Source organism: Cypionkella sp., from assembly GCF_030652235.1.
Lineage (GTDB): Bacteria > Pseudomonadota > Alphaproteobacteria > Rhodobacterales > Rhodobacteraceae > Cypionkella.
In genome coordinates this window covers 1-56682 of record NZ_JAUSBA010000021.1, presented here as the reverse complement: position 1 = coordinate 56682, position 56682 = coordinate 1, and the positions used below count along the sequence as shown (strand labels likewise).

The 56682-nt window shown below is 60.7% G+C and carries 56 protein-coding genes, 1 tRNA gene, 1 pseudogene and 1 other annotated feature (1 of these 59 only partly in view); of the genes and pseudogenes, 17 read left to right on the top strand and 41 right to left on the bottom strand.

Translation table 11 applies throughout. From position 1 onward, the window contains the following. From ftsH to ruvC, 14 genes are all read right to left on the bottom strand, one after another. Positions 1-1832, bottom strand: the 5' portion of a protein-coding gene (ftsH, locus tag Q7V03_RS05795) for an ATP-dependent zinc metalloprotease FtsH (protein ID WP_304924659.1). Its footprint begins 88 nt before the window's first position; 1832 of the gene's 1920 nt are visible here — the first part of the coding sequence; it begins with the start codon at positions 1830-1832; its stop codon lies off the left edge, out of view. A gap of 84 nt (positions 1833-1916) precedes the next feature. Continuing rightward, positions 1917-3164, bottom strand: coding sequence for a tRNA lysidine(34) synthetase TilS (tilS, locus tag Q7V03_RS05790; protein WP_304924658.1), 1248 nt, complete (start codon positions 3162-3164; stop codon positions 1917-1919). Then, on the bottom strand, positions 3155-4003 hold the full coding sequence (gene ybgF, locus Q7V03_RS05785) for a tol-pal system protein YbgF (protein ID WP_304924657.1): 849 nt from the start codon (positions 4001-4003) through the stop codon (positions 3155-3157). Before ybgF ends, tilS begins: the two co-directional genes overlap by 10 nt. 94 nt (positions 4004-4097) lie before the next feature. Beyond that, a complete protein-coding gene (gene pal / locus Q7V03_RS05780; protein WP_304924656.1) occupies positions 4098-4625 on the bottom strand; it encodes a peptidoglycan-associated lipoprotein Pal in 528 nt (175 codons plus the stop codon). An 84-nt stretch (positions 4626-4709) separates the two neighbouring features. Beyond that, positions 4710-5993: a Tol-Pal system beta propeller repeat protein TolB gene (gene tolB / locus Q7V03_RS05775; RefSeq protein WP_304924663.1), complete on the bottom strand. Its 1284-nt coding sequence runs from the start codon at positions 5991-5993 to the stop codon at positions 4710-4712. Positions 5994-6121: 128 nt separating this feature from the next. Beyond that, the gene (locus Q7V03_RS05770; RefSeq protein WP_304924655.1) at positions 6122-7342 is read right to left on the bottom strand and encodes a hypothetical protein; all 1221 of its coding nucleotides are present in this window, start codon (positions 7340-7342) and stop codon (positions 6122-6124) included. 6 nt (positions 7343-7348) lie between these two features. Beyond that, positions 7349-7813 carry a protein TolR gene (gene tolR / locus Q7V03_RS05765; RefSeq protein ID WP_304924654.1) on the bottom strand — a complete coding sequence of 155 codons (465 nt, stop codon included), beginning with the start codon at positions 7811-7813 and terminating at the stop codon, positions 7349-7351. 1 nt (position 7814) lies between these two features. Then, entirely contained in the window at positions 7815-8510 is a 696-nt protein-coding gene (gene tolQ / locus Q7V03_RS05760) for a protein TolQ (RefSeq protein ID WP_054005786.1), read from the bottom strand. 154 nt (positions 8511-8664) lie between these two features. Further along, positions 8665-9063, bottom strand: coding sequence for a tol-pal system-associated acyl-CoA thioesterase (gene ybgC / locus Q7V03_RS05755; protein WP_304924653.1), 399 nt, complete (start codon positions 9061-9063; stop codon positions 8665-8667). Then, positions 9050-9730 carry a DUF2161 family putative PD-(D/E)XK-type phosphodiesterase gene (locus Q7V03_RS05750; protein ID WP_304924652.1) on the bottom strand — a complete coding sequence of 227 codons (681 nt, stop codon included), beginning with the start codon at positions 9728-9730 and terminating at the stop codon, positions 9050-9052. Before Q7V03_RS05750 ends, ybgC begins: the two co-directional genes overlap by 14 nt. Beyond that, positions 9727-10338 (bottom strand): hypothetical protein, encoded by a 612-nt coding sequence (locus Q7V03_RS05745; RefSeq protein WP_304924651.1) that lies wholly within the window; start codon positions 10336-10338, stop codon positions 9727-9729. Before Q7V03_RS05745 ends, Q7V03_RS05750 begins: the two co-directional genes overlap by 4 nt. A 288-nt stretch (positions 10339-10626) precedes the next feature. After that, positions 10627-11655: a Holliday junction branch migration DNA helicase RuvB gene (ruvB, locus tag Q7V03_RS05740; RefSeq protein WP_304924662.1), complete on the bottom strand. Its 1029-nt coding sequence runs from the start codon at positions 11653-11655 to the stop codon at positions 10627-10629. Continuing rightward, a complete protein-coding gene (gene ruvA / locus Q7V03_RS05735) occupies positions 11652-12332 on the bottom strand; it encodes a Holliday junction branch migration protein RuvA (RefSeq protein WP_304924650.1) in 681 nt (226 codons plus the stop codon). Before ruvA ends, ruvB begins: the two co-directional genes overlap by 4 nt. Further along, complete coding sequence (gene ruvC / locus Q7V03_RS05730) at positions 12329-12847, bottom strand: crossover junction endodeoxyribonuclease RuvC (RefSeq protein ID WP_304924649.1); 519 nt, start codon at positions 12845-12847, stop codon at positions 12329-12331. The genes ruvA and ruvC overlap by 4 nt, the downstream gene beginning before the upstream one ends. Positions 12848-13187: 340 nt before the next feature. On the opposite strand from ruvC, the gene Q7V03_RS05725 reads away from it, so the two are divergent. After that, positions 13188-13391 (top strand): DUF1127 domain-containing protein, encoded by a 204-nt coding sequence (locus Q7V03_RS05725; RefSeq protein ID WP_304924648.1) that lies wholly within the window; start codon positions 13188-13190, stop codon positions 13389-13391. Positions 13392-13578: 187 nt separating this feature from the next. On the opposite strand, the gene Q7V03_RS05720 is transcribed toward Q7V03_RS05725, so the two are convergent. From Q7V03_RS05720 to Q7V03_RS05710, 3 genes are all read right to left on the bottom strand, one after another. Then, complete coding sequence (locus Q7V03_RS05720; RefSeq protein ID WP_304924647.1) at positions 13579-13929, bottom strand: hypothetical protein; 351 nt, start codon at positions 13927-13929, stop codon at positions 13579-13581. Positions 13930-14048: 119 nt separating this feature from the next. Next, a complete protein-coding gene (locus Q7V03_RS05715) occupies positions 14049-14921 on the bottom strand; it encodes a 50S ribosomal protein L11 methyltransferase (protein WP_304924646.1) in 873 nt (290 codons plus the stop codon). Between the two features lie 27 nt (positions 14922-14948). Beyond that, positions 14949-17141 (bottom strand): primosomal protein N', encoded by a 2193-nt coding sequence (locus tag Q7V03_RS05710; protein ID WP_304924645.1) that lies wholly within the window; start codon positions 17139-17141, stop codon positions 14949-14951. A gap of 101 nt (positions 17142-17242) precedes the next feature. Between Q7V03_RS05710 and Q7V03_RS05705 the strand changes: the two genes are divergently transcribed. Genes Q7V03_RS05705 through Q7V03_RS05695 form a run of 3 tightly spaced genes read left to right on the top strand, consistent with a single transcriptional unit; the run spans position 17243 to position 19606 of the window. Next, positions 17243-17935: a DUF484 family protein gene (locus Q7V03_RS05705; protein WP_304924644.1), complete on the top strand. Its 693-nt coding sequence runs from the start codon at positions 17243-17245 to the stop codon at positions 17933-17935. Continuing rightward, a complete protein-coding gene (locus Q7V03_RS05700; protein ID WP_304924643.1) occupies positions 17932-18858 on the top strand; it encodes a tyrosine recombinase XerC in 927 nt (308 codons plus the stop codon). Before Q7V03_RS05705 ends, Q7V03_RS05700 begins: the two co-directional genes overlap by 4 nt. Before the next feature lie 49 nt (positions 18859-18907). Next, complete coding sequence (locus Q7V03_RS05695; RefSeq protein WP_304924642.1) at positions 18908-19606, top strand: phosphatidylcholine/phosphatidylserine synthase; 699 nt, start codon at positions 18908-18910, stop codon at positions 19604-19606. A gap of 106 nt (positions 19607-19712) precedes the next feature. Here Q7V03_RS05695 and Q7V03_RS05690 read toward each other — a convergent pair whose 3' ends face one another. From Q7V03_RS05690 to Q7V03_RS05675, 4 genes are all read right to left on the bottom strand, one after another. Beyond that, entirely contained in the window at positions 19713-20573 is an 861-nt protein-coding gene (locus Q7V03_RS05690; RefSeq protein WP_304924641.1) for an EamA family transporter, read from the bottom strand. A gap of 76 nt (positions 20574-20649) precedes the next feature. Continuing rightward, entirely contained in the window at positions 20650-21522 is an 873-nt protein-coding gene (locus tag Q7V03_RS05685; RefSeq protein ID WP_304924640.1) for a class I SAM-dependent methyltransferase, read from the bottom strand. A 110-nt stretch (positions 21523-21632) separates the two neighbouring features. After that, positions 21633-22079 carry a methylated-DNA--[protein]-cysteine S-methyltransferase gene (locus Q7V03_RS05680; RefSeq protein ID WP_304924639.1) on the bottom strand — a complete coding sequence of 149 codons (447 nt, stop codon included), beginning with the start codon at positions 22077-22079 and terminating at the stop codon, positions 21633-21635. After that, positions 22079-22954 (bottom strand): LysR family transcriptional regulator, encoded by an 876-nt coding sequence (locus tag Q7V03_RS05675; protein WP_304924638.1) that lies wholly within the window; start codon positions 22952-22954, stop codon positions 22079-22081. The genes Q7V03_RS05680 and Q7V03_RS05675 overlap by 1 nt, the downstream gene beginning before the upstream one ends. A gap of 145 nt (positions 22955-23099) precedes the next feature. On the opposite strand from Q7V03_RS05675, the gene Q7V03_RS05670 reads away from it, so the two are divergent. Further along, positions 23100-23291, top strand: coding sequence for a DUF1127 domain-containing protein (locus Q7V03_RS05670; RefSeq protein ID WP_304924637.1), 192 nt, complete (start codon positions 23100-23102; stop codon positions 23289-23291). A 145-nt stretch (positions 23292-23436) separates the two neighbouring features. Here the strand turns inward: Q7V03_RS05670 and ileS are convergent, their stop codons facing one another. The 6 genes from ileS to Q7V03_RS05640 all read right to left on the bottom strand — a co-directional run bounded on the left by ileS (position 23437) and on the right by Q7V03_RS05640 (position 33306). Then, entirely contained in the window at positions 23437-26376 is a 2940-nt protein-coding gene (gene ileS, locus Q7V03_RS05665; RefSeq protein WP_304924636.1) for an isoleucine--tRNA ligase, read from the bottom strand. Between the two features lie 726 nt (positions 26377-27102). Beyond that, positions 27103-27984, bottom strand: a complete 882-nt coding sequence (locus Q7V03_RS05660) for a universal stress protein (protein ID WP_304924635.1) — start codon at positions 27982-27984, stop codon at positions 27103-27105. Between the two features lie 14 nt (positions 27985-27998). Further along, entirely contained in the window at positions 27999-29489 is a 1491-nt protein-coding gene (locus Q7V03_RS05655; protein WP_304924634.1) for a SulP family inorganic anion transporter, read from the bottom strand. A 67-nt stretch (positions 29490-29556) separates the two neighbouring features. Continuing rightward, positions 29557-29614: a sequence feature (sul1 is cis-regulatory element that is thought to sense ions involved in sulfur or methionine metabolism; They are found in Alphaproteobacteria), on the bottom strand. A 588-nt stretch (positions 29615-30202) separates the two neighbouring features. Next, positions 30203-31459 (bottom strand): organoarsenical effux MFS transporter ArsJ, encoded by a 1257-nt coding sequence (gene arsJ / locus Q7V03_RS05650; RefSeq protein WP_304924633.1) that lies wholly within the window; start codon positions 31457-31459, stop codon positions 30203-30205. Continuing rightward, positions 31456-32475: an ArsJ-associated glyceraldehyde-3-phosphate dehydrogenase gene (locus Q7V03_RS05645; RefSeq protein ID WP_304924632.1), complete on the bottom strand. Its 1020-nt coding sequence runs from the start codon at positions 32473-32475 to the stop codon at positions 31456-31458. The genes arsJ and Q7V03_RS05645 overlap by 4 nt, the downstream gene beginning before the upstream one ends. 9 nt (positions 32476-32484) lie before the next feature. Next, positions 32485-33306 (bottom strand): helix-turn-helix domain-containing protein, encoded by an 822-nt coding sequence (locus tag Q7V03_RS05640; RefSeq protein ID WP_304924631.1) that lies wholly within the window; start codon positions 33304-33306, stop codon positions 32485-32487. A gap of 191 nt (positions 33307-33497) precedes the next feature. Here Q7V03_RS05640 and Q7V03_RS05635 point away from each other — a divergent pair. Further along, a pseudogene (locus tag Q7V03_RS05635) lies at positions 33498-33749 on the top strand (ATP-binding protein); the annotation flags it as partial. Positions 33750-33859: 110 nt separating this feature from the next. Here the strand turns inward: Q7V03_RS05635 and Q7V03_RS05630 are convergent. Continuing rightward, complete coding sequence (locus Q7V03_RS05630) at positions 33860-36259, bottom strand: YbcC family protein (protein WP_304924661.1); 2400 nt, start codon at positions 36257-36259, stop codon at positions 33860-33862. 32 nt (positions 36260-36291) lie between these two features. Continuing rightward, positions 36292-37929, bottom strand: coding sequence for a proton-conducting transporter membrane subunit (locus Q7V03_RS05625; RefSeq protein WP_304924630.1), 1638 nt, complete (start codon positions 37927-37929; stop codon positions 36292-36294). Positions 37930-37953: 24 nt separating this feature from the next. On the opposite strand from Q7V03_RS05625, the gene Q7V03_RS05620 reads away from it, so the two are divergent. Further along, positions 37954-38892, top strand: a complete 939-nt coding sequence (locus tag Q7V03_RS05620) for a LysR family transcriptional regulator (protein ID WP_304924629.1) — start codon at positions 37954-37956, stop codon at positions 38890-38892. A gap of 443 nt (positions 38893-39335) precedes the next feature. Next, entirely contained in the window at positions 39336-39683 is a 348-nt protein-coding gene (locus Q7V03_RS05615; protein WP_304924628.1) for a hypothetical protein, read from the top strand. Positions 39684-39696: 13 nt separating this feature from the next. Here the strand turns inward: Q7V03_RS05615 and Q7V03_RS05610 are convergent, their stop codons facing one another. Continuing rightward, the gene (locus Q7V03_RS05610) at positions 39697-42513 is read right to left on the bottom strand and encodes a DUF2339 domain-containing protein (RefSeq protein ID WP_304924627.1); all 2817 of its coding nucleotides are present in this window, start codon (positions 42511-42513) and stop codon (positions 39697-39699) included. Between the two features lie 95 nt (positions 42514-42608). Here Q7V03_RS05610 and Q7V03_RS23805 point away from each other — a divergent pair, with 95 nt between their 5' ends. Genes Q7V03_RS23805 through Q7V03_RS05600 form a run of 3 tightly spaced genes read left to right on the top strand, consistent with a single transcriptional unit; the run spans position 42609 to position 43616 of the window. Then, positions 42609-42791 carry an NAD(P)-binding protein gene (locus tag Q7V03_RS23805; protein ID WP_370651077.1) on the top strand — a complete coding sequence of 61 codons (183 nt, stop codon included), beginning with the start codon at positions 42609-42611 and terminating at the stop codon, positions 42789-42791. Then, entirely contained in the window at positions 42776-43225 is a 450-nt protein-coding gene (locus tag Q7V03_RS05605; RefSeq protein ID WP_304924626.1) for a hypothetical protein, read from the top strand. The genes Q7V03_RS23805 and Q7V03_RS05605 overlap by 16 nt, the downstream gene beginning before the upstream one ends. A gap of 22 nt (positions 43226-43247) precedes the next feature. Further along, entirely contained in the window at positions 43248-43616 is a 369-nt protein-coding gene (locus Q7V03_RS05600) for a DUF2237 family protein (protein WP_304924625.1), read from the top strand. Positions 43617-43632: 16 nt separating this feature from the next. Here Q7V03_RS05600 and Q7V03_RS05595 read toward each other — a convergent pair whose 3' ends face one another. From Q7V03_RS05595 to Q7V03_RS05565, 7 genes are all read right to left on the bottom strand, one after another. Continuing rightward, on the bottom strand, positions 43633-44154 hold the full coding sequence (locus Q7V03_RS05595; RefSeq protein ID WP_304924624.1) for a helix-turn-helix transcriptional regulator: 522 nt from the start codon (positions 44152-44154) through the stop codon (positions 43633-43635). 53 nt (positions 44155-44207) lie between these two features. Beyond that, on the bottom strand, positions 44208-44651 hold the full coding sequence (locus Q7V03_RS05590; protein ID WP_304924623.1) for a hypothetical protein: 444 nt from the start codon (positions 44649-44651) through the stop codon (positions 44208-44210). A gap of 104 nt (positions 44652-44755) precedes the next feature. After that, a complete protein-coding gene (locus tag Q7V03_RS05585; protein ID WP_304924622.1) occupies positions 44756-45244 on the bottom strand; it encodes a PepSY domain-containing protein in 489 nt (162 codons plus the stop codon). 385 nt (positions 45245-45629) lie between these two features. Further along, on the bottom strand, positions 45630-46859 hold the full coding sequence (gene trpB / locus Q7V03_RS05580) for a tryptophan synthase subunit beta (RefSeq protein WP_304924621.1): 1230 nt from the start codon (positions 46857-46859) through the stop codon (positions 45630-45632). A 120-nt stretch (positions 46860-46979) separates the two neighbouring features. After that, entirely contained in the window at positions 46980-47426 is a 447-nt protein-coding gene (locus tag Q7V03_RS05575) for a GNAT family N-acetyltransferase (protein ID WP_304924620.1), read from the bottom strand. Then, positions 47417-48478 (bottom strand): quinone-dependent dihydroorotate dehydrogenase, encoded by a 1062-nt coding sequence (locus tag Q7V03_RS05570; RefSeq protein WP_304924619.1) that lies wholly within the window; start codon positions 48476-48478, stop codon positions 47417-47419. The genes Q7V03_RS05575 and Q7V03_RS05570 overlap by 10 nt, the downstream gene beginning before the upstream one ends. Beyond that, positions 48475-48813 carry a DUF952 domain-containing protein gene (locus Q7V03_RS05565; RefSeq protein WP_304924618.1) on the bottom strand — a complete coding sequence of 113 codons (339 nt, stop codon included), beginning with the start codon at positions 48811-48813 and terminating at the stop codon, positions 48475-48477. The genes Q7V03_RS05570 and Q7V03_RS05565 overlap by 4 nt, the downstream gene beginning before the upstream one ends. 166 nt (positions 48814-48979) lie before the next feature. On the opposite strand from Q7V03_RS05565, the gene Q7V03_RS05560 reads away from it, so the two are divergent. Together Q7V03_RS05560 and Q7V03_RS05555 are read left to right on the top strand one after the other, a co-directional pair. Then, complete coding sequence (locus tag Q7V03_RS05560) at positions 48980-50488, top strand: bifunctional UDP-sugar hydrolase/5'-nucleotidase (protein ID WP_304924617.1); 1509 nt, start codon at positions 48980-48982, stop codon at positions 50486-50488. 123 nt (positions 50489-50611) lie between these two features. Beyond that, positions 50612-51166 (top strand): fasciclin domain-containing protein, encoded by a 555-nt coding sequence (locus Q7V03_RS05555; RefSeq protein ID WP_304924616.1) that lies wholly within the window; start codon positions 50612-50614, stop codon positions 51164-51166. Between the two features lie 227 nt (positions 51167-51393). Here Q7V03_RS05555 and irrA read toward each other — a convergent pair whose 3' ends face one another. Then, positions 51394-51846, bottom strand: coding sequence for an iron response transcriptional regulator IrrA (gene irrA / locus Q7V03_RS05550; protein ID WP_304924615.1), 453 nt, complete (start codon positions 51844-51846; stop codon positions 51394-51396). Between the two features lie 148 nt (positions 51847-51994). On the opposite strand from irrA, the gene fabA reads away from it, so the two are divergent. The 4 genes from fabA to Q7V03_RS05530 all read left to right on the top strand — a co-directional run bounded on the left by fabA (position 51995) and on the right by Q7V03_RS05530 (position 55429). Next, the gene (gene fabA, locus Q7V03_RS05545; protein ID WP_304924614.1) at positions 51995-52504 is read left to right on the top strand and encodes a bifunctional 3-hydroxydecanoyl-ACP dehydratase/trans-2-decenoyl-ACP isomerase; all 510 of its coding nucleotides are present in this window, start codon (positions 51995-51997) and stop codon (positions 52502-52504) included. Positions 52505-52598: 94 nt separating this feature from the next. Further along, positions 52599-53828 (top strand): beta-ketoacyl-ACP synthase I, encoded by a 1230-nt coding sequence (fabB, locus tag Q7V03_RS05540; RefSeq protein WP_304924613.1) that lies wholly within the window; start codon positions 52599-52601, stop codon positions 53826-53828. 26 nt (positions 53829-53854) lie between these two features. Then, the gene (locus Q7V03_RS05535; protein WP_304924612.1) at positions 53855-54643 is read left to right on the top strand and encodes an enoyl-ACP reductase; all 789 of its coding nucleotides are present in this window, start codon (positions 53855-53857) and stop codon (positions 54641-54643) included. Between the two features lie 6 nt (positions 54644-54649). Then, a complete protein-coding gene (locus Q7V03_RS05530; protein ID WP_304924611.1) occupies positions 54650-55429 on the top strand; it encodes a site-2 protease family protein in 780 nt (259 codons plus the stop codon). Between the two features lie 180 nt (positions 55430-55609). On the opposite strand, the gene Q7V03_RS05525 is transcribed toward Q7V03_RS05530, so the two are convergent. The 3 genes from Q7V03_RS05525 to Q7V03_RS05515 all read right to left on the bottom strand — a co-directional run. After that, positions 55610-55683 (bottom strand) — tRNA-Gly (locus tag Q7V03_RS05525). A 33-nt stretch (positions 55684-55716) separates the two neighbouring features. Then, positions 55717-56148 carry a hypothetical protein gene (locus tag Q7V03_RS05520; protein WP_304924610.1) on the bottom strand — a complete coding sequence of 144 codons (432 nt, stop codon included), beginning with the start codon at positions 56146-56148 and terminating at the stop codon, positions 55717-55719. An 82-nt stretch (positions 56149-56230) separates the two neighbouring features. Next, positions 56231-56682 (bottom strand): integrase core domain-containing protein (locus Q7V03_RS05515; protein WP_304924609.1); only part of this gene is annotated, 452 nt, incomplete at its 5' end.

The window sequence follows — 56682 nt, the reverse complement described above, 5'->3', positions numbered from 1 at the left end:
CCCCCACTTGGACCGTCGCCCATGCCATCATCTACGGCACTGGGCGTATCGCCCGCGACAACCTTGCGGATTTCCTCGCCGGTCAGGGTCTCATATTCCAACAACCCCTTCGCCAACCGCTCAAAGCCTTCGGCCCGCTCGGTCAGGATGCGGCGCGCGGTCTCATAGCCTTCGTCGATCAGGCCCTTAACTTCCTGCTCGATCAGCATTTTCGTCTCAGCCGAAACCGAAAGCCCGGCGGTTTTACCCTGATAGCCTTCATGCGCTTCGGCGTAGTCAATGTTGCCAACCGCATCCGACATGCCCCAACGCATCACCATCGCGCGCGCCAAGCCCGAGGCTTGCTGGATGTCACCAGACGGCCCGTTTGAGACAGTATCCTCGCCCCATTTCAGAATCTCGGCGGCCTTACCGGCCATCGTCATCGCGATCTTCTGCTTGCACTCATCCTTGTGCCAGTTCAGTCGATCAATCTCGGGCAACGACACCACCATGCCCAAAGCGCCACCGCGCGGGATGATCGTCGCCTTATACACCGGATCGCATTTCGGCAAAGCCATGCCGACAATCGCGTGGCCCGCTTCATGGTACGCGGTATGCTCTTTCTGCTCATCGGTCAGCACCATCGAGCGGCGCTCGGCCCCCATCATCACCTTGTCTTTGGCGTTTTCAAAATCAGACATTGTGACAAAGCGGCGGCCGACGCGGGCGGCCAACAGGGCTGCCTCGTTCACCAGGTTCGCAAGGTCTGCCCCCGAGAACCCCGGCGTGCCGCGGGCGATCACCCGCAAATCAACATCCGGGCCCGACGGCACTTTGCGCGCATGCACCGACAAGATTTTCTCACGGCCTTTGATATCAGGATGCGGCACATGGATGGTGCGGTCAAACCGGCCCGGACGCAGCAAAGCCGGGTCCAGCACGTCCTTGCGGTTGGTGGCCGCGACGATGATCACGCCTTCATTGGCATCAAAGCCGTCCATCTCCACCAGCAGCTGGTTCAGGGTCTGCTCACGTTCATCGTTACCACCGCCGACGCCGACACCACGGGCACGACCCACAGCGTCAATCTCGTCGATAAACACGATGCAGGGCGCGTTTTTCTTGGCTTGTTCAAACATATCGCGGACACGGGAGGCCCCGACACCGACGAACATCTCAACAAAATCCGACCCCGAAATACTGAAGAACGGCACGCCCGCCTCACCCGCAATCGCCCGCGCCAGCAGGGTTTTACCGGTTCCCGGAGGGCCTACCAGCAAAGCGCCCTTCGGAATTTTGCCGCCCAAGCGCGAGAATTTCTGCGGATTGCGCAGGAATTCAACGATCTCCTCAAGCTCCTCTTTCGCCTCGTCAATGCCCGCCACGTCGTCAAACGTCACCCGGCCTTGCTTTTCGGTCAGCAGCTTGGCGCGGGATTTCCCGAACCCCATCGCCCCGCCTTTGCCGCCACCCTGCATCCGATTCATGAAGAAAATCCACACGCCGATCAGCACGATGAACGGCAACCAGACCGACATCAGCGACAGAATGCCGGATTGTTGCTGGCTTTTTGCACGCACTTCAACGCCTTTGGCCAACAACCGATCGGTCAGCATCGGATCATTCGGCGCGATGGTGGCGTAGCTGGTACCATCCTTGCCCTTCACGATCACGCTTTCGCCGTCCAGCGTGGCCGAGGCGACCTCACCCGCATCAACCCGCTGAATAAACTCAGAATAAGGCACATTGGACGACGACGAGGTGCCCGCCCCGGTGTTGAACATTTGAAATAGCGCAAGGATCAGCAGAAAGAGGACGACCCAGAATGCAATGTTTCGTGCGTTACCCACGAACTTCTCCGTTTGATTGGCCGGGAGGCCCAAATGGGACCAGTTTCGGCAGTTGTTCTTAAGATAGAGATAAGTCCGCCGGGTTCAATGCGATAAGACAAAGTAAGCGAAGCTGGGGCTGCGATTTGCGCACCAACCGTTGGAAAATCCGGCAAGAGGTGCGGCAATAAGCGCATCGCCGCGCCAGATCGCCGGGGTCACCAGCAGCGCGTCGCGGGGATGGCCGGTCGCCCGCCAGTCATTGCAAGCGCGCAAACCCTCGACCCCAAGCGCGCGAATGCACAGATTGGGTGCATGTGGCCCGGTCAGTTGCCAGCGGTTGTCCCACAGTTGCGTGGTCGGACAGGCAAGGCTTTGCACCGCTTTCGCCTCACGCAAAATCTGGATCGTATCGGCCTTGGACTTAAAGCGCACGCCGCCAAGTGTCGCATCTTTCCCAGCCGCAATCGCCGCCTGAACTGCCGTTAGCCCAGACTCGCGCGGCGGATAGCCTGCCCCGGTGATCCAGCGCAGCGCCGCGATCAACAGGCGACGTTGGATTTCCTGCGGGTGGGACAGAAAATCGGCGCGCGGGATACTCAGCGTTCCGGCCTCGGTCTGGGCAATCCCCCGCGCCGCCAGCTGAACTTGGCCGACAAGTGCCAAACGCGCGGCCTCCAGATTGCCGCTGACCGCAGCCAAAGTCAGCGCCGTGATGCCCAAAGAAGCCAAGGCCGCCAAGGCGTTGCGGGCTTTGACGCGGGTGTAATGGCTGTCCGCATTGCTGGGATCGTCGGCCCAGTGGATGCCGTGACTGCGCAAGTAATCGCGCAATGCCGCGCGCGGAATACTCAGCAATGGCCGAGAGAACGTGACACCGCCCTGCAACCAACGGCTGCGCATCCCCGACAGCCCGTCGATCCCTGCCTGCCGCGACAGGCCAATCAGAAAGGTCTCGGCCTGATCATCGGCGGTATGGCCGACCGCAATGCGGGAGAGCCCGCGCTCCTCCGCCCAAGCCTCGGCCATTTGATACCGCGCCCGACGCGCTTCATCCATCAGATTGCCCCCGGCATCGCCGCGCTGCCACAGGTTGATCTGATGCGGGATGCCACGCTGGCCGCAAAACGTCGCGACCATCTCGGCCTCGGCCCGCGCGCCTGCCCGCAAACCGTGATCTATGGTCAACGCCTCAATCCGAATGCCCTGCGCCCCAGCGGCCCGGTGCAGCAGATGCAGCAAAGCCATCGAATCGCCGCCGCCAGAAACCATAACACCGAGGGCAGAGCCCTCGGCACAATATTGTGCAGCGATTTCCAGCAGTTGCGCGTCTTGATCGCTGCCTACGGACACCCCAACCCCTGCATCGAGACCTGCGCATTTGTGGCATGAATGGTGCCCGGAAAGCGGTTGCCCACTTCGGCCAAGGTCACACACGCATCCGGCACCTGACCCAATGCGCCCAAAGCCTGCCCCAGCTTCAACAAAGATTCCGCCGCAAACGGCCCACCCGGTTTACCCGAAAACGCTTCCAGATAAGCCCGCGCGGCATTGGCGGTGTCATCCAGCTTGGTCAAAGCCTCACCCCGGTTAAAATTGGCTTCCTCGCTTAACGGGCTGCCAGGATAGGATTGCGTAAAGGTCGCAAAGAGGTCCGCGGCGGCGCGAAAGTCACCTTGACCGAGCACCGCCTTGGCCCGGTCAAAATCGTTCTTTTCGCCCATCGCCAATTCCGGCGCATCCGCAGCCGCCGCCGTATCTGTGCCCGTATCTGTGCCCGCCGCCAAAGCCGGATCAGCCGCCGCTGGCGCCGCCGCCGTATCGCCACCCAAAATCGGCGTTTCCGGGATGTTCGACGGATCGCAGCCCTCGGTCTGTTCACACAGCCGGAATTCGATATCGCCGATCCGATTGGTGCCATCGCTGATCACCCGGTTCAGCTTCAACTCAATTTCCTCGGCCTTGGCGGTCACCCGCGTCAACTCGGCCTCCATCGCATCCATCCGCTGCAAAGCGTCACCGCCCGCAGCCCCGGTTGCGGCCGCCCCCGATTGCACCAGTTCGGCCTTCAAGCCATTGAACTGCGCCGACAACTGGCCCAACTCGGCCTTCAGATCGGCAAGGGTCTGCGCCTTGTCCTGTGCAAACGCAGGTAAGGGAAGCAGAGCAAGACACAGAACCAGCCAACGCATCAGATCAATCTCCGTTTCAGATCGGGGCCTGCCCTGCGGCAAGCCCCCGTCACTTTTAGCGGTCAATTTTAGCAGTCAATTTTAGCCCAGAAACTTAAGCCCCGGTGCCCATCGACAACACCGTCACAGCGCGGCGGTTTTTCGAATAGCAGCCTTCGTCCGAGCAGACCTCAATCGGGCGTTCCTTACCGTAGGAAATCGTCCGCATCCGGCTGGGCGACACGCCTTGGCTGATCAGGAAATCCTGCACCGAAGCCGCACGACGTGCGCCAAGCGCAAGGTTATACTCGCGGGTGCCCTGCTCATCGGCATGGCCTTCGATGATGATCGCATAATCGGCATTGGTCGCCAGCCAAGACGCCTGCCCCGCCAACACGCCACGCGCTTCCGGCGTCAGCGTCGATTGATCCACCGGGAACAGCACGCGATCGCCGACCGATTGGTTGAAATAGGCAATCGAGCGCGGATTGCTCGGGTCGCCCAAACCATCGGTGTTGATGCCAGAGCCCACACCATTGTTCATGCCATCGGCGCCCGCGCCGTTCTTATAGCGGTCGGGGTTGTTACAGGCGGCCAAACCAAGGGCGGCGACCAGCAGAAGGGCTTTCGGAAGTAAAGTCATCAGGGGTTATCCTTTTCTTATGAGCTCGATTGCGCCCGTTATATCAGCTTTGCGCCGCCAAGGGAATCAGGGGCGCGTTAAGAATTACGGCAGCATCGGCGACCATGCCGGATCCGAGGCTGGGCCTTCGGTCGGGATCGCCTTCAGGTTGCGTCCCGAGACATCCACCGACATCAACCCCGCCTGACCACCCGCGCCCGCACCTTCGCGGGTGAACATGATCACCCGGCCGTTCGGCGCCCAAGTCGGGCCTTCATCAAGGAAAGACGCCGTCAGCAGGCGTTCCTCGGTGCCATCGGTCAGCATCGCGCCAATGTGGAAGCGGCCCTCGTTTTGCTTGGTGAACGCAATCATATCGCCGCGCGGGCTCCACACCGGGGTCGAATAGCGCCCCTTTCCGTTGGAAATCCGTACGCCTTCGCCGCCGCCCGCGCCCATCATATAGATTTGCTGGGTGCCGGAACGGTCGCTTTCAAACACGATCTGCGACCCATCCGGGCTAAAGCTGGGCGAGGTTTCAATCGACGGCGCATTGGTCAACTGGGTCATCGCCCCCGAGCCGATATCCATCGAGTAAATATCGCTATTGCCGCCCTTTTCCAGACTGAACACCACGGTATTGCCATCCGGGCTGAACCGCGGCGCGAAGGTCATCGTGCCGGGCACTTCGCCCAAGTTGCGGGTTTTCAACGACCCCACATCCATCAGATAGATCGCCGGAAAACCCGAGGCATAAGAGGTGAACAGAATCCGATCCCCATTCGGCGAGAACCGGGGGGCTAAGACGATGCTGCTGCTATCGGTCAGATATTTCACATTCGCGCCGTCATAATCCATCACACCCAGGCGTTTCTGGCGCTGGTTCTTTGGACCACTTTCAGACACATAGACCACCCGGCTGTCGAAATACGGGCCTTCCCCGGTGATGCGCGCATACACCGCATCGGCCACTTTATGCGCCATCCGCCGCCAGCTTTCGGGAGTGCCCGCAAATTGCAGCCCCTCGCCCAACGGCTGGCCCGACGCCACGTCGAACAGCCGGAACTTCACCACAATCCGGTCGCCCCCAGCCTGCACAGCCCCCGTGATCAGGGCTTGGGTGTTGATCGCCTGCCAATCCGGGTAAGAAATCGGCGCGTCGAAAGAAGTCACGCGGCTGATGTAAGCATCCTGCGGCGTCTCGATAAAAAGCCCCGTGCCAGCCAAATCCGCAGCCACCACCCGAGAGATATTCGCAGCAAGCTCCCCCGCCCCGCCCTCGTCGATAAAATCCGGCACCGCGAAGGGCATCGGTTCAATCACCGGAGAGTTGATGTCGATGGTGATCTCGGCATGAGCGACCGTGGTCAGGCTGGAAAACCCGATCATCAGCGCGGCAGTTAGGGATTTGAAAGGGCGCATCTTGTCCTCGTTTTTCAAGGGCGAATTATGTGGCCTGCTCTGGCCTTGTGACTGTGCGGGCTTCGCGTGGGGATTGCAGGGGAACATTCGTCGGATCATCGCAGCCTCATGCCCGAAGCGTCGAAATTCAGGTTCATCACGTTCCATTCGGCGTATTTGGCAGGGTCAAGGTCGTAGCCGGCCTTGCCGCCACAGCCCTTGACGCCCCGGATCACCGCACGACGGGCCGCATCAAAGGCTTGAACCGCCGCAGCCTCATCGCCGCCCGCGAAGGTGGTCATGGTGATGCCATTGCTATCGGGCGTGCCATCTTCCTTCATCTCAACCCGTAAGGTCAACTTGATCCGCTGTGCTGCGGTGGAAAGCGTGCCGATGTTCCAACATTGGTTGATCGACACCCGCACCCCATCCTTCTCACCCGCCGTCATCGGGGGGCCTTCGGGAATGTCGGTCTGTCCGCCATCTTGCGCCGGCGCATCCGAGGCCGCATCTGCCAAAGCCGCATCAATCGCCGCCTGATCGGCGGCCTCTGCATCAGCCTTGGCCTGCGCATCTGACTGCTCTTTGGCCATCTGCGCCGCCTGCGCATCCGCCTCGGCCTGCGCATCCAGCACCACCTGCGGGTCTTCCACAGGTGTCTCAACCACTGGCTTATCCGGCCGGGTCTGCGGACGCACGCTGGCAGTCGGGGCCAGTTCCGGCGCATCCGTCACCACCGCATCGGGGGCGGTCATCGTGGCCGAGTCCTGCGGTGACGCGGCAGGCTTATCTTCTTCAACCGGCGGCTGATCGGTCGGCTGATCCGTCACTTCCGGCGACGGAGCATCCGCCTCAACAGGCGTATCCACCGTGGCCTCGACCGGCGTATCGGTGATCCGCGTCGCAGGCTTAGGCTTGGGCTTCTCATCCATCGTCGGCACGGGGATCGGCTGTTCTGCCTCGGCAATCGGGGCCACCACGGGCGGCGCTTCATTCGGCTGCGGATTGGCGGCCACTGGAACATCGGGCGAGGGCTGCACAGGCACCACCGGGGTCGGTTCTACCACCGCAACCTCAGGCTCGACCGGAGCAGGTGCTTCGACCTGTGGCTTCGGCGCGGGCTTGGCCGCAGGCTTCACCTCTGGCGTATCCGCCGGGGGCTTCACAGACTGCGCCGCCGCATCCTGCATCGCCTTCAAATCCGATTCCGACACCATCGACACCTGCACCGAATCCGGCGGTGGCAGTTCGCGCGGCGCAAACAGCCAATCGCCCAGCACCACCCAGGTGATGACGACCGCATGGCCTACGCCGGAAAGGATCTGGCTTTTGTCCATCGCGCCCTAGTTGCCGTCCATCTTCGGCCCGCCTGCATCAGTGACCAGACCAATGTTGCTAAACCCGCCCGCAGACAGTGCCCCCATCACCTCTGCCACCCGCGTGTAAGGCAGCGCCCCATCGGCGCGCAGGAAAATCTTGTCGGATTTGCGCTGCGAGGCAATCGCTTGCAGCTTGGCGATCAGATCGGCGTCCGCGACTTCCGAAGTCTGGATCATCAAAACGCCCTCTTTGGTGATCGACACCGTCAAAGGCTCCTCTTGCTCGGTCGGCAAGCTGGTTGCCGCCGTCTTCGGCAACTCCAAAGGCACCCCAACCGTCAGCATCGGCGCGGTCACCATGAAGATGATCAGCAGCACCAGCATCACATCGACAAACGGCGTGATGTTGATATCAGCCATCGCCGCCGAAGACCCCCTGCGCCGCCTGCGCCCGCCGCCACCGGATTTTTTGACAACCCCCGCGGCCATGTCAGGCGTCCAACTGGCGCGACAGGATCGTCGCAAACTCGTCCGCAAACGCCTCATACCCGCTGGTGATATGTTCGCTATCCGCATTGAGTTTGTTATAGAAAATAACCGCCGGGATAGCTGCCACCAGACCGATCCCGGTCGCCATCAACGCCTCGGCAATCCCCGGCGCCACGGTGGCCAAATCAGTGTTCTTCGTCGCCGCAATCTGGGTAAAGGCGTGCATAATGCCATACACCGTACCGAACAGCCCGATGAAGGGTGCTGTCGCGCCCACGGTGGCCAAGAACGACAGGCCCTTGTTCAACACCCCAGCCTCACGCGCAATCGCCACATCCATCGCCCGGTCAATCCGCGCCTGCGCGCCCGCGATCAAGCCGCCATCTTGCCTGTGCGAGCGTCGCCACTCCAGCATCCCGGCGGCAAAAATCTTCTCGGACGGCCCTTGTGGGTCACCGCCGATCTTCTCGAACAAGCCATCCAAAGGTTCTCCCGACCAGAACTCGCGGTCAAACACCGTCGCCTCGCCGCGTGATTTGCGGAACAGGATATGTTTTTGAATGATGATCGACCATGACCAAAACGACATGATAATCAAGCACATCATCACGAGTTTCACCGTGAGGGTTGCGCGGAAAAACAGGGCGAGCATAGAGAAATCAATCTCTTGCGCCATACCAACGGCTTCAGTGTTCATAACGCCTGCTCTTGTTATCGGGGCTCTTTGGCCGCTTATTGCCCTAATCTTAACAAGAATTGAACCCTATTGCCAACACAATGGCGCGATGATGGCAACAAACCGCCCCTAAAGTCGGGTTGCGTGAACAGGTGCTTAAATTTGCCGCGCGGCTCTAATGCAGCGCAGGCAACAGCTTAGCGCGCATATCCGCCGGAATCCGCGCAGGCTGGCCCGTATTGGTCAGACACACCAATGTAACCAAAGCCAGAAACAGCCGCTCACCACCGCGCAAAACCGCTTGGCTCAACTCAATCCGCACACCAGAAATCGCCAAACACTCCGTCGTCACCTGTAAGACATCATCAAACTGCGCGGGCCGCAAATAATCCGCCTCCACCCGCCGCACCGCAAACACCAAGCCCTGCGCGGCCTTCAACGCCACCTGATCCACCCCCAAAGCCCGCACCCATTCCGAGCGCCCACGTTCGATGAATTTCAGGTAATTGGCGTAATAGACGATACCCGCAAGGTCAGTGTCCTCATAATACACCCGCAGATCAAACTGATGCATCTTGCCCTCGCAGTCGCGCCATCTCGGCAGCCTCACTGACAATCGCCGCCCGCCCCTGCGGCGTCAAAGCGTAAATCCCCACCGAGACGCGCTCGAACCAGCCATAATGATCCGCCCGCATCAACACAGCGGCGCGCGCGACACCCGCAGCCTTCGCCACTTCCGACGCCTTCATCGGCCCAAGCGCCAAGCTGGCCAAACACCGCAAAGCATCCTGCCGATAGGCCGTCACCCGCTTGATGCCCGTGGTGCCGCCCAAATTCGGATCGCCCACCCGGCGCTCAAACTCGCGCAACAACCGCCCCGCCCGCAGGGTATTCTTGCGCGGGCTGTAAGGCCCCGGATCAAGATGTGCCTCAACCAGTCCCGGCTTCACCGCCAAAAGCCCAAGGCCCAACCGCCGACACAACGCCACAATATCCTTGTAGCGCAGCTTCCAGCCCTTTTCCGTCACCGGAACCGCCAGATACACATCGTCAAACAACGCCTGCCGCGCCACACCCTGCATCACCAGCGCGAGTGAAAACGACAGCTTCATCTCCACCACCACCGCGGGCTCGCGGCCGCGCCGCGCCAGGATATCACAAGCGCCCACTTCGCCCTTCACCACATAGCCCTGCGCCTCCAGATAGGCCTTCAGGTCGGGGTAAAGATCGGCCTCTTTCACAGCCGCGCCGCCAGACGCAACGCATGGCTCGCATCGCGTGCCACCACCGGCATAAGCCGCGCATAGCCCGCCCGGATGATCCCCGCCACATCGGGCCGCAAGATCACCTGCCCCGCAACCCGCGCCAGTGGCGACACCTCGGCAAACGCCCGGTCTGACCACAAGCAAATCACCTGCGCCGCCTGCGCCAAAGCCAAGTCCTCTGCCGCAATCGCCTGTAAATGCGTATCCATCCGCAAAAACACAAACGCCGCCTTAATCGCGCCATCCGGGTCAAAGCGGAAAAACCGATATTGATTGGCCCCCGCCAGCTCAAGCCGATCACACAAAGGCGCCAAATCCGGAACCAGCCGCTCAAGGTTCGGCACCTGCGGCAACTCGGCCCAATCGCGAAAGAAAAACACCATCAGGTTCGCGCCAAGTTCCGGGTCATGCTCGGCCATCTTGTGATCGGCCAGAGTCACCACCGCCTCAATCGCCCCCTTCACCACACGAAGAGTCGCGTCCTCGACGCCAAACACCACAGGCACAATCGGCCGCCCCCAGCGCGCGAACAGATAACTGCCATCGCTGCGGGTAAAGAATGTCTGAACCTGTTCAGGTGTCATGCCGGCCCTCCATATTACGCCCTCATTACGCCCTCCGGATAGCGCGGCAAGGGCGCAGGCTCAACCTTATGGCGCTGATCTGCTTGAACCATGCGTCTCCGACGGGGATATTTGAGCACAGAGGATGACCCAAGAGCCTACTTCTGCCCATTTCACATCGGCCTAAATATCCCCGCCGCAGGCTCCGAGGCATCCACTCGCAAGCCGCATCAAACCTTAACAATCCCGGAACAGCCACCCATAACCTCTTGATTTCATATAAACCAAACCCCTGTCCACGCGGGGACACTAGCCTTCAAACAAATCCGACTGCCCCGCAGGACGCGGTGCGTCCATCCCCAAATGCCGCCAAGCCCGCGCCGCCAGCATCCGGCCCCTCGGGGTCCGTTGCAGCAATCCCTGTTGCAGCAAATAAGGCTCGATCACCTCCTCCACCGCATCCCTTGCCTCCGACAAAGCCGCCGCAATCGTCTCGACCCCAACAGGCCCGCCGCCGTAATGCTCGGCCAGCAGCATCAGATACCGCCGATCGGCACCATCCAGCCCGATCTCATCCACCCCCAACCGTGTCAGCGCCCGATCCGCAATCGCCCGCGTCAGCCGCCCGTCGCCTTCCACGGTCACGAAATCAACCACCCGACGCAGAAGCCGCCCCGCGATCCGAGGTGTGCCCCGCGCCCGCTTCGCGATCTCTCGGGTTCCCGCAGGATCAGACGGAATCCCCAACAGCCGCGCGCCACGGGTGACGATCAAATCCAACTCATCCTCGGTATAAAACTGCAACCGCATCGGTATCCCAAACCGATCCCGCAGCGGCGTCGTCAGCAACCCCAACCGGGTCGTCGCCCCCACCAGCGTGAACGGCTGCAACTCGATCCGCACCGTGCGCGCCGCTGGCCCCTCGCCGATCACCAGATCCAGCGCGAAATCCTCCATCGCCGGATACAAAACCTCCTCCACGATCGGAGACAGCCGATGAATCTCGTCGATGAACAGCACATCGCGCGGCTCAAGATTGGTCAGGATCGCCGCCAGATCGCCGGGCTTCGCCAGCACCGGGCCCGAGGTCATCCGAAACCCCACCCCCAATTCGCGCGCCATGATCTGCGCGAGGGTGGTCTTGCCAAGCCCCGGAGGCCCGTGAAACAGCGTGTGATCCATCGACTCGCCGCGGATCTTCGCGCTTTCAATAAACACCCGCAGGTTCGCGCGGGCATCTTGCTGGCCGACGAAATCTTCCAAAACCTGCGGGCGCAGGGCGCGGTCAAGGTCTTCGGGCAAAGCTTCGGGGCGCAGATCGGGGTCAGATTGCATCAGCGCGCCTTCGGAGCCAGCAGTTTCAACGCCGCCCGGATCAGCGTCGCGGTGTCAGCCTCGGGTTGTTCCACCGCGATGGTAGAGATCGCCTGCGCCGCCTCGCCATGCGCGTAGCCCAAATTCACCAGCGCCGACAAAGCGTCTGCCGTAAAGCCAGCGCGGTTTTGCGCAGCCGTCGGAGCCGCCGCTTTGCGCGGGGTCATCGGCGTCACAGGTTCCAAAACGCTTTCATCCACCTCCGCCGCCACCGCCAAATTCGCCCCCATCGCCATGATAGTCGGGGCTTTCGATTTCAACTCCAGAATGATCCGCTGCGCCAGTTTCGGCCCTACGCCCGGCGCTGCCTGTATCGCCCGTTGGTCGCCCAAAGTCAGCGCCCGCGCCACACCATCCGCGCCCAACGTGCCCATGATCGCCATCGCGGCCTTGGCCCCAACACCCTGCACGGTGGTCAGCAGCTTGTGCCACTCCTTATCTAAAAGTGTCGCAAACCCGAACAGTTGCAGCAGATCCTCGCGCACCAGCAGGTCGGTGTACAAAGACACCGCCTCACCCACCGCAGGCATCGCAGCCAAGGTGCGGTCGTTGACATAGACAATATAGCCAACCCCGCGCACGTCGATCAGCACCTGATCACTGCCCCGCCAATCCAGCCGCCCTGATAACTTCCCGATCATCCAACCGCCCTTTTCATTGCCGCCTGCAAGCGGCCCGCGCTTTGCAGATGATGCGCGTGGCATATCGCAATCGCCAGAGCATCCGCCGCATCTGGCCCCGCGATTTTCACGCCGGGCAGTTGCACCCGCACCATATGATCGACCTGACCCTTATCGGCATGGCCCACCCCCACCACGGTTTTCTTCACCGCATTCGGCGCATATTCGCCCACCGTCAGGCCAAATTGCGCGGGCACCAGCAGGGCGATGCCGCGCGCCTGACCCAGCTTCAGCGTCGCCACCGCGTCTTTGTTCACAAAGGTATGCTCGACCGCCGCCGCATCAGGGCCATATTGGCGCAGCACTTCCGTCAGCTGGCTGTGCAACGAGAACAGTCTTTGCGCCAGATCGCCATCGCCGTCACCGGGGGCAGAGTGGCAAATGCCATTGGCGACATGGGTGAGTTTCGAACCCACCACATCAATCACCCCCCAGCCAAGGTTGCGCAAACCGGGGTCGATTCCCAAAACCCGCATTCCCGCCCCTTTTTCTTCTATTTTTCGCAGAGTTTCTGCTTTTGACAGAATTAGCACGAAAAGAGAACATCCGCCAAGGGTGAATTATTTCTTGCCGCCGCCACAGCCCGCGACTATGCAGATGCGATAAAGCGACATCCGCGCTACGAAACACGACCAAAAGACGCGTGGTTTCCAAATCGCCTGTCAAATAGCGGCGAAATTGTGGCGTATGGCTATGCAATGGGCGCAATGCAGACTTGCTTGCGTGTCCGTTGTGCGAGGTCTGCAGCACAGCTAGATAAGCCTCACCGAAAGCAAGGTGCTGTTCGGATATAAAAGTTTGTAAAGGATAACCGCTATGGCCGCCTATGAGTCGTCCCGCGCGGCGCCGTTTGGTGCCATCTCGATTTTCCGTTCTGTTCAGGTCGTCTCGACGTTCGCGAACAGCTTCGCTGCTTGGAATGATGCACGCATCACGCGTCGCGCTCTGGGCAAACTGTCTGACCGTGAGCTTGATGATATCGGTCTGTGCCGTGGTGATGTGGAATTGATCGGCCGTTAACCGCTTTTGGATTGATCTGAAATCAGATTAGTCCAGAACTGGCGGCCTGATCTTATCGGATGTAAAAAGGGTCGGTGCTGCGAGGCATCGGCCCTTTGCGTTTGTGATGTTGAACAAATAGAAAACGCAGGCAAGGCCGCCGTGGCCCGCCTGCTTTGGTGCTAAAAATGGCTCGCTTAAATTCGAGCTATTTGAACGCTTTCAGACCTTCGCTGATTTTACCCGCGACAAACACCGTCGCCGGATCGGCCTGCATCAGCCAGCCGCCAAGACGATCAAAGCCTTCGCCAACCAGCAAAGCCTGCACGCGCTGATCATAGGTCTTCGCGCCAACCGATTGATAAATCATGCCCTTCAGACCGATACCTGCGCAAAGCACCAAGATCATCGGCATCAGCCAAGAGCGGCGCTTGCGGAGCGGTGGGTTGAAATAGGAACGCCCAAGCGTTCCAGCGGCATCAAAGCCATAGCCTTTGGCGCGCTTTTTCTCAAAGCGCGCGACATTCGTGTAAAAATCTACCAGATTCGGGTCGGCCATCCGAATAACTCCGTACTCACTGGCCCCCGCCTATTTATCTTTTACCCGCAGATTATGGCAAAATTTGGGCAATTCGTAAAAGCTGCCGTCATTTCGCCGTTAACCTTGTGTTAGCCGTCTTAGTTCCGCCGCATCACCAGACAAGACCACTCGCCCAGATCTTCGCGGGCCTGCGGGGTGAAGCCATTGGCGACATAGGCGGCGGTGATCGCATCCGCCTGCACCACCAGCAGCCCTGACAGGATGATCAGGCCGTTTTGCGCCAGATGCTTGGCCATATCCGGGGCAAGCTCGACCAGCGGGCCTTTCAGAATATTGGCAAACACCAGATCATAGGGCGCAGCCTCGGCCAGACGCGGATGCGCGAAACCTGCGGCCTCCATCGTCTCAATCCGGCCTTCCATCTGGTTGATGGCAACATTGGCTTCGGCGACATCAACAGCCACTTCGTCGATGTCAGAGGCGATCACCAGCGCATCGGGCAGCACGGCAGCAGCAGCCAGCGCCAGAACGGCGGTGCCGCAACCGATGTCCGCGACCTTGGCGGGACGGAAGCCTTCGCCATACAGCCGATCAAAGGCGCGCAGGCAGCCCAAGGTTGTACCGTGATGGCCTGTTCCAAAAGCCACGGTCGCCTCGATTTGCAGCGCGATCTTGTCGGCAGGCACCTTGTCGGCATCATGCGAGCCATAGACGAAAAACCGCCCCGCCACGACAGGCGAAAGCTCGCGGCGCACCTTGGCGACCCAGTCGATCTCGGGCAGTTCCGAGAGGGCGAAGGGTCTGGCATCAAAGGCCATCGCCAGCAGTTCCAGAACCGCCTCGGACGGGGCTTCAAGGAAATAAGCGCCAACCTCCCACAGCCCCGAGTCGTCCTCGATCTCGAACACGCCCACCCCGGTCGGCTCTGGCTCCATCTTCTCGATGGCCTCGGCAAGCGCATTGGCGGCGTCTTCGCCCATCAGGGTGGTCAAAGCGGTGTAGGTGGGCATGGGATGATCCGTTCTAGAGTTGCGCGCCTAGTAAAAGCTTTGCGGGTCAATGTCGATGGAAAGCCGCAGATTGTTCGGCAGTTTGAATTGGCCCACCCATTCGGCAATCGCGGCTTGCAAAGGGGCGGTCTTCTCAGCCTTGATCAACAGCCGCACGCGGTGCCGCCCCCGCACCCTAGCAACCGGGGCAGGCGCTGGCCCGTAAACCTGCGCGCCCACTTTGCGCAAAGGCTCATCGCGACGGGCAAGTTCCGCGCCAAAATCAAACACCTGCGCCACATCGGGCGACGACAGGATAATCCCCGCCATCCGGCCATAAGGCGGCACCCCGGCCATCCGCCGCTCGGTGGCCTCGGCGCGCCAGAAGGCTTCCTCATCGCCACCAAGGATAGCGCGGATCACCGGATGCTCGGGCTGAAACGTCTGCAACAGCGCGGTGCCCGGTTTATCCGCACGCCCCGCCCGCCCCGCAACCTGCCGCATCAGTTGAAACGTCCGCTCGGCGGCGCGCAGATCTGAGCCTTGCAAGCCAAGGTCAGCGTCAATCACCCCCACCAAAGTCAGCAGCGGAAAGTTATGCCCCTTCGCCACGATCTGCGTGCCGATGATAATATCCGCAGCCCCCTCGGCAATCGCCACAATCTGCTCTTTCAGCGCGCGGGCAGAGCCGAACAGGTCAGACGACAGCACCGCCACCCGCGCCTCCGGGAACAAAGCCACCACTTCTTCCGCCAACCGCTCCACGCCGGGACCAACCGGAGCCATCTTGCCCTCGACCTTACACGCCGGACATTCGGTCGGGATCGGCTTGGTCGCGCCGCATTGATGGCATTGCAGCCGCTTCAAAAACCGATGCTCCACCATCCGCGCATCGCAATCGTCGCAGCCAACCTGATGCCCACAAGCCCGGCACAAAGTGATCGGCGCAAAGCCGCGACGGTTCAGGAACAGCAAAGATTGCTCTTTGCGCGCGATCCGCACCTTCACTTCCGCCGCCAGCTTCGGCGAAATCCACGTATTTGACGCCAGTTTCTGCGCCCGCATGTCAATCGCCTGCATATCCGGCAGTTCCGCCACGCCAAACCGCGCGCCCAGATCCAAGCGGCCATACTTGCCCGCCTCGACATTCGCCCAAGTCTCCAGACACGGAGTAGCCGAAGCTAAAACAATCGGAGCCCCCACAATCGCCGCCCGCAGCACCGCCATATCGCGGGCATTATAGAACACGCCTTCTTCCTGCTTGTAGGACGTGTCGTGTTCCTCATCGACCACGATCAACCCCAGATCGCGGAACGGCAGGAACAAAGCCGACCGCGCGCCTACGATAAAAGACGCCTCGCCCTGCCCCACCATCCGCCACAACCGACGCCGTTCGGTCATCGTGACACCCGAATGCCACTCCGCGGGCCGCGCGCCAAACCGCGCCTGCACGCGGGTCAGGAAATCCGCCGTCAGCGAAATCTCGGGCAGCAAGACCAGTGCCTGCCGCCCCTTGCGCAGACATTCCGCCACTGCTTCCAGATACACTTCCGTCTTGCCCGACCCGGTGACGCCCTTCAACAACGTCCCCGAATACCCCCCTTGGGCGACCAAAGCGACCAGCGCATCGCCAGCAACAACCTGATCCCCCGCCAGCCGCGTATTTGTCACCGGGTTGAGGGCCGGATAAGGCAGATCCCGCGGCGCATCCTGCTCCAACACCACGCCCAGCTTGACAAGGCCTTTGACCACCGCAGGCCCACAAGCCGCTTCTTCGGCCAATTCGCCCAAAGTCACCGGGGCGCTACCAAACCGCCGCAAAGCCTCAACCACTCGAAACCGCGCTTCGGTCATCTGGTTCGGGATCACCGGCCCCAAAGCATAGGTCTTCTTCATCGACGGCGGGTCACCCAACCCCGGCGCGCGGGTCGCCAAGCGCAGCATCGCGGCCATCGGCGTCAGGGTGTATTCGGCGGCGCGGGTCAAAAACGAGCGCAACTCGGCCCGCATCGGGGCGGCATCCAGCACGCGATACACCGCACGGATACGCGCTGGATCGAACTTGCCCTCGCCCTTGCCCCAAACGACGCCAATAACTTTCCGCGGCCCAAGTGGCACCTCGACGAAATCGCCATCGCCGCAGCCGCCCTCGGGGGCTTTGTAATCCAGCATGCGGCCCAAAGGCTCGGTGGTCAGCACGCCGACCAAATCCCCCGCCTGATAGACCCGCTCGACCACCATCCACTCTTTCCTTGTTATGTGGTTTTGAGGTAAACCCCCACCCAAGCCACCGCAACCCACTCCAATCTGCTATAGTTACAAAAAACCGAGATAGGCCAAGCATGATCGACCAGGAACTGCGCGACAAAATCCTCGCGGAACCCGAGGTTCTGCTGGAAGACCGCGATGTGATGAACGCGCTGATCGGCGCGAATGAGCGGTTGATGGGCAGCAATATCGTCGATCTGCGCGGCATCGCGATGGAGCGTCTTGAGGGGCGTCTCGACCGCCTTGAAGACACCCACCGCTCGGTGATTGCGGCCGCCTATGAAAATCTCGCGGGAACCAATCAGGTACACCGCGCGATTTTGCAGATGATGGACCCCTTAAGTTTTGAGGAGTTTCTCAAGACTTTGGCATCAGATGTGGCAGGCACTTTGCGCGTCGATTGCGCGCGCTTGGTGCTGGAATCGGTGCAGGATGCCGAAGACCCAGCCCTGCGTAAACTGGGCGATGTGCTGTATGTGGCCAAGCCGGGGTTTGTTGGCGAATACATCTCGGGCGGGCGCAATGTGCCGCTGCGCCCGGTGGTGTTGCGGCAGGTGCTGCCACAATCGGATGCGCTTTATGGCGAGCGCGCGGGCTGGATCAGGTCAGAAGCGCTGATGAAGCTGGATTTCGGCAAGGGCCGTTTGCCGGGGATGTTGGTTTTGGGCGCGGAAGACCCGCATCAGTTCAAACCGACGCATGGCACCGACCTGCTGGCCTTCTTCGCGGGCGTGTTTGAACGCACCATGCGCCGCTGGCTGTCGTGAACAGCGCAGCCATCCCGCCCGCGCAACGCGATGCGCTGGCGCGCTGGCTGGAACATCTGCGCGCGTTGGATGCGGTGGCGGTGAACACACTGACCGCCTATGCCCATGATGTGACCGGGTTTCTGGCCTTCGTTGCGGTTCACCATGGCGAATCCGAAGGTCTGAAAGCCATCGCAAAGGTCGATCAATCCGACCTGCGTGCGTGGATGGCGTCCGAGCGCGAACGCAAACTCTCGTCGCGCAGTCTGGCCCGCGAACTGTCCGCGGTAAAAAACTTCATCGCATGGGTCGCCGACCGCGAAAACATAGATGCAACGGCCGTCCTCTCGCAGCGTGGCCCGAAATTCCGCCGCAAACTGCCGCGCCCGCTGACCGTCGACGGCGCGCGCGACATGATCGCCCAAGTCGGCGCGCAAGCCCGGACAGATTGGATCGCCGCCCGCGACATCGCCGTGGTGACGCTGCTTTACGGCTGCGGTTTGCGGATATCCGAGGCGTTGGGCCTGACCGGGGCAGCCCACCCTTTGCCCGACACCCTGCGCATCCTCGGCAAAGGCGGCAAAGAGCGGCTTGTTCCAACGCTGCCCATCACCCGCGATGCCGTGGCCGACTATGCCCGGCTCTGCCCTTATGATCTGACCCGCGCCGAACCGTTGTTCCGGGGGGCGCGCGGTGGCCCGCTGAACCCCCGCCTGATCGCCTTGGTGATGGAAAAATCCCGCATGCAGCTTGGCCTGCCCGCCACCGCCACCCCGCATGCGATGCGCCACAGCTTTGCCACCCATCTGCTTTCGGCAGGCGGAGATTTGCGCGCAATACAGGAGCTTCTGGGCCATGCCTCGCTCTCCACGACCCAAGCCTATACGGCAGTAGATGCCGCCCGCCTGATGGAAGTTTACGAAAAAGCCCATCCCCGCGCCTGATTTACGCCCCAACCCTTGCCCCGAATCCCGATTTGAGCGATCACAGCGCATGGATATTCGTATTAAAGCTCTTTCCGTCCACCTGCTGACCGCCTCTGGCGCGGTGCTTTCGATGTTCGCGATGCTCGCGGCGGTTGAAGGCAACTGGCGGGTGATGTTCCTGTGGCTGGTGGTGGCGCTGTTCGTCGATGGCATCGACGGCCCACTTGCGCGGCGCTATGACACCCCGAACAACTTTCCGATCTATGACGGCGTGTTGATGGATCTGATCGTCGATTACCTGACCTATGTGTTCATTCCGGCCTATGCTTTGTTCAAATCCGGCATGTTGGATGGCTGGACCGGCTGGCTCGCGATCATCGCGATCTGCTATGGCTCGGTGATCTATTTCGCCGATACCCGGATGAAAACCAAGGATAAGTCGTTCTCGGGCTTTCCGGCCTGCTGGAACATGGTGGTGCTGGTGCTGTTTGCTGTCGCGCCCTCGCAATGGGTGATCCTGATTGCGGTGATCCTGTTGACCGTGGCGATGTTTCTGCGGCTGAAATTCGTCCACCCCACCCGCACCAAGCGCTGGCGCTGGGTGACCTTGCCGATGTCGCTGGCTTGGGTGATCTGCGCCGGTTGGGCGGCGTGGATGAACTTCGCCGAAGGCTCTCTGGCGCATTGGGGCTTGGTGATCACGTCGCTGTATCTGTGTTTGGCCGGTATTGCCCAACAGATTATCCCCGACAGGACGAGTCACTAAGCAAGCGACTACTTTCGTCGCAATGGCGATGCTGAACACAAGATATAGTGGAAAAACCCGCCAAACCGCCACTCAAAACACAAGTCATTCCCCGCGGGGAAGACTTTCACAGCCGCGTCAAGATCACCCCAGCGACGATGACCGCCGAAGCAATGGCCTTTCCCTTGGTCATCCGCTCACCAAACACCAGCCAGCCAATCAGCACCGCAAACAGGATCGAGGTTTCGCGCACCGCAGCCACCACCGCAATCGGGGCTTTCGTCATCGCCCAGACCGACACGCCATACGCGCCATAAGACGCCGCCGCCGCAATCATGCCAACGCCCCAAGCCTTACGGTCGCGCGGCAGCACATCAAGGCCCCGATACGCCAGCATCCCGGTCGCAAACATCAACCCGTCCGCCACAAAAACCCACGCCACATAGGCAATCGCATCTCCCGCCACCCGCGCGCCGTGACCATCCAGCAGCGTATAACTGGCCGTCGCACAGGCCGACCCCAGCGCAAACGGCAGCATCTTGCGGCTTTCGCCGTTCGAAAAGATACCCTGCGCCATCAGCAGAATCCCGCAGCCCAAGACAAAAATCCCGCCATATTCGTGCAGCGTCAGCGCATCCGCAGGCATGGCTGCTGGCAACAGCATCGCCAACAGCGGGCCCAACAGCGCCACAATCAAAGGGGCCGATCCGCGCGCAATCGGATACACGCGCGAAAGATCGCCATGCTCGTAAGCATAGGTCAGGAACGACTTGTAGAAGAAATGCGCGCAGCCCGCCATCAGCACCCATTTCCACACTTCCGGTGCAGGCAACGGGCAGAACGCGGCCACCGCAAGGCCAATCGGCACCTCGCCAATTGACAGGATGATCATCGCCCCCATCCGCGAGGTTCCGGTTTTGATCAGCGCGTTCCAAAGGGCGTGCAGGAAAGCCGAGCCAAGGACGGCCAGCAGAATGGCAAAGCTCAAGATCAATCCCGCCTGTAAATGTCACCAAACTGTTACAGAGCGGCCTTGAATAGGCAAGGTCTGGCGCAAACTGGACTTACCGCTTTCTCAGCCAGATCGAGCCATTGTTGCGTTCCATCTGCTTGGTTTTCTCACGCGTAAACCGCTCAAACATGTCGCCCTTGGCTTTCAACTCGGACCCCAGTTTTTGCAGTACGGCATCGTTGAAGAACATCACCTCAAAGGCGTTGCCATGCGTCAACATGGCATCAACAAGATAGATCTCGTTCCACGACCTGTTGTCGTTAAACACCCACCGTTCTGGATACTCGAACGGATAGAAAATGTCGTGAATATGCACGATCACGCCCGGCTTCAGCGCTGGCAGGATATGCATATATTCGTAATGCACGTCGCTACCGGTCTTCAAAACATGCGACGAGTCAATGAACAGGATGTCGCCCGCCTCCAGTGCCGTGAAGGTGTCCAGCGGCAGAGATTGAACCGGCGCCTCGATCAAACACGAACTGTTGGGCGGGTTCAGCCCCATGATGCGAGTCAAGTCGATGTCGATCGTGGTGAATTTTTCCAAATTGGCATCGGTCATCACATCCAGCGTGTCAAACATCACTGCCGAGGAATAGCCCGCCCCAATTTCAATGATCTGGCGCGGGTTCAGCCAGCGCAGCATCGCTGACAAGATAGCAGCATCGTAATACATAAACTGCGTGTTGTGGCCGTAATATCTGAAGCCATCAGAAGGCTTCATCGGAAACGCCACGACCAGCGGCGCGATTTTCTCGTAAAGCGCCCGCATGGCATCATAATCCAACAAGGCATCCACCCGTGCATATTGCCGGGCGTGATGATCTGATTGCCAAAAGCTCTGCAACTCTGCGTGATTGCCAACGGGGCTGTAATAATGTCCCGGCTTTGCAAACAGTTTGACGCGCTGTTTTTTCTCATCCATCGTCGCGTCTCTCCGCTCCAAAGCTTACCGTTCACCAGAGACTAGATGCGACTTTTGACTTGTACAACAGGCACCTCTGGCCATTCGGATGGTCAAATCAGCAGGTCCGATCAAATTAAAAGACTGGCCGCGCCTTCTAATCTGAGCAGAAAAACCTTGCTCTCCACCCCGCCCTTCGCCGAAAATCCACCCAAGCCTTTGGCTGCCAGAATCCGGTGACAGGGGATCAGAACCGGGATCGGATTGGCGCCGCACGCCTGCCCAATCGCCTGCGCAGGTGCCCCAATCTCGCGCGCCAGATCACCATATTGCCGCGTCTGCCCATAAGGAATCGCCGCCATCGCCCGCCGCACCTTCTCAGAAAACCCAACTCCAAAATCCAAAGGCAGATCAAACTGGGTCAAACGACCTTCAAAATAAGCCCCCAACTGTGCCAAAGCCTCGATCAACAACGGCGACTCCGCCACGGGCCCCGCCTGCCAATGCAGTGCCGTGATCACACCGCCGCTCTCGGTCACACTGATCGGCCCCAGCGGGCTTTGCATCCCGGCCTGCATCACGCCAAAGTCCCCAACGAAGCCAGTGGCCGAAACGCCTCGCGCAGCATATCCGCCAGCCCCTCAATCGCCGCAGACCCGCCGCGCGGATTGCGTTTCAGCACGACGCGGGCGCGGTCAACGATGGGGAAACCATCGGCATTGGTCAACTCGCGGCAGCCCGGCGGGATCGTGCTGCGTGACAGGGGCGAGATCGCCAGCCCCGTCCGCGCCGCCACCCGCAGACTGGCCGAGGTGTCACATTCAAACGCCGCCCGCCACCGGATGCTTTGCTGATCCAAAGAGCGCAAAGCGAAATCGCGGCACCAATCGGATCGGAAATACACCCCCACCGGCACCGGTTGTTGCAGGTGTTGGGCATGGGCGATCGACGTCACCCACACCGTCGGGTCCAGACACAACACCTCATCCCCCGAGGTGTGGCTGCTGTCATAAATCACTGCCAGATCAAGCTGATCATCGTCCAACGCCGCCTGCTGTGGGGCGGTGAAATCACAGCGCACCGTCACCTCCACACCGGGGTGCCTTTCAGAAAACGCAGCCAGTGCGCGCGGCAAAATCGTCTCGGCATATTCATCCGGGATACCAATCCGCACGGGGCCCGCAAGCGGTTTTTCCCGCAAGGCGGTGGCCGCCTCCTCCAGCAAACTGGTGACACGCCGCGCATACGGCAGCAGTTGCGCGCCGCGTGGCGTCAGCACCACGCCGCGCGGCAGCCGGGTGAACAGCGGCTGCCCAAGGCTCTCTTCCAGCTTGCGGATTTGCATCGACACCGCCGATTGGGTGCGCCCCACCCGATCCGCCGCCGCCGTCACCGACCCAGTATCCACCACCGCCAGAAACGCCCGCATCAAATCACTGTCGAGGGGGATCATCGCAGGCAGCCATCTATGGAACAGATGGGAGGCATCATTTCTATTCGTTTGTCTTATGTCAAGGATTCGAGCAAAACAGTCTTATCCGAAACGAAGCCGTCCGATCAAACAGCACCATGCCAACCGCACCATGAAGGAGTCCGCCATGATCCGTTCCATCCTCGCCACCCTGCGCCAGCGCCACGCTCTGCGTCAGTCCATCGGCAGCCTGCTGCGCCGCGCCGATGATCATTTGCTTGAGGATATTGGCCTTACCCGTTGTGAAGTGCAGAGCTTGATCGCAGACAGCGCACCTGCCCAGCCGAAATCCGGCTATTTCGCGCCGTTTCACGCCTAAGATTTCCCTGACGACTTTAACGGGCAGAGGTGCGACCTCTGCCCGTTTTTTTGCATCCAGGTTTCAACCCAAAAACCCAAGCCGCCCCAGGCTTGATCCGGGGCCCGATGGCGGGCCCAAAGGCCCCGGATCAAGTCCGGATTGCTTAGCCCAACGCGTCGTTACACCGCTTGCAGGTGCCCGGATGCTTATGGCTGCCCACGTCCGGCAAAATCCGCCAGCAGCGCTGACATTTCTCACCCTCCGCCCGCTCAAACACCACGCCGATGCCCGGCGTATCGGGCAGACGGAACGCCTCGGCCGGTTCAGGGTCGGCGGTCAGTTGCAGATCCGAGGTGATGCAGAGTTCGGCAAAATCCAGCGATTTCAACGCCGCCAGAATCGCCGTGTCCGCCACATGCACCACGGGTGCCGCCTCTAGGCTGGCGCCAATCACCTTCGCCGTGCGCTGCACTTCCAATGCACCTGTAACGACACGGCGCACCGTGCGGATGCCCTCCCACTTCGCCGCCAGCACCGGGTTCAGCCACCCAGCCGGAGTTTCCGGCATATCCACCAGATGCACCGACGATTGCTCACCGGGGAAGCGGCACAGCCAAACCTCCTCCATGGTGAACACCAAAACCGGGGCGAGCCAAGTGGTCAAACGGTGGAACACGATATCCAAAACCGTGCGCGCGGCGCGGCGGCGTTGGCTGTCTGCGGGGTCGCAATACAAGCAATCCTTGCGGATATCGAAGTAGATCGCCGACAAATCGGTGGTGGCAAAGGTGAACAGCTTCTGGAACACGCCTTGGAAATCGTAGCGCGCATAGCCTGCGCGCACCTCGGCATCCAGTTCCGCCAGACGGTGCAAAACCCATTGCTCCAACTCGGGCATATCGGCGTGCGCAACCTTCTCAGCCTCGGTAAAGCCCGCCAAATTCCCCAGCAAAAACCGCATCGTATTGCGCAGGCGGCGATAGCTGTCAGCGACACCTTTCAGGATTTCTTTACCGATGCGCAGATCCACCGTGTAATCCGACAGCGCCACCCAAAGCCGCAGGATATCCGCGCCATATTCGTCGATCACCGCTTGCGGGGCGACGGTATTGCCGACCGATTTGGACATTTTCATGCCCTTCTCGTCCAGCGTGAAACCATGCGTCAGCACGCCCCGGTAAGGCGCGCGGCCCTTGGTGCCGCAGGCTTGCAGCATCGAGGAATGGAACCAGCCGCGATGCTGGTCGGTACCTTCCAAATACAGATCGGCAATGCCGTCGCTGCTGCCATCCTCGCGGTCGCGCAGCACGAAAGCATGGGTCGAGCCAGAGTCAAACCACACGTCGAGCACGTCGAAGACCTGATTGTACTGCGACGGATCCACGATGCCATGCAGCATCTTTTCCTTGAATCCTTGCACATACCAAACATCCGCGCCTTCGGCCTCGAACGCTTCCTTGATCCGCGCATTCACATCCTGATTGCGTAGCAGGAAATCGGCGTCGGTCGGCTTCGCGCCCACTTTGGTAAAGCAGGTCAGCGGCACACCCCAAGCGCGTTGGCGGCTGAGAACCCAATCGGGTCGCGCCTCGATCATCGAGTGCAGACGGTTACGCCCCGCAATCGGCGTCCACGTCACCAACTGATTGATCGAGTTCAGCGCGCGACTGCGGATCGTGTCGCCATAGGTCGACATGCCGTCATCGAGCGGCTTGTCGATGGCCACAAACCACTGCGGCGTGTTGCGGTAGATCACCGGAGCCTTCGATCGCCACGAATGCGGGTAAGAGTGCTTGACCTTGCCCTTGGCCAGCAGCGCACCCTGCGCATGCAGAGCCTTGATATTGCTGACGTTGGCGGCCCCCTCTTTGCCCTCGGCATTGATGATGAACTGGCCACCGAATAGCGGCAGGTCTTGGCGGTAAGAGCCATCGGCTTCGACGTTGTAGGTCATCGGCAGGCCGAATTTCAGGCCCATCTGATAGTCGTCATCACCGTGCGAGGGCGCGGTATGCACAAACCCGGTGCCCGCGTCGTCGGTGACATGATCGCCGGTGAGCAGGGGAACATCGTAATCCCATTCACCCGCGCCGCCTTCGATGCCGCGATAGGGGTGGGCGAGAGTAAGACCCGCGAGTTCGTCGGCGCTTACATCATGCAAGCGCGAGAAATCACTTACTTTGGCCGCGGTCATAACAGCGTCGGCCAGTTTATCGGCCAACAAAATGACTTCACCGACCCTAGCCGTTGAATTGTCCGCAGCAGCGTCGATACGATATGCGCCATATGCGATTGTAGAGTTAAACGACACTGCTCTGTTTTGCGGAATGGTCCACGGTGTAGTGGTCCAGATCACCACGCTTGAATTTAATAGATCTTGAACTGCCGCTGTGTGGCTCTTGGTCGCGTCGCGCAACGCAAATACAGGTTTAAACCGCACCCAGATCGTATGGCTCGTATGATCGTGATACTCGATCTCCGCCTCGGCCAGCGCGGTTTTCTCCACCGGCGACCACATCACCGGCTTCGAGCCCTGATACAGCGAGCCGTTGTTGACGAATTTCATGAACTCATCCGCGATCACCGCTTCTGCGTGATAATCCATCGTGAGATATGGCTTTTCCCACTTCCCCGTCACGCCCAACCGTTTGAATTCCGCGCGTTGCACGTCGATCCAGCCCTCGGCAAAGCGGCGGCATTCTTGGCGGAAATCGACGATATCGACGTCGTCTTTGTTCAGACCCTTGGCGCGGTACTGCTCTTCGATCTTCCACTCAATCGGCAGCCCATGGCAATCCCAGCCCGGCACGTAGCGGGCATCCTTGCCCATCATCTGCTGGCTGCGCACCACCATATCCTTCAGGATCTTGTTCAGCGCATGACCAATGTGCAGATGGCCGTTGGCGTAAGGAGGGCCGTCATGCAGGGTGAACGGGGTGCGCGCGCCCGCCGCAGCCTTCTCGCGCAGGCGGTCGTAAACCCCAATGTTCTCCCACCGCGCCAGCCAATCCGGCTCGCGCGCAGGCAGGCCCGCCCGCATCGGGAACTCAGTTTCGGGCAGGAAAACGGTGTTGGAATAGTCAGCGGTCACATCAGCGCACATCGCGGCAGTCCTTGCAGTTGGGCCTGAGAAGGGCAGCCCTTGAAATGGGGGTATCGGTGGGGTGCAACGCACCAGTCTCCCGGCGTCTGAAGGCTCAGAGCGCCGGGCCGATAATTCGGTTTATGCTCACGATTATGCGGTCCATGCGGGCCTTATAGGAAAGCCGAAAGGAAAGGTCAAAGCCCTGCGTCAGTGCGCAGCATTGCACCCCGGCAGCAAAACCCGCACCCTTGGGCGGACAGGAGCACTATATGCCCCCCCTCGCCCGTTTCCCCATCTTGCCAGCCCAGCTCGAAACCGTTGTCTCCGCATTTTATGCAGCTGTCCGAAGCCATCAAACCTTGGCCCCGATTTTCGCTTCCCTCATCAGCGACTGGCCTGCAAAATCGCCCTGTTTTAGCGCAATGCCCCACTGCTAAAGCGGGATGATCATTGCGTGACTCTGGGGCTGCCGGCGGAGAGCCATTTCTGATTCAACATGGAAGCTGGGCTTGGTGGCCAGCTTCCATGACAAGAGCTCTTCCCGATGGCCATCCTGTCCTGGCATGTTCGCCGCTGTTGCATGCGTCGCGGCTGGCCCTGCGGTTCGCGTAGGAACAACCAGTGGCACCTCTAGAGGTGCATGGCCCGCACGTCACCGCGCGGGCGTCTGCAACGTGGAACAATCCACACATTGCGTCTCAAGACCTGCCGTTTTCGTACGGACGGTGAAGCCAGATCGTGCCGTCACCGCACCAAGATGACCGGCACCTTGCAGGACCGGATCATGGCTGTTGTGGTCGATCCGATGATCAGGCTGCGGATGCGGCTGTGGCCATAGGCGCCCATCACCAACATGTCGAACTGCGCGTCTTCTTCCACCAGCTTGCACAAGGTGGTTTCGGGCTGACCGGACAGAATCGAAGTCTCTGCCTCGATCCCCGCCGCTTTCAGCTGTGCCTTGGCATCTTCCAGACCCTTCACGGCCTCGGCCGTCGCGCTGCCCACCGTAACGACATGGACGGCCATTCCGCGAAACAAGGGGCTGCGGGCGATGTGATCGACCGCTTTCATCGCAGAGGCCCCGCCGTCATAGGCGACCAGCGCCTTGGCAATCGGCTTGAATGCGCGCGAGGCGATGAACACCGGTTTGTGGCTGGCGCGCACGATGCGTTCAAGGTTCGACCCCAGATGCCCCTTCGCGAAATCCGCCGCCGCGCCGCGCTTGCCGATGACGATCACGCGGGCATCGGCTTCGATTTCCGCAACGGTTTCCAAGATATCGCCATGGCGCAGACGCGTGGTGATCTCTGTCACCCCTGCTTTGTTCAGGATCGCTTGGGCATCCTCCAGAATGGCGCGGCCCCGGTGGCTGATCAACTTGGCACGTTTTGCATCCAGTTCCGCCAGCTGTTCCATCAGGGCGGTCCGTGCGCCAAGCGCTATGGCGCCGGAATGGTCCTGCGCATCGGGGGCCTCGCGGCGACCCAGCACGTGGACCAGTTCCACCGGCGCACCAGTGCGTCCAGAAATCCAAGCGGCATGGTCGCAGACGCTGGCGGAGTAGATGGAGCCATCGACCAAGGCGACAATCTTGCAGGCGACGATTCTATTCGGTTGTTCGGTCATGTCTTTCCCCTCCCTCAATGCGCCATCAACTTGTCCATCGCCTCTGGCTTGTCATGCACGGCGAGCTTGTCGACGATGGTTTCAGAGGCTGCGTTCATGCCGACAATCTCAACCTCGGCCCCGTCGCGGCGGAATTTCAGCACCGCCATGTCTAGCGCCTGCACGGAGGAGATGTCCCAGATATGGGCATAGGTGACGTCGATGATCACCCGCTCCAGAGCCTCTTTGAAATCGAAGGCGTTCATGAAATCCTCGACCGAGGCATAGAACAACTGGCCCTCAACCCGGTAAGTCCGCACCCGGCCATCGGTGCTGATGGTGGTCGTCACGCGGAACAACTGTGATATCTTTCCGGCAAAGAAGATGCCGGACAGCAGCACCCCCAGCAGCACCCCGATGGCCAGGTTGTGTGTGTAAACAACCGCGACGACAGTGGCGACCATCACGATCGAGGATGATTTGGGATGGGTCCGCAGGTTCTTGATTGACGACCACGAAAACGTCCCGACGCTGACCATGATCATGATGGCGACCAAGGCCGGCATCGGGATCTGGCTGACCCATTTGCCAAGGCCGACGACCATGATCAACAGGACCACACCCGCAGAAAAGGCCGAGAGCCGTCCGCGTCCACCGGATTTCACATTGATCATGCTTTGCCCGATCATGGCACAGCCCGCCATGCCGCCGATGAAACCGGTCGCCGTGTTGGCCAGCCCTTGGCCGATGCACTCCTGATTGCGGCTTGATTTGGTGTCGGTCAGATCATCTATCAGGTTTTGTGTCATCAGGCTTTCCAGCAGGCCCACAACAGCGACGGCAAGCGCGTACGGAAAGATGATCTGCAGGGTTTCAAAGGTCAGCGGGATTTGCGGGATCAGGAACACCGGCAAGGTATCGGGCAAAGCGCCCATGTCACCGACAATACGTACATCCCAACCAAAAGTCAGCGTCAGCGCGGTCAGCACAAGGATGGTGACCAGAGGCGACGGCACCACCTTGGTCACATACGGAAACAGGTAGATGATCGCCAGACCCGCCGCGACAAGGGCATAGGTCAGCCAGGTCACCTTGGTCGGGTCCAGTTCCGGCAGTTGCGCCATGAATATCAGGATCGCCAGAGCGTTCACAAACCCGGTCATGACGGATTTGGAGACATAGCGCATCACGAAGCTCAGCTTTGCCAGGCCCATGCCGATTTGCAGAAGACCCGCCAGCACGGTAGCGGCCAGCAAGTATTGCAGCCCGTGATCCTTGACCAAGGTCACCATCAGCACGGCAGTCGCCGCTGTGGCCGCCGAGATCATACCCGGTCGCCCGCCCGCAATCGCGGTGATGACGGCGATGGAAAAGCTGGCGTAAAGCCCCACCTTGGGGTCCACGCCCGCGATGATGGAAAAGGCTATCGCCTCGGGGATAAGTGCCAAGGCCACGACAAGGCCCGACAGCAGGTCGGCCTTGATATTGCCAAACCACTGGTTGCGGTAAGCGTCGAGAGAAATCATGTAAAATCCGTTCCAGACCGATCCGGCGCCGCGCGTCTGATCGATAGTTCTTTGGGGTCTGTCTGACGGTGGTCCGGCGGATCGGCGGCCGGAAGAGCCAGCCGGGAATCGCACCCAGCTCCATTTTGCTGCAAAATGACATATCGACGTTCTCGGAAAATGGCAACCGCGCAGATATGTCGACAGTTTGGGGTCTGGCTGGAGCGTGAAAATCAACCGGGCGGGTAGGCTTTGTCGCCGCAGCCGACGATGCAAGAGTGGCAGATGACGTTGTGTTCCTTGGCGTCTGCGGGAATGATCGGCAGATGCTCACGCCAGCGTTTGTACGCCATGTTTTCTCTCGCTCAACCTTCAAGAACGTTGGACAGGCGGCCGTAGATCAGTTCATCGACACCTTCCTCGACCGAGTGACCGATCAACTGGAGTACAACTTCAGGATCGGTCACCACGTCACTCTACAACTCGAAACGGCGCCCGGCGAAAGGGCGGCGGTGTGCCGCGCAACCTGACTTGGCAGGTTTCAGAAAATCTATCGCCAGCTGTTCGATCCCGGCACAGTGCAGTGTCGGCCGTCGACTGCCAGTGTTCATCGCAAGGTCCTTGCTTGGCACACTGATCCCAAGGTGGGGCAGACGGCATGATCATCGCCTATTCGATGAACAGTCGGTGCTTTGGGGTGCCGGATTGCGTCGACCGGCGGGCGTGAAAGAGCATCAAGGGTGCTTTGGCGCCAGTCTTCGAACGGAAAGCCAGTTCAGCGTGGCCATCAGCCCAGCGGTCGCAAGGCACAGGGGAAGACCGCCAATCTGATAACTGACACCGGACAACAGCGTGCCCACCAAGCGTCCCGCCGCATTGGCCATATAGTAGAAGCCCACGTCCTGACTGACCCGTTCATCCTTGGAAAAGGCGAGGATCAGGTAGGAATGGACAGAGGAGTTGATGGCAAAAACATAGCCGAAGGCCAGCAAGCCTGTCACGATGACAAGGCTGAGCCAAAGCGCAGGCGCGCCTGCAACCCAAGCTGCCAGAGCCAAGGCAAAGGGGATCGGCACCAGATACCCAGCCCAAGCGATGGCCTTGGCGATGATCTCGGCCTCGGATTTGCCCTTTGCATTCAAGAGTTTTGGGGCTGCCGCCTGCACAGCGCCATACGCGATTATCCAAAGCGCCATGAAGCCACCAATCAGAAAGAAGGCAAAGCGGCGGCCATCGGGCGTGCCATCAGACAGGATGGCCTGAAAATAGACCGGGATCCCGACGACAAACCACACGTCCCGCGCGCCGAACAGAAACATGCGCGCAAGGCTCAGCCGGTTGACGCGAATGTCTTTCGACCAAACCGAGGAGAACTTTGCCGCTTTGCTGCCCATCGGCAGTCCGGCGGGCATGAAGAGCCAGATCGCAGCCAGGATCACCGCCAGCACGGCAGCCATGCCCCAGACGGCGCCGTTGAACCCGACCAGTACCAAAAGCACGGCACCTAGGAAGAAGCCCACGCCCTTGACCGCGTTCTTTGACCCGGTCAGCAGGGCAACCCAGCGGAACAGCGTGCCGTCGCCCTTGGGCGCCAGAAGTTTCACCGCCGATTTGGACGACATCTTGGCCAGATCCTTGGCCACGCCGCTCATCCCCTGTACGACCATCACGAAGCCGACCGAGAGTGGGATGCTCCAGCTTGGGTCCAGTTGTGCCAGCCCGACCAGCGCCGCGATCTGCATCAGCAAGCCCGACCAAAGTGTGATCGCCAGCCCGAACCTTGCCGCGATCCAGCCTGCCGCAAGGTTGGTCACGATCCCCGCCAGTTCATAAAGCAGGAACAGCCAGGCCAGTTGGATCGGTTTGAAGCCCAGCCCGTTGAAATGCAGCAGCACCAGCATCCGCAAAGCGCCATCCGATAGCATGAAGGCCCAATAGGCCGCCGTCACCGCCGCGTAGGCGACAAGGCCGGGGTTGCGCGCCCCGCTCACATCGGCTCCGTCAGACTCTGGGCCACCATGCGGGTAATGTCAGCCAAACGGCAGGAGTAACCCCATTCGTTGTCATACCAAGCGTAAATCTTCACCTGCGTGCCATTCACCACCATGGTCGACAACGCGTCGATGATCGACGATCGCGGGTCGTTGGTGTAATCGCTCGACACCAAAGGCCGCGTTTCATAGCCGAGAATGCCCTTCAGCGGGCCGTCTGCGGCGGCTTTGAACAGCGCGTTGACTTCCTCGACGGTGGTCTCCCGCGCCACCTCGAACACGCAATCGGTCAACGAGCCATTCAACAGCGGCACCCGGACGGCATGACCGTTCAGCCGCCCCTTCAGCTCTGGGTAGATCAGGGTAATGGCGGTGGCGGAGCCGGTCGTCGTAGGGATGAGGTTCAGCAGGGCCGAGCGGGCCCGGCGCATGTCCTTGGCGGGACGGTCGACAATGGTCTGGGTGTTGGTCACATCATGAATCGTGGTGATCGAGCCATGGCGGATGCCGATGCCCTCTTGGATCACCTTGACCACCGGGGCCAGGCAGTTCGTAGTGCAAGACGCCGCCGTGATCAGGTCCTGCGAGCCATCATAGTCACCATGGTTGATGCCGTAGACGAGGTTCAGCGCCCCCCCATCTTTGACCGGAGCGGAGACCACCACCTTCTTCACGCCCGCGATGTAATAGGGGGCGAGTTTGGCGGCGGTTTTAAACACGCCCGTGCAGTCGATAACCAGATCAATGCCCATAGCGGCCAAAGGCAAATCCTCGATCCGCTTGGCCGCCGTCACCGCCATGCGCTGGCCGTTGATCGTCAGGCTGGCGTCGTCAAAGCCGATATTGGCCTTCCAGCGGCCGTGAACCGAGTCGAACTCCATCAGAAGGGCATGCTGTTCCGGCGTGCCTGTGGGATCGTTGATCAGCACGATCTCGCCGCCAGCCCCGCTGTCGATCAGATCGCGCAGTACAAGCTTTCCGATGCGGCCAAGGCCGTTCAAAGCGATGCTGGTCATTTTGTCTCCTTAGGCTCGGGTCAGGCCGATGGTGTCGAGACTGCGTTGCAGCGCCACACGGTCAAGTTGTTCGATAGGCAGGGCCGAAAAGGCCAGGATATGGCGGTTCAGTTCCGAAAAAGCCTTGGCGAAGGCCAGACCCTTTTCGGCTTCGGTTCCGGTGGCCTTCACCGGGTCGGGTACGCCCCAATGCGCCGTTATGGGCTGACCCGGCCAGGGCGCGCATTCTTCGGCGGCGGCCGCATCACAAACCGTGAAGATGAAATCCATGCGAGGCGCATCCGGCGCCTCAAACTCGGACACGTGCTTGGCGCGCAACCCGTCAGTATCCAGCCCATTTCGTTTCAGAATGGCGACCGCAAAGTCGTTCAATTGGCTGCCCGGTCGCGTCCCCGCCGAATAGGCGCGGAATTTCCCGGCCCCGATCCGGCTCAGGATTGCCTCGGCAAAGATGGAGCGCGCCGAATTGCCCGAGCAGATGAACAAGACGTTGTAGGGTTGCGACATGGCGGTTCGTTCCTCTGCAGCCTCACACAAAAAGTCAGCCCGTCCCCGGCAGCAGTCGTTGACCAGATAATCGACCAGCCCCGCAGTTCGGGCCAGATCGACCGAATAGAACAGCGATCGCCCCTGACGAACGCTGCGGATTAGGCCGCAGGTTTCAAGTTCGCCCAGATAGTGGGACAGGGTATTCTGCTTTAGCCCTAAGGCTTCGGCAATCTCAGTCGGCCGCCCACCCGAAGGGGCCAAGCGCATCAGCATGCGGAACACCGAAAGGCGGCCGGGATGCCCGAGGGCCATGAAGGTCCGAGTGGCGTGATTTAATTCCATGATTCCTGAATATCAGAACTATTTGTGCTTTCCAAGTGAAGCTTTTGTAAAAGCCGTTGAGGCATGTCATCGCGCTGTTGTGTGCGTCGTCGCAGGATCACTCAGGTGCACGAAGCGTCGCCCAATGTCCTTTCTCTGGTTTCTGCAAGACCCAGCGCGGTTCCCGTTCTTCACCGGCAAGGGCGAAGTAGGAAACCCTTGAAGACCGCCACGGTCGCGCCTCCACCATCGTCACAAGCCAACTGCCCGTCGCACATTGGCACAAGGCCATCGGCGACCCAACTCTGGCCGATGCCATCCTCGACCGTCTTGTTCACAACGCCCATCGTCTCAACCTCTCGGGTGAAAGGCTCAGACGCAGGGGCGTGGTCACGCAAACCCTTGACCAAACCGCTCCAAACTACCCCATGAAAACGTCGGTCAGACTGCCTACGATGGCCTGAAACGCGTGCCCATCATCGCGCGAAATCAGTGCCACATTTCGCGAAATGCGCACATAAGTTTCAGGCACGGCGCAAGACACCAGTCCGCAGACGTTAAGACCCTTTGCCGATCAATTTGCCTGCGTTGTCGGAATACGATCGCCCTGCGCCCAATTTAACCCACCCACATAGCGCCCCTGCATCTGACCTGCGTCATCAAGAGTGAACAGATGCAGCCAGCGATTGTCGAACAGGGACTTTACTGCATTATGACGTGAGAGAATGTCGTTGATGGCGTCTTGCGGGGCCTCGATGATGACAGACAGGCGCAAAGGTTCGTGAGCGAGACCCGCCCCGTCATGCACAGACTGCCAAGGCAGTCCCGTGCGCAAAAGGCCGCCATTGCCTTCGACCACGCCGATGCCACCTGTCACGTTGTGCAGCAGTTTGTTGCCGCCCCCAAAGACCGCAGGGGCCACGGTCGATCCGTAATACTGCAGGCTGATCCAGCTCGCTACCACCACAGGGGCAGTCAGGATCAGTTCCAGCACGCCAAAGCTTGTATCTTGCCGCCAATCATAGCTGTGAAGGAACGCCCGCCCACCAAGGTTTTGTGCGCCCGTGCGATGCCGGGGCGCTGCGATGAACGCGCGGCATCCCGCAAGGCCCCATTCCGGGCGCATTTCTGCCCAGTTGCGCGACCGTTGGGCAATGTCGCGGCCACCTTTGGCCCGTGGCAGACGCAGGGAACGTTCGCCACGCGCCATCACCCCGGCGGCGGCCAGCCAGCGCGTCAGGTCAGCTAGATCTTTGCTGTGACCCGTTGACGGATGATCACCGCTGTAGACCAGCACATCATCAGTGGTCGTGTCATGCAATCCCGCCACGAACAACGTGTCGCCCGGAATGGTGATGCCGCGCGCGGGCAGCCCGTGCCGCACCTCGGGGTCGTTCAGCAAAGCGGTCAGCAGCCGTGCGTTGACCTCGCCCGAATAGCCGCCACAGGCGCCGCAATGCAGCGCGCTGGCGTGCGGGTTGTTGGTGACATTCGCGCCGTGTCCTGCCAGCAGGACCACACGGGCAAAGCCGTCTGTCATCGACATGGCGCGCAGGACCATTTCCGCCGAAGCCAGCTTTTGCGCGGTATCTAGACCGGGTGACAGCTGTGGTGCCGGATCACGCGGCAGGTGCGACGGGCCCAGGCCAAGGGCGTCGCGCACCAGCTTGCCCGCATAGATCGGCCCGGTCGCCTCGACAAAGGCAAAGGACGACACGGCGGCCAGTTTGAACCGGCCCCAGGCCCGTTTGGCGCGGGCGGCGATCCGGGCGGCATATTCGGCCCCGGCATGGGGCGAGCGCGCAGAAGATTTAAGTGTTGGGTTTAGCAACACCGGCAATCGCGCCTCGGCCACGTCAGATGCAAAAGGGTGATGTTCGACGAAGACACCGAAAAAACCTGCAAAGCCGATAGTTTGGATGCCGGGGTCCACGCTTTCAAGCGCGCGGCGAAACACTTCGGATCGCACGTCGATGCAGAATGCTGCCTGTAGTGTGGGGCGATTTTGTGGGGCAGTGAAGCAGGGTTCGGCGAAGGCGGCTGTCATGTCGCGCTGCGCTGCACGCTCGGACGCCTCTTGCAGGATGACGTCGATCACCTGATCGGAGGTCGGGCGCAGAGGTTGCGCATGTGCGGCCACACTATCGGCCCATGCCGAGCCGATCATCTCGTTGTATTGCCTGAGCAGAGCTACATCCCACAACAGCCGGATCACCAGCAAATCGGTAACGGCGCTGTCGGTGCCCCCGGCCAGTTCGGCTTGCCACAGGTCATAGCGGGCATATTGGCTCCATCCGCCAAGCGACATCAATGTGGCGTGAAACGCTGTCTCCATCGCCGCATCCGGCAAGCCCAGCCGGAAAGTGGCCATCGCCAGCGCCTCGGCCGCCGTAGCGGGGGCACTGGCGACCAACGCAGCAAAGCCCGATAGTCCGGCGATTTCCGGCGTCAGATCACGGGATGCAAAACTGCGCCATGCGGCATAGGCCGATGTCCCCGGTGCTGTTGTCCACAGGGCCTGCCCCTTATCGAAATGCCCCGCCGCCCAGGCGCTGAAGCGGTCGTTGACTATGGCAGGCCAGTCGATGCCCGAGGCCTCGGCGGCCAATTGCGCCACAGACGGCAGTGCCCGTTGTTGGAGGGCAGGTTGACGGACGGCAGCCTTCAGCATCGCAAGGGTCACGGGGTGCGCGTCAGGTGATGCAGCAAGCGCTCCGGCAAGATCATCATCGCTGATCCGGCCATCGGCAATGCGCGCTAGATACCAGTCGCGCGGCGGCGTGACCGGCGCACCTGCGACCCGGCCCAGACGCGCGGCCGTCATCGCCAATGTGTCGCCGCTCTGGCCCAGATAGGGGTTCACCGCAACGCTGCTGGTCAGTGGGAACAGTGGCGGGATCGCACGGGCGGCCGTATTGGCGGCTGCCACCAGGGCGGCGCTGGGGGTCAGGTCAAAATCGGGGTGATGGATCATCATGATGAAGGAACCCTTGTTATTAAATGAAATCAGACGTCGCGGGATTTTGACCAGCCGCCCAGCAGCCGGTCAAATACCGCGTTGGCATAAAGTCCGTTTGTCAGATGCACGCGAAGCCCTGCCGCCGCCGGATGATGTGCCCACAGCGGGAACAGCGCCTGCGCGACGGCGACCAGACCGAAACTGAGGACCGCAAGCACGATCAGTGTCCATTCCAGCGGGCCGGGGGCGGGGGTGACGGGAAGGGTGCCAGTGGTCAGCGCCTCAGCCGCTGCTTGCAGCGCAAAATAGCCCAAGGATGCTGCCAACGCATAGATCACCGTGGCCAGGGTCAGCGCTCGGGGTGCGGCACCCGCCAACCCTTGCGCAATCAGATAGGCCACCCCAAAGATCAGGATCGCCCCCAGCGCAATCGCTTGTGGAGACTTGTGATCTAACCCGGTCGAAAATCCGAACCCCAGCGTCATGAGCACATAGATCGCCATCGCTGCCAGAAACGCCTGCCCCACCTTTGCCCCTGAAGGAACCGCAATCGGCCCCGGCCTTTGTATCAGCGCCACGGCATCAACTGCCCCCCCCGAGGCCAGAAAGGCGTGCGCCTTGTACAGCGAATGGGCGACGATGTGCAGCAGCGCCAGGGGGAACAGCGCCAGCCCGCATTGCAGCACCATGAACCCCATCTGCGCCACGGTGGACCACGCGAGTGAGGTTTTGACCGCCGATTGGGTCAGCATCACCATGCCGCCGAAAATTGCGGTGAACCCGCCCAGCATCACCAGCACCGCCAGCACGCCGGGGGCCGTCAACATCACATCGGCAAAGCGGATCATCAGGAACCCACCTGCGTTGATGACGCCCGCATGCAGCAGGGCCGATACCGGCGTCGGCGTTTCCATCACTTCGGTCAGCCAGCCGTGGGTGGGGAACTGCGCCGATTTCAGTACGGCAGCCAGTGCGATCAGCCCCGCCGCCCATGCCGCCGCCGTCGGGGCAATGCCTGAGCGTGCCGCGTCAAGGATCGTCGCGATATCGCCGCTGCCAAAGCCGCGCCACAACACAAGCGCCGCGGCGATAATCACCAGATTGGACAGTCCCGACGTGACCAGTTTCTTGTGCGCGGCACGGCGCGCCTGTGGGCGGTCGGGGTAAAATAGCAGCAACTGATGCAGGCTCAGGCTGGTGGCGATCCAGGCCAGCACCAGTTGCACGAGGTGCCCCGCCGTCACCAGCAACATGACAGCGGCCAGTGTGGCACACATCCAGCCCATGAACGCGCCCTGCCGCGCCTCGCCATCCACATAGGTGGCCGCATAGCGCAGCACGACCCAGCCAATAAAGCTGACCAAACACAGCATCACCGCGCTGATCACATCCAGCCGTATCGACAGGCCGGGTAAGGGGTTCGCCGTGGATGGGCCGGACAGGATAAGCAGGGCCACCGACCCAAACGCCGTTGCAATGCCGATCATTCCCGCCGCTTCGGCTGCAAGCGCCTGTCCGGCAGGCCGTCGCCCGGAACGCCATGCCCCCAGGGCCGCGCAGAGCAACAGGACAACGGGGGCGAGATAAGGCAGCAGGGCTGGGGTCACGGGAGTATCCTTTCCGACACGCTTGGTCTGGCGGTGGTAGTCGTGCAGCCGCGCCGCGTAAAATTCATTGTTTGTCATAATACGTTCTGTTAAATAGAACGAATGGCCGACCTTAACTATCACCACCTGCATCTGTTCCGCGCCGTGGCGCATGACGGCAACCTGACCCGCACGGCTCAAAAGCTGAACCTGTCGCAATCGGCAATCTCGGTGCAGATCCGCAAACTGGAAGACCGTCTGGGCCATCCGCTGTTCGACCGTCGCGGGCGGCAGTTGCATCTGACCGAAGCCGGGCGGATCGCGTTGGACCATGCCGACGCGATCTTTGCGGTAGGCGATGAGTTGCTCGGCATCCTGCGCGATGCAGGGCGCGGGTTGCAGGTGTTGCGGGTGGGGGCGCTTGCCACATTGTCGCGCAACTTCCAGTTGGGGTTTCTGCGCCCGGTATTGGGCCAGCCGGGGACCGAGGTGATCCTGCGCTCTGGCAGTTTGTCAGAGTTGCTGACCCTGCTCGAGACGCTGAACCTCGATGTGGTGCTGACCAATCAGCCGCCGCAGCGTGATGCGACGACACCGTTCGTGTCGCACCGGCTGGCCGAACAGCCCGTCAGTCTTGTGGGCACGCCAGCCCGCCTGAAATCAACGCGAAACCTAGCGCAGCGTCTGGCAACCCTGCCAATCATCCTGCCCAGCACGAATAGCTCGATCCGCATCGGCTTTGACGCGCTGACCGCACAACTGGGCATCCGACCCGGCATCGTAGCCGAGGTCGACGACATGGCGATGATGCGCCTTTTGGCACGCGAGGATGTAGGGCTCGCGGTTCTGCCGCTGATCGCCATCAAAGACGAGTTGCAACAAGGCATTCTGATTGAGGCTGATCGTTTGCCGGGAATATCAGAAACGTTTTACGCCGTCACGCTCGACCGCCGGTTTCCAAATCCGATGCTGCAACAGCTGATTACCCTGCCGCTGGTCGTTGAAGTGGATAGACCGGATAAACCTGCGCTGAACGCATCAGGTCTGACCGCCGACGTATGATGGCTGAAGCCGCCCGGCAGCTATCCTATGAAACCACGCTGATTCTGTGGTGCGATAACCAAGCCTCTGTGCGCCCTCGCCCCCCAGTCTTGGCGTCGTGCAGACTGCACGGCTGCTGGACCGCATTGGTAAGGGCATCCGGGGTGCGGCGTTTGGCCTGTGCAGTCCCTCGAGACGGTGGGGGGCCGTTGCTGGCCACGGGATTGATGCTGCTGTGGCAGAACAGTTCTTAGGCAGTATTCTGGGTCACCACGATACCGGGCGCACTTGCGGTTTGTTGCCGGCCGTGGGCGTTCAGGAACCGCCACCGCACACCGTGACCATGCGCACAAACCCGACAAAACGCGCCAATTTGAAGCGATTGGGCACTGAATATTGGCGCGTCATGGTCATCGGCACGGCTTTCACATTGGCGCGGTCCAGCGAGGCATTTTTGAGGCTGCGTGCAGCAAAGTGATATTGCTATCGCGCGGGCGTCCTTGCAGGTGGCGGCAATGAATGTGGTCTATGCAGCTTCCGCCTATCCCTTTGGCAAATCGTCTGACCGGATAAGTCACGCCAAACTGCTTCCCCTAGGGCTGGTGATCCTGACCGTTGCCGATCTGGCGCTGACCTCTGGGGCGCATTGGCCGTGGTTTTGGCAAGCGTCATGTTGTGGGGGCTACACATATCAACCAAGCGTTGCTGGCAGCATGGTTGCCACCACCGCCCCGGCCGACCTGCGCGGCGCGGCCAACATCACGGATGATCAGCTTCCTTGGCCTCGGGCTGCGCTATGGGCTGGTCGATAGTGCCAAAACCGCCTCAGGTGTTCCGATCTTGCGTTGAAACTTCGCCCGCCCAGCGGTTCAGCCAAGCGAGCCCTGCCAAGCATAGCCCAAGGCCAAGGAAGCTGACCACCCGGGTCAACCCCGTCAGCCCCGCCGCGTCCAGCAGGAACACCTTGGCGATTGTCAGGCCAATCACCGCCATCGCCACCCGCCGCAACAGCCCCGAGCGCCGGGCAATCGCCTGATACAAAAGTCCCGCCCCCAGCAGCATCAGCGCAAGCGTGTAGCTGTAAAGCTCGCCCTGCACGACGCCAGACGCGCCGAGCCAATCGCCTTGCCAGAACCGCCGGATCTCAAGCCCCAGATAAAGCGCCAGCAAGGCCAGCCCGACCACCAACAACCCCAACCGCAAGCGTCGCCCAAGCCCTGCCAGCTTCCACACCGCCGCCAGCAGCATCCCCCCCGGCACGCCATAGGCCAGTAGCAGCGTATCCAACACCCGTGGGCCCCGCACCAAAGCCCCCGCATCTTCGGCATAGGTGCTGAACAGCGGGTTGAACGGCCCCACCGCCAGCGCCAAAGCACCAGCCGCCAGCAGCCCCGCCACAATGGCAATCGCTTGGCGCAACCGCAGCAGCACGCCACCAAGGCGCGCCCGGTAAATCTGCATCAGCATCAGCACCAGCCACGGCAGCGCGTTCAGGCCAGCAGACCAATGCGTTTCCACATCACTGGGCGCTTGCGATGGCAAAATCCAGCGCATGATCAACACATTGGCAAGGATTGCCCCCAGCCCCGCCGCCGCCGATTCCAAGACACCTTTCGGCAATATCCGCCCCTCTGGCAGCACCCGCAATGCGGCCAACAGCGCCACAATCACCCCGCCAAACGCCACCACCACCTGCCCCAAGGGCGCTGCAAACGCCCAGTCAAGCCCCGGATCGGCCAGCAAGCGATAGCCCAGAACCGCCACAGCCACCTGAATGAACCAGCCCATTTCAGGCAAGCGGAACCGCCGATCCAACCCCGCCGCGACCAGCGCCAGCAAGGCCAAAGCCAAAGTCAGCGCGGTCTGCGTGGTGACCAAGAACAGCGCCAAAGCGATCAGCGACAGCGCCGACAGCGTGGCATAGGCGGGTCTGCGGCGATCCTCAGCCTTGGCAAACAGCACCGCCAGCCCGACCATCGCCACCGCGACCGCCATCACATGCAGCGCCCAAGGATAGGCCCCGATCACCCGCTCGGGCAGCCAAAGCAGCGCCAAAATCGCCACCGCCACCGGAGCCACCAAGGCCGCCGCCGCCCCGTGCAGCAAAGCCAAAACCCCCTCTTGCCAGGACCGCCACGCAAAAGCGCCCGACATAAGCGCCACCATCCCGACCAAAATCGTGATCGTCATCGGAGCCGCCACTTCTGGTCCGCGATCTGCTGCCCCCAGAAACTCCCAGAACAGCGGCATCTGCGCAGAACCAATCTGCAACAGCATCAGCCAGAACCCCACCGCAGGCACAAAGCCCAGATCGGCCAGCCCCGCAGCCCGCTCAGCCCACACCACATAAGCCAGCACCAATAGCACAAGACCGCCCAAAGCCAGCATCGCCTCGGGGCCCATGGCCCCCGCCAACAGCACCAACCCCAGCGTCGAGGCCAAAGCCGCCCCCGCCGCCAGCAGCACCGGAAACGGCACCCGCACCTTACCCAGCATCCCTGCCAGCAGTACAGACGGCCCGTCTTGGCGTGGCACCAAACCGCGCTCTGGAATAGCCACAGCCAGCAGTGCCAGCCCCAGCAACAACACAACCCAGCCCAAAGTTCCCGCGCCCCCCGCCATCGAAAGCCAGCCGCCCGCATAGCCCAACACCAGCGCCAGAACCGAAACCCAAGCCCAGCGCCGCAGCGTATCCACCCCCAGCCCCAAAGCCGCGATCAGCGCGAGATAACCATACAGCCAAGGCCCAGCCTCTGCCCCGCCCGCCACCACAAAGGGCGCAGCAAAAGCGCCCAACAGCCCCACCGCAATCAGCAACGGTCCATAGAACCAGCCCAGAACCAGCGCCAATATCGCCGCCGCCACCAGCCCTGCAAACGCCATCTGCGGCCCGATCAGCCCATACATCAACCGCGCCGACAGCACGGCGGCGAACACCGAAACCAGCCCGGCACCGGCAAAAACCGACGGCAGATAGGCGGTTGCAGCATCCTCACCGTCGCCCGACCGCCTGCGCAACCACTCTCCCGCGCCGATCAGGCACAGCCCGAAGGCAATCCCCGCCAGCACCCGCAGCCCCGGCGGCAACAGCCCGTTTTCAATGCCATACTGCACGAAAAACACCCCGGCCAACGCCAGCGAGGCGGCAGAGACCGCGTAAACCCAATTCAGCTTCAACCAATCGGCCAAGCGCGAGACCACACTCGGCCCTGCAGGCACCCGCGCCACCACGGGCGCAGCCTCGGCTGGGGTCGCGGCCACGCCACGCGCAGCCGCCACCCGCTCCCATGGCGTCATCGGTTTCACAGCATCCCCACCCGCAGGCACGCCTGCACCGACCTCGACGACACGCGCATCCGCTTCAGCCTCACCTGGCGCCGCCTGATGCAGAACCGGGTCAACAATTGGCGTTTCAGCGATCATCGTCTCCGCGATCGCCGTCGCAGCAGGCCCGTCCGGCACAGACGCTTGCGCTACAGCCACCGCGCCCAGCATGGCCTGCAAGTGCTTGCCTTGCGCGGCCAACTGCCGTTCCAGCACATTCACCCGCGTGCGCAAGCCACTTTGCCCCACCAGCAGCACGATGATCAGCACCGGAATGGCAAGCGCCACCAAAGCCAGCAGAACCAGCAAACCGTCCATCCGCGATCCCCCACACGTTTTCGGTACAGTAGCCTCAGCCAGCCGCTCTGCACAGTGGGGAATATCCCACCTGATAAGGCCTTGCCGCCGCAACAATAACCCGCACAAATGTCCGCAAGAGCACGCAATCCCCACCACTATCCATCGGCAACATCGGCGCAGGCATCGGCGGCTTGGCCGCCGCCGCCCTTTGCGCGCAATCCGGCCACCGCGTCACGCTGTTGAGCGTTTTGCCACCCAGCGCGCGCTTGGGTCCGGCTTCGTGCCGCAACCCATAGGCCTTGCGGTGCTGGACGCCATCGGCGTAGATGTCCGCGCTTTGCGGGCAGAAGTCAGCCAAATGCGCGGCCATGCCGGAAACCGCAAAATCCTCGATGTCGTCTGTAAAGCCGACGCCCCCGGCCTTGCCATCCACCGCGCCAGCCTGTTCTCGGTGCTCTGGCACGCCGCCACCGCCGCTGGCATCCGCTTGGAAACCGGGGCGGTCTGCCATGACGCCCGGGTTTCCAACAGCAAGCGATTGATCTTGCAGGATAATGCCAACAAGCTTGGCCCGCTCGATCTGGTGATCAACGCCTTGGGCGCAGGCTCGCCCCTCTCGCCGATGCAGGCCAGCCCGCTAAGCTTCGGTGCGGTCTGGGGCACCGTGCTGCAACCCGTGGCCGCGATGAATTGGCCGCAAACCACTGGACAGCAGCCCGCAGCGCGCTAGGCTACGCGAAAAGGAAACTTGAATGCGTGACCCCTCCCTGAACGTGCTTGGCAGCGCGTTGGAAAGCTGCTCCTCCACCCCCATCACCGGTTTTTTCCGCGATGGCTGCTGCAACACCGGCCCGATGGATCAAGGCCTGCACACCGTTTGCGCGTTGTTGACGGCGGAATTTCTGGCCTATTCCAAATACTTAGGCAATGATCTGTCTACCCCGCGCCCAGAATACGGCTTTGCGGGCCTGAAACCCGGCGATCAATGGTGCTTGTGCGCGGGTCGTTTCCTGCAAGCCCATAACGAAGGTGTCGCCCCGCAGATCCTGCTGAAATCCACCCATCAGCGCACCTTGGATGTGGTGGCCTTGCAAATCCTGCAAACCTACGCCGCCGATTGATTGCGCTGCCACAGGATCACGCAGCGGTTTGCGGCACCGGCAGGCGCAAGGTGCCATCCTCATCCCGCATCAGATCCTCGATGAACAACGAAAGCAGTTGCGAGCGCCCGCTGACCCCCGCCTTGCGATAAATCGCATTGGTCTGCGCCTTCACCGTGCCCTCAGACGTGCTGCGCAACGCCGCAATCTCGCCGGTGGACATGCCCTTGATCGCAAACAATGCCACATCCTTTTCCGCAGGCGTCAGCCCCCATTCCGCAAACCGCTCGGCCAACAGCACCATGAACGCCCCCGAGGCCCTGCGCAGCCGAGTCTCTGCCTCGCGCCGATCCACAATCGCCCGGCGCAACAGGATCGCGCCCAGAACCACACCGACGATCAGCCCAAACGCCGCCCAGATTTCCATGATCTCGCGCAGTTGCCAGGGCAGCGGCGTGGTGGTGATGCCAACAAAAGACGATAAAATATCCGACACGAAAAAGATCGCGCAAGCCGCCTGCAACAGAAAGATCGCAAAGACGAAAGCCGGATGTCTCACATGTGCTCCAAAATCCTCAGACGTCTAGCTGGTCGAGACGATGATAATTGCGATCAGTTCTCATCGCCTTGCTTGCCGCCACCGCTGCCTGAACCCTTGCCGCCAGACCCTTCACTCTCTGTCTCGTGTTCTTGCTCTTGTTCATGTTCTTGTTCCTCTTCGCCCCCCCCCGAGCTAGACGTGCCCGAGTCCTCACTCCCCAGATCTTCACTGCCTGCGATCTCCGGTTCAACCCGGCCATCCGCCGCCAGCACCACATCGCGCAAGATCTCGCCGGTGCGTGGGTTCAAGATGATCTCGCGCGAGGCACCGCCGCGCGCGGCAACAATCCGAACCCGCCCCAGCATGGTGGTTTCCACATTGATCTCGCGGTAGCCTTGGCCGCGTAACTGCGCCACCACCGAGCTTTGAAAGCTCTCTGCAACGGCTGCGCTGGCCGTAAAGACAACGCAAAACACGCCGCCCACGCAATGCCCTAAGAAAACTCTGCGGTTCATCCCGTTTCCCTTCGAGGGCGAAACCCGCCCCCGTTGTACCCACATTATCACTTATGCCAAGCTCCCCGGCAAGACCGGGGCGCTTGGACCTTCTAAAACCAGCCTCAATCGTCCGAGCTGCCTTCACCGCCCCCATCATGACCGCTGTCATCATGGCCGCTGTCATCATGGCCGTCGCCGCCATTGTCGTCACCTGCGTCATGATCCGGGCCATCATCCGACACGCCGTCATCCGTCGCGCCGTCATCCGTCGCACTGTTGTCATCGGCACTGTCGTCATCTGCATTGTCGTCACCCGTGAAATCGTGATCGGTGCTCGACACTTCCAGACCGCTATTCGTCTCACCCGCCCCAACGGTTTCGGATTCGCGTTTGATCACCTCACCCGTGGCTTTGTCATAAACCACCTCGATCTTGACACCGTCTTTGGCGGCCTCAACCTTGATCTGGTTCGGGCTTTCCTTCACCTCGATGCCCGAATAGGCTTGGTCCTGATAGGTTTTCACCACATCCGCCACGGTGATTGCCTGCGCCATACCGGCCGAAAACGCCAGCCCTGCGATGAAAATCAAGGGTTTCACTGTCCGTATCATGCTGTGTTCCTAACTTTGCTGAACTGCCAAACGAAGCCGCATCCGGCGACAAGCTCAGCGATGACAGCCCAAACAGCCGCTGCCTATTGGCGCAAAGTTTACCCCGCTCAGATCAGCCAAGAGTTTGCGGCTATAAACCGCAGTTTAGGCCAAACCCGGCGTAAGCGCCCGCTTTGGCGCTTGGCTGCGCCAGAAACACGGCCGGAAACTACCGCGAAAGAATTCAAAATAATAAGAATATATCAAATGCTTAAGACATTGGCCTGAAGCTTGCCCACCCGCGCTAAGACTGTGGTCTGACTGGGCAGAGTAGCGATTCGGCCATAACCAAACAAAAAGCCGCGCCGATCGGCATCGACGCGGCCCGATAGCATTAAACCCGGCTTCAGATCTTCATATCAAAACCAAGATGCTTGGCGACGGTGAAGATATCCTTGTCGCCGCGCCCACACATGTTCATCACGATGATATGGTCCTTCGGCAAAGTTGGGGCGATCTTCATCACATGCGCGAGGGCGTGGCTCGGCTCCAGCGCCGGAATGATGCCTTCCAGCTTGCAAGACAACTGAAACGCCTCCAATGCCTCGGCATCGGTGATGCTGACATATTGCGCGCGGCCCATGTCGTGCAGCCAGGAATGTTCCGGCCCGATCCCCGGATAATCCAGACCCGCCGAGATCGAGAAACCTTCCAAAATCTGCCCGTCAGTGTCCTGCAACAGATAGGTCCGGTTGCCGTGCAGTACGCCGGGGCGCCCGCCGTTCAGCGAGGCGCAATGCTGCATACGGTCATCGACGCCCTTGCCGCCGGCTTCGACGCCAATGATATTCACCGTAGGGTCGTCGAGGAACGGATAAAACAGCCCCATCGCGTTCGAGCCCCCCCCAATCGCCGCAATCAGCGTGTCGGGCAGACGGCCCTCCCCCTCTTGCTCCTCAAGCTGCCAGCGCACTTCTTTGCCGATGATGCTTTGGAAATCCCGCACCATCGCCGGGTAGGGATGCGGCCCGGCCACCGTGCCGATGCAGTAGAAGGTGTCGCGCACATTGGTCACCCAATCGCGCAATGCATCATTCATCGCATCCTTCAGCGTGCCACGCCCAGAGGTCACCGGGATCACTTCCGCGCCCAAAAGCCGCATCCGAAACACGTTTGGTGCCTGCCGTTCGACATCATGCGCACCCATATAGACCACGCATTGCAGCCCGAACTTGGCGCAAACCGTCGCTGTGGCGACGCCATGCTGCCCCGCGCCGGTTTCCGCAATGATCCGGGTCTTGCCCATCCGCCGCGCCAGAATGATCTGCCCCAACACATTGTTGATCTTATGCGCGCCGGTGTGGTTCAGCTCGTCGCGCTTCATATAGACCTTGGCACCGCCGAGATGTTCGGTCAGCCGTGGCGCGAAATACAGCGGGCTTGGGCGGCCAACATAATGCTTCCACAGATCCTCCATTTCCGCCCAGAACGCAGGGTCGGTCTTGGCGAATTCGTAGCGCTCCTCAAGATCAAGGATCAGCGGCATCAGGGTTTCCGACACGAACCTCCCGCCAAACTTGCCAAAGCGGCCCTGTTCGTCCGGTCCGGTCATAAAGCTGTTGATGCCGTCTTCCATCGCTGATCTCCCCGTTTGTTGCAAAGGATGTAGCGCCCTTGATCGCCGGGGAAAAGGGGGCTTCCGGCCCCTTCGCTCTATCGGGCTCACCCCCGTGAATATTTGAGCGCAGAGGATGGGCTAAAGGGTCTTTTTGTAGCCGATATGAGAGGGCGTAAACCCAAGCCGATCATAAAACGCATGCGCCCGCAGCCGCGACTTGTCGGTGGTCAGTTGCAGGACGCTGGCCCCCGCCACCCGCGCCCGCACCTCACATTCCGCCATCAAAGCCTCGCCAATCTTTTGCCCGCGCAGATCAGCCACCACCCGTACCGATTCGACCAAAGCCCGCTTGGCGCCTTGCCGCGACAGCCCTGCCAAAATGCTCAACTGGCAGGTCGCCACAATCCGACCGCCGCTTTCCCCGACAATCAACTGATGCATTGGATTGGCGGTGATCTGATCAAAAGCTGTCAGGTAGGACACAAGATCACCGCTTTCCCGCGCCTGCCCCAGCGGATCATCCGCCAACAGCGCCACCAATGCCGCCACATCCGCGCGCTTGGCGTCGCGAAAGCTTACAGCCATTGCGCCCGCCCCTTGCCCACCGCATCGGCGACCGAGGCATAGCCTTCACGCTCTAACAACACATCCAAGCCTCTAGCGATCTTCGCCGCCAAGGAAATTCCTTGATACACCATGGCGGTATAGAACTGCACCGCCGAGGCCCCAACAAGGATCTTCACAAACGCCTCCTCGGCGCTGGCAATGCCACCGACCCCGATCAGCGGCAGCTTGCCTTCGGTCAAAACCGAAAGCTGCGCCAGCACCCGTGTAGACTTTTCAAACAATGGCGCGCCCGAAAGCCCGCCCATCTGGGTTTTTTTTGCACTTACCAAACCTTCTCGCGATAAGGTCGTATTTGTCGCAATGATCCCCGCCACCTCGGAGGCCAGCGCCACCTCGGCAATCTCGGCCAACTCATCATCCGTCAAATCCGGCGCGATCTTCAGAAACACCGGGATCGGCTGCGCCAACTCGGCCCGCGTCTGCATCACCCCCGCAAGCAGTGCCGACAAAGCCGCACGTCCCTGCAAATCGCGCAAGCGCTCGGTATTCGGCGAACTTACATTCACCGTCGCAAAATCGACATGCGGCCCGCAAACGGCCAAAACCTTGGCAAAATCCAACGCCTTATCGCTCGAATCCTTATTCGCCCCAAGGTTCAGCCCGACCGGAACCACGCCCCGCACCCGAGTCGAAAGCCGCGCCCCAATCGCCTCGGCCCCCTCATTGTTAAAGCCAAACCGATTGATCGCGGCGCGATCTTGCGTCAGCCGAAACAACCGAGGCTGCGGATTGCCCGGTTGGGCGCGCGGCGTCGCAGCCCCCACCTCAACAAAACCAAACCCCGCGCGGCTCAGCGGCCCCACCACCGACGCGTTCTTGTCATACCCCGCCGCCAACCCGACCGGATTGGGCAAATCCAACCCCGCTACCGTCGTGCGCAACCGATCCGAGGTGATCACCCCCGGCAAAGGCACCAGTCCCGCCGCAAGTGCGCGCAACGACAGCCCATGCGCACGCTCGGGGTCAAACCGATGCAAAACCGCCAGCCCCAAAGCCTCGATCACGCTCAAAACACGCCCTCCGGAAAGATATGCCCCGCCGCCCCCAAAGGCAGCGATTTGTCCCACACCACATCGGCCAGAACCAGATGCCGATACAGATGCGGAAACAGCGCCCCGCCGCGCGAGGCCTCCCATTTCAGAGCCGCACCCAAACGGTCGGCATCACAAGCCACCAGCACCAGATCGGACAGATCGGCAAAATACTTCGCCGCCGTCTCGGCCAGTTGCGGGGCGGCCGAGAAATGCACAAAGCCATCGGCCAGATCAACGGGCGCACCCGCCGTCTGCCCCGCCGCCCGGAAAGCGTCCCATTCGACGCGCAGGAATATCTTGTAAATCAGCATGACCGCCTCATGCCCTGCGCTGGCCTTTCGGTCAAGCTCTGAGCCTTCGGTCAAACATCTGTCATCAGCGCGTCACCGCCAAGCGCAATTCTTGGGCAATCCGGGCTTTGACAGACTCAGGCTCAGGTTGCACTCTATCCGCATCCAACCCTGAATGGAGATCGCCATGCCCCTGTCGCAAAGCATCCGTGCCGCCCTGTTGTCCGCCACCGTCCTGCTACCGCTCGCCGCACAAGCTGAAACGGTGAAACTGACCCTTCTGGGCGTCGGCGATGTCTATAACTTCACCGAGGAAGATGGCCGTGGCGGCTTTGCCCGCCTGAACGCGGTCGCGCGGGCCGAGCGCGCCGCCAACCCCAACACGCTTTATCTGTTTGACGGCGATATGCTGTCGCCCTCGCTGCTGTCGGGGTTTGATAAGGGCCAGAACACCATTGATCTGACCAATATCGTCCCCTTCGACCTTGCCGTCCCCGGCAACCATGAATTCGACTTTGGCCCTACAAATTTCCTCGAAAAAGTCAAAGCCTCAAAATATCCATGGGCCGCGATCAACATCACCAATGCCGATGGCTCGGCACTGCAAGGCGTCGCGGGTGTCATGGTCAAGGAAATCGCCGGGCTGAAGGTCGCGCTGATCCCGGTGGCACAAGATACCTCGCCCTCGGTCGCCTCGACCGGCGATCTGAAATTCCAACCCACCGTCGAGACCGCGATCAAAGCCGCCAAAGCTGCCCGCGCCGATGGTGCCGATATCGTAGTCGGTGTGGTGCAGACCGATATGGATAATGACCGCAAACTGCTGAAATCGCACGCCTTCGACGTGATCCTGTCGGGCGACGACCACTCCTACGCCACCGCTTATGATGGCGTCACCGCCTATGTCGAAACCTCGCTCGACGGCCAGTTCCTGTCTCCCATCGATCTGATGGTTGAGGTCGGCGAGAAAGACGGCAAGCGCACCATCACTTGGACCCCGGCTTTCCGCTTCATCGACACCGCAACGGTGCAGCCCGACCCCGAAACGCAGGCTCTGGCCGACAAACTGTCCGCGGGCCTTGATGAAACCCTGAACGTCGAAATCGGCAGCACCGAAACCCCGCTGGACAGCCGCCGCAACGTGGTGCGCGCCGAGGAATCCGCGATGGGCAACCTGATCGCCGATGCCATGCGCGATGCGACCAAGGCAGATGTGGCCATCATGAACGGCGGCGGCATCCGGGGCGACCGCACCTATGATGCAGGCAGCAAACTGACCCGCCGCGATATCCTGACCGAACTGCCCTTCGGCAACGTCACCGTGCTGACCGAACTGCCCGGCAGCCAGTTGCTGGGCGCATTGGAAAACGCCGTCAGCCAAGTTGAAAAAGGCGCGGGCCGTTTTGCGCAGGTCTCGGGTGTAACCTTCGCCTATGACGCCTCCGCCGAACCCGGCGCGCGCGTGTCCGAGGTGATGGTAGGCGACACCGCCCTGAACCCCGATGCGCTCTACAAAGTCGCGGCCAACAACTTCATCCTGGATGGCGGCGATGGCTACAGCAGTTTGGGCGGTGGCCGTCTGATCACCGACACTGGGGCGGGCAATCTCGTCGCCACCGATGTGATGCGCTATGTCGAGAAGCTCGGCACGGTGAAAGCAGTGGTCGAGGGCCGCATCAAGAATCTCGGCCAATAGGGCTGAAGCCAGCAGAAATAACGAAAGCGTGATCCCTCAGGGGCGGCTGAAACTTCCAACCGCCCCGCTCCGTTTCCTTACCATACGGCCGGAATAAACCAGCCGATTGATAGGGAAGCTGCCATGAACCTCTCGGGGAAAACCTCTGCTCTCGTCCTTGCCTTCGCTTTGATCTCAGGTCCGGCGTTGGCCGAAAACCCGATGGTCGGCGGTGCTGCGATGTATGAGAATAAAAACATCGTCGAGAACGCAGTGAACTCAAAAGACCACACCACCCTCGTCGCTGCCGTGAAAGCCGCAGGCTTGGTTGATGCGCTGCAAGGCGTTGGTCCGTTCACCGTCTTCGCCCCGGTCAATGAGGCCTTCGCAGCGCTTCCCGCTGGCACGGTCGAGACGCTGTTGAAGCCCGAAAATAAAGATATGCTGACGAAAATACTGACGGCGCATGTGGTCGCTGGCCATTACACCACCGCGCAGATGGCGAAGAAAGCCAAAGCCTCGAAAGACGGCTATTTCAACATGACCACGCTGTCGGGTGATCATCTGTCGGCCAAGATGAAGGGCGGCAGCCTTTATATCTACGACGAATCCGGCACCGCTGGCAAAGTCACCATCTCGGATGTCGAGCAATCAAACGGCGTGATCCAAGTCGTCAACAAAGTTTTGCTGCCAAAGTAACCAGTGTGTGAAAGTCACCAGTGCTGGGCCAGCGCCTGTATCCTCCAGTGCTCGCCCCGTGGCGCGGTCTGCTCCCAATGCAGATCGCGTCGTTTTTTTTCGAAAGCCGTCGATTGCGCCATATCCCAGCGGAGACAAGCGGCGGCACGCCGCGCAGGTGACCTAAAACAATGCGGCCCTTGCCGCGCAATTTGAAAACCGTTGGTGGCTGGATCAGACTGATAGGGTCAGGCCCGCTTCAGTCGGATCACCACATCCACCCGGCTTACCGACATGCCTTCCGGTGCTTCTGGCAGACCCGCAATCACCAACTGCTCTGCCGGCGCATCGGTCAAAGCGTGGCTGTCTTCCCAGTAGAAATGCGGGTGATCATCCATCCTTGTGTCAAAATAGCTGCGCGCGCCATCGACCACGACCTCGTTCAGCAACCCCGCCTCACAAAACGCCCGCAGCGTGTTGTAGACCGTGGCCAAACTGACCTTGGCCCCCGCCACGCCAACCGCCGCATACAGGCTTTCCGCCGTGACATGCCGGTTCATACCGTCGCCCACCAACAGCCCCGCCAAAGCCAACCGCTGCCGCGTCGGGCGCAATCCGCCGCGGGCAAGCCATGTCGTGCTGCGCTGTTGTTCGCTTAAACCCATTGTCACTTCCCAAGGCAGGCCGAAGCCCGCACCCATCCTTGGCTCCTATATAGAATGTAAAACACATGCTTTTCAAACGAAAACCCCAAACTCCCCTGCCCAGCCGCGCCGCCCTACACTTGTTCGCCCTCTCGCCGGGTGTTACATGAAGAAAACGGCAAACCATTGGGGGGATTTCGAGGGCATGAGCAGTTTTCCAACTTCTTTCAACAAGGACGATCTGCTGAAATGTGCGCGCGGCGAGCTGTTCGGCCCCGGCAACGCGCAACTGCCCGCGCCACCGATGCTGATGATGGACCGCATCACCGAAGTCTCCGCCGATGGCGGTGAACACGGCAAGGGCCATATCATCGCCGAATTCGATATCACGCCCGATCTGTGGTTCTTCGAGTGTCACTTCCCCGGCAACCCGATCATGCCCGGCTGTCTGGGCCTTGATGGCCTCTGGCAGCTGACTGGCTTCAACCTTGGCTGGCGCGGCTGGCAGGGGCGCGGCTATGCTTTGGGCGTCGGCGAGGTCAAGCTGACCGGCATGGTCCGCCCCGACCGCAAGCTATTGACATACAAGATCAATTTCACCAAAGCCATTCAAACCCGCCGCCTGACCATGGGCGTGGCCGACGGTATTGTTGAGGCCGATGGCGAGGTGATCTACATCGTCAAAGACATGAAAGTTGCCCTGTCGGAAAGTTAATCCGACAGAATCGGCCCGTCAGAGAGTTAATCTGACAACATAGACCTGTCGGAACACGACTCTGACAAAGCTTACTGCACAAAAGGAGACACCCATGCGTCGCGTCGTCATCACCGGGATCGGCATCATTTCCTCGATCGGCAACAATGCCACCGAGGTCGAAGCATCGTTGCGCGCAGGCAAATCCGGCATCGTTTTCGCGCCAGATTACGCCGAACATGGCTTTCGCAGCCAAGTCCACGGCATGCCACAGATTACCCTTGCCGACCACATCGACAAGCGCGACCTGCGATTCATGGGGCCCGGTGCCGCCTATAACTTCCTCGCCATGCAGCAGGCCATCGCCGACTCTGGCCTGGAAGAAAAAGACGTATCCAACGAACGCTCCGGCCTGATCATGGGTTCTGGCGGGCCCTCCACCTCAAACTTCTTCCAAGCCTTCGATGCGGTAATCAACAAAGGCGCGCCGAAAAAGATGGGCCCGTTCATGGTCACCCGTTGCATGTCCTCGACCAACTCCGCCTGCCTTGCCACCCCGTTCAAGATCAAGGGCGTGAACTATTCGATCACCTCAGCCTGCTCTACTTCCGCCCATTGCATCGGCAATGGGGTAGAGTTGATCCAGATGGGCAAGCAAGACGTGGTCTTCGCAGGCGGCGGCGAAGAACTCGACTGGACGCTGTCTTGCCTGTTCGACGCGATGGGCGCGATGAGCAGCAAGTATAACGACACGCCCGAGACAGCCTCGCGCACCTATGACGCGACGCGCGATGGCTTTGTCATCGCAGGCGGCGGCGGCGTTGTGGTGCTGGAAGAACTCTCCCACGCGCTGGCCCGCGGTGCGAAAATCTACGGCGAAGTCACCGGATACGGTGCCACCTCGGATGGCTACGACATGGTTGCCCCCTCCGGCGAAGGCGGCGAACGCTCGATGAAACTCGCCATCGCCACCCTGCCCGAAGGCCGCAGCGTAGACTATATCAACTCGCACGGCACCTCGACCGTGGTCGGCGATGTGACTGAGATGGAAGCCATCCGCCGCGTTTGGGGCCGTGGCCACACACCGCCAGTAGCCTCGACCAAATCGCTGACCGGCCACTCACTCGGGGCAACTGGCGTGCATGAAGCCATCTATAGCCTATTGATGATGAACGGTGATTTCATCGCCGCATCTGCCAACATCACCACGCTAGACCCTGCCTTGGACCCATCCGAAATCGTGATGACCCTGCGCGAGAACGTAAAACTAGACTCCGTCCTGTCGAACTCTTTCGGCTTCGGCGGCACCAACGCGACCCTTCTGATGAGCAAGTATCTGGCCTAATCCGCCACTAAAACGGGAGTGCCAGTATGGCTGATCTGATGAAGGGCAAGCGCGGGCTTGTCATGGGCGTGGCGAACGAACGTTCCATCGCCTGGGGCATCGCGCGCGCCCTCGCCGCCGAAGGCGCAGAGCTGGCATTTTCCTACCAAGGCGACGCTTTCGGCAAGCGCCTTGCCCCACTTGCTGCCACCGTTGGCAGCGACGTGATGGTCGATGTCGACGTCACCAATGACGACAGCCTCGACGCCTGCTTTGCCACCCTGAAAGACACATGGGGCAGCCTCGATTTCCTGATCCACGCCATCGCGTTTTCTGACAAAAACGAACTGACAGGCCGCTTCACCAACACCTCGCGCGGCAACTTCTCCAACACCATGGCGATTTCGTGCTTTTCCTTCATCGATGTCGCGCGCCGCGCCTCCGAGTTGATGCCGAACGGCGGCAGCCTGATCACCCTGACCTACGGCGGATCAAACCGCGTGACGCCGAATTACAACGTGATGGGTGTCGCCAAAGCCGCGCTGGAATCCGCCACCCGCTACCTTGCAAACGACCTTGGCCCGCAGCAAATCCGCGTCAACGCGATCAGCCCCGGCCCGATGAAAACCCTTGCCGGGGCTGCAATTGGCGGCGCCCGCGCCACCTTCCGCCATACCGAGGCCAATGCGCCCATGCGCACCAACGCCACGCTAGAGGCCATCGGCGGCACCGCAGTCTACCTCTGCTCTGACTTCGGCGCTTGCACCAGCGGAGAGATTATCCATGTCGACAGCGGCTATCATGTGCTGGGCATGCCACAGCAGGAAAACCTGTAACCGCAAGTGCTTACCCTCATCCTCTCGCTTATCCTGATCGCAGGCACAGCGCTCGCCCTGCGCGGCGGCTTTGCGGGGGCGGGCTGGAACCGTGTTGGCTTTGATGTCAACGCTTTGGGCCTCTCCGCCGTAGCCGTCGTCGCCGCGATCTGGTTCTTCGGCTGGCAATATGGCGCGGCCTTTATCATCGCCATCATGATCCACGAGATCGGCCATGTCGCCGCCTTCCGGGTCTGCGGCCACAAAGACGCCCAATTCCGCTTGATCCCGCTGTTTGGCGGCGTCGCAGTATCCCGCAACCTGCCCGCCAGCCACGACCGCGACCTGTTCATCAGCCTGATGGGCCCCGCGATCTGCCTTGGCCCGATGGCGCTGTGCTTTGCCGTGGCCAACCTGATCTTCCTGCAAGCCCCGGCAGTGGCGAGTTTTCTCTATATCCAAGGCCTCGTGCTTGGCGGTCTGAACCTGTTCAACCTGCTGCCGTTCTGGCCGTTGGACGGCGGCAAAATCGTGCGATTGCTGACCTACACCTTCTTCCCCAAAGCCACCCGCGCGGTGTCGATCATCATGTCGGCCTCCGCCGCAGCACTTTGCGTGGCGACGGGCTCCTATATCCTGCTGTTCTTCGTGCTGCTAAGTTGGCAAGGTCTGATCCAATCCGAACAGCTGTTCGCAATCCAACGCCCGATGCGCAAAAGCACCGCATGGGTCGCGCTGACAGCCTATCTCTGCACTGCAGGCGCGCTGTATTTGGGTGCCGCGCAATTCTTACAAAGTCTGTTCTAAAGCCGCTAAACCGGATTTTGCAGAAAAATCCGTGCAAGTTTCTGGAACAGAAATTTAGCGCGCCTGTGTCGCTGGCGCTCCAATCCTTAACACTTGGTTAAAACCACCCCATCAACCTATTGAAATTAAACAAAATAAAAAGGTCCCGAGTTGGGACCTTCATATTCATTCCTAGAATCTTGGAGCGGGCGGCGGGAATCGAACCCGCGTCTTTAGCTTGGAAGGCTAAGGTCTTACCATTACACAACGCCCGCGCTGTTGCCTTCTAGCACCGCTAGAAGGCAGGCTCAACACCCCTGTTGAGCCTGCCTTAGTTTGTCCATCGACGGCCCGGAAACCCAATTTTTTCGCCCCATGATCGCAGATTTCCCCCGACATCCTGTCCATCTGCCAGGATAAGTTTGTCCATGCGAAAATTTCGGGAGTGCAAAGCATAAGGCGGCCAAACTGGCGGCCTTATCTTCCGGTGCTGGTGCAATAGCTTTCACGCGTCGCCCCTCGGCCTCAAATTCTACCGAAACAGACCGTGACTTCCAATCCGCCGGAAGCTTTGCTGTCGTTTCATCGACACCATCAATGTAGAGTTCAAAAATTTCGTGAAAAAATGAACCCCATCCAAAAAGAGCATTGATTTTTTCAGATGCCAAATCGCCAGAGTTTTCCGCCTCCAAATCACCCATGTTCTCTGGATATGCATCGATTTCTCCAGAGGTTCTCATAAGTACAGGCGCGTCAGACCACCCAAGTAAGACCGACTGGCTTCGGTAATCCCCCCTTTTTAACGGGGTGCATCCGTAGAATTCACGCGGCCATTCTCAGTTTCTGGGCGGGTGTGGTGCCGCCAATGCCCCGTTGCCCGGCAATGGTTTGCCTGCAAACCATGAAAGGGATGTTCGAGCGGTCGTTGTTATATGTCCAGAGCCATTGTGTGGCCTGATCCTGTGCCTCCTCTATGCTTTCGATGATGTATTGATCCAGCCATTCATGCCGAACCGTCCGGTTGTAGCGCTCGACATATGCGTTCCGCTGTGGCTGTCCTGGCTGGATGTGTTGGATGGTAACCCTATGTTTCTCAGCCCATTTTCTCAGCGTTTCACTGATATATTCGGGGCCATTGTCGACCCTGATCGTGCCCGGCTTGCCCCGCCATTCAATGATCCGGTCGAGGCTGCGTGTCACCCGCTCGGCAGGCAGCGAGAAATCAACCTCGATCCCCAGCCCTTCGCGGTTGAAGTCATCCAGCACGTTCAAAA

What these genes read in the sequence shown, in the direction of transcription:
- Q7V03_RS05670 (WP_304924637.1), top strand. Translation starts at nt 23,100, where the DNA reads ATGATCCGTTCCATCCTCGCCACCCTGCGCCAGCGCCACGCTCTGCGT.
- Q7V03_RS05660 (WP_304924635.1), bottom strand. Translation starts at nt 27,984, where the DNA reads ATGACCGAACAACCGAATAGAATCGTCGCCTGCAAGATTGTCGCCTTG.
- Q7V03_RS05675 (WP_304924638.1), bottom strand. Translation starts at nt 22,954, where the DNA reads ATGATCCCCCTCGACAGTGATTTGATGCGGGCGTTTCTGGCGGTGGTG.
- ruvA (WP_304924650.1), bottom strand. Translation starts at nt 12,332, where the DNA reads ATGATCGGGAAGTTATCAGGGCGGCTGGATTGGCGGGGCAGTGATCAG.
- irrA (WP_304924615.1), bottom strand. Translation starts at nt 51,846, where the DNA reads ATGGGTGCGGGCTTCGGCCTGCCTTGGGAAGTGACAATGGGTTTAAGC.
- Q7V03_RS05725 (WP_304924648.1), top strand. Translation starts at nt 13,188, where the DNA reads ATGGCCGCCTATGAGTCGTCCCGCGCGGCGCCGTTTGGTGCCATCTCG.
- Q7V03_RS05585 (WP_304924622.1), bottom strand. Translation starts at nt 45,244, where the DNA reads ATGATACGGACAGTGAAACCCTTGATTTTCATCGCAGGGCTGGCGTTT.
- Q7V03_RS05535 (WP_304924612.1), top strand. Translation starts at nt 53,855, where the DNA reads ATGGCTGATCTGATGAAGGGCAAGCGCGGGCTTGTCATGGGCGTGGCG.
- Q7V03_RS05685 (WP_304924640.1), bottom strand. Translation starts at nt 21,522, where the DNA reads ATGGATGAGAAAAAACAGCGCGTCAAACTGTTTGCAAAGCCGGGACAT.
- Q7V03_RS05575 (WP_304924620.1), bottom strand. Translation starts at nt 47,426, where the DNA reads ATGGCTGTAAGCTTTCGCGACGCCAAGCGCGCGGATGTGGCGGCATTG.
- tolB (WP_304924663.1), bottom strand. Translation starts at nt 5,993, where the DNA reads ATGATCGGGTTTTCCAGCCTGACCACGGTCGCTCATGCCGAGATCACC.
- Q7V03_RS05590 (WP_304924623.1), bottom strand. Translation starts at nt 44,651, where the DNA reads ATGAACCGCAGAGTTTTCTTAGGGCATTGCGTGGGCGGCGTGTTTTGC.
- ruvC (WP_304924649.1), bottom strand. Translation starts at nt 12,847, where the DNA reads ATGCGGGTTTTGGGAATCGACCCCGGTTTGCGCAACCTTGGCTGGGGG.
- Q7V03_RS05710 (WP_304924645.1), bottom strand. Translation starts at nt 17,141, where the DNA reads ATGGTGGTCGAGCGGGTCTATCAGGCGGGGGATTTGGTCGGCGTGCTG.
- Q7V03_RS05745 (WP_304924651.1), bottom strand. Translation starts at nt 10,338, where the DNA reads ATGACACCTGAACAGGTTCAGACATTCTTTACCCGCAGCGATGGCAGT.
- ybgF (WP_304924657.1), bottom strand. Translation starts at nt 4,003, where the DNA reads ATGCGTTGGCTGGTTCTGTGTCTTGCTCTGCTTCCCTTACCTGCGTTT.
- Q7V03_RS05705 (WP_304924644.1), top strand. Translation starts at nt 17,243, where the DNA reads ATGATCGACCAGGAACTGCGCGACAAAATCCTCGCGGAACCCGAGGTT.
- fabA (WP_304924614.1), top strand. Translation starts at nt 51,995, where the DNA reads ATGAGCAGTTTTCCAACTTCTTTCAACAAGGACGATCTGCTGAAATGT.
- ileS (WP_304924636.1), bottom strand. Translation starts at nt 26,376, where the DNA reads ATGTGCGCTGATGTGACCGCTGACTATTCCAACACCGTTTTCCTGCCC.
- Q7V03_RS05600 (WP_304924625.1), top strand. Translation starts at nt 43,248, where the DNA reads ATGCGTGACCCCTCCCTGAACGTGCTTGGCAGCGCGTTGGAAAGCTGC.
- Q7V03_RS05680 (WP_304924639.1), bottom strand. Translation starts at nt 22,079, where the DNA reads ATGCAGGCCGGGATGCAAAGCCCGCTGGGGCCGATCAGTGTGACCGAG.
- Q7V03_RS05715 (WP_304924646.1), bottom strand. Translation starts at nt 14,921, where the DNA reads ATGCCCACCTACACCGCTTTGACCACCCTGATGGGCGAAGACGCCGCC.
- Q7V03_RS05640 (WP_304924631.1), bottom strand. Translation starts at nt 33,306, where the DNA reads ATGGAATTAAATCACGCCACTCGGACCTTCATGGCCCTCGGGCATCCC.
- Q7V03_RS05565 (WP_304924618.1), bottom strand. Translation starts at nt 48,813, where the DNA reads ATGCTGATTTACAAGATATTCCTGCGCGTCGAATGGGACGCTTTCCGG.
- Q7V03_RS05695 (WP_304924642.1), top strand. Translation starts at nt 18,908, where the DNA reads ATGGATATTCGTATTAAAGCTCTTTCCGTCCACCTGCTGACCGCCTCT.
- Q7V03_RS05720 (WP_304924647.1), bottom strand. Translation starts at nt 13,929, where the DNA reads ATGGCCGACCCGAATCTGGTAGATTTTTACACGAATGTCGCGCGCTTT.
- Q7V03_RS05630 (WP_304924661.1), bottom strand. Translation starts at nt 36,259, where the DNA reads ATGATCCATCACCCCGATTTTGACCTGACCCCCAGCGCCGCCCTGGTG.
- Q7V03_RS05645 (WP_304924632.1), bottom strand. Translation starts at nt 32,475, where the DNA reads ATGACCAGCATCGCTTTGAACGGCCTTGGCCGCATCGGAAAGCTTGTA.
- Q7V03_RS05625 (WP_304924630.1), bottom strand. Translation starts at nt 37,929, where the DNA reads ATGACAAACAATGAATTTTACGCGGCGCGGCTGCACGACTACCACCGC.
- Q7V03_RS05555 (WP_304924616.1), top strand. Translation starts at nt 50,612, where the DNA reads ATGAACCTCTCGGGGAAAACCTCTGCTCTCGTCCTTGCCTTCGCTTTG.
- tolR (WP_304924654.1), bottom strand. Translation starts at nt 7,813, where the DNA reads ATGGCCGCGGGGGTTGTCAAAAAATCCGGTGGCGGCGGGCGCAGGCGG.
- tolQ (WP_054005786.1), bottom strand. Translation starts at nt 8,510, where the DNA reads ATGAACACTGAAGCCGTTGGTATGGCGCAAGAGATTGATTTCTCTATG.
- Q7V03_RS05560 (WP_304924617.1), top strand. Translation starts at nt 48,980, where the DNA reads ATGCCCCTGTCGCAAAGCATCCGTGCCGCCCTGTTGTCCGCCACCGTC.
- ybgC (WP_304924653.1), bottom strand. Translation starts at nt 9,063, where the DNA reads ATGCATCAGTTTGATCTGCGGGTGTATTATGAGGACACTGACCTTGCG.
- Q7V03_RS05655 (WP_304924634.1), bottom strand. Translation starts at nt 29,489, where the DNA reads ATGATTTCTCTCGACGCTTACCGCAACCAGTGGTTTGGCAATATCAAG.
- Q7V03_RS05770 (WP_304924655.1), bottom strand. Translation starts at nt 7,342, where the DNA reads ATGGACAAAAGCCAGATCCTTTCCGGCGTAGGCCATGCGGTCGTCATC.
- pal (WP_304924656.1), bottom strand. Translation starts at nt 4,625, where the DNA reads ATGACTTTACTTCCGAAAGCCCTTCTGCTGGTCGCCGCCCTTGGTTTG.
- fabB (WP_304924613.1), top strand. Translation starts at nt 52,599, where the DNA reads ATGCGTCGCGTCGTCATCACCGGGATCGGCATCATTTCCTCGATCGGC.
- Q7V03_RS05620 (WP_304924629.1), top strand. Translation starts at nt 37,954, where the DNA reads ATGGCCGACCTTAACTATCACCACCTGCATCTGTTCCGCGCCGTGGCG.
- trpB (WP_304924621.1), bottom strand. Translation starts at nt 46,859, where the DNA reads ATGGAAGACGGCATCAACAGCTTTATGACCGGACCGGACGAACAGGGC.
- Q7V03_RS05520 (WP_304924610.1), bottom strand. Translation starts at nt 56,148, where the DNA reads ATGAGAACCTCTGGAGAAATCGATGCATATCCAGAGAACATGGGTGAT.
- Q7V03_RS05610 (WP_304924627.1), bottom strand. Translation starts at nt 42,513, where the DNA reads ATGGACGGTTTGCTGGTTCTGCTGGCTTTGGTGGCGCTTGCCATTCCG.